A 57,671-nucleotide genomic window follows, 5' to 3' on the forward strand; every position below is an offset into this window, starting at 1 on the left:
CGGCCAGATGATCGGCAGGGTTCAGCGCTTTCCAGCGTCCGGCATCCAGTGCCTGGGGCAGACTGTGCATCAGGTCAGAATCAGCGCTTCTGCCAGCCAGCCTTTTCAGGCGTACTACGGCGCGGTGTTCCAGATGCGCCACAGCCCGCAGTGCGCCGAGCGCGCCTCGGCCACCAAGCTTGAGCAGGATGGGTACAGCGGCCAGTGGATTGAAGTTTCTCAAGGTCGAAACCAGCAGGTTTTCCGACAGTCTCGCCATGCGAGGCAGGGCGACGCGAATCGACATTTTTCCTGCCACTGCGGCGAGGCGGATGCTGCCGGCGACGAATTTGCCCAAGGGAATCGCGAACGAGACGATATCGAGAAACAGGCCGAGCACGCCCAGTGCGCGTTTCCACAGTTTGTCCGATTGCAGGTCTTCGAGGCTGCCCCAGAACGGGATAAAGCCCCTGACGGCATGAATCCAGTGTTTTTTGTTGATGTCGCGTTCGAAGCGGGTGCTTCCCCAGGCTTCACTGCGCAGCGCCTGCTCATCGACATAGAACAACTGGTTCGCGATGAAAGAGGCGATTTGCGCAGTGCGTGGCGAAGTGAAGGTCAGGTTCGGCGAGCTGTCGTGATGGGCTGCCGGGATCATCGAAGCGGGGAGGGGGGCGCCCAGTGAATCGAGGATGGCGACGCACTTGGCTTTGAGGTCGAGTATCTTGCCGTCCCAGTGTGCTTCTCGATGGAATGGCAGGCGGCCGGCGACGATGCGAGAGATGCTCTGTGCCTTGGTCCGTCCAGGTCTGGGTGATAGTGGTGGCAACGTAAACCCACCGATATGGAACGGCGTCAAGTCGGGGCGTTTGCGAATGATACCGGCGCGCGGCAGGCACTCGTAGAAGCGCGGTTCACTTCGATCATTCACGTGCAGCACGAAACCCATGCGTGCCCTGTGCGGCAGGGTGTTTTCCAGTGTTTCCAGGTGAGACTCGATAAGCCGTGTCGGATCTCTGAGGCTGAGAATCCGCACTTCACCGTGCTCCAGTGCCCGGCGGTCAGCCCACGGCAGCGTGACTAATAGCGACTTGATCAGATATTCATAGGCTTTGCGGGTCTTGCTCAGATAGTCGTCGAACTGCCGCTCAAACAATGTCTTGATGTCGGGCAGGGTGCGGTTGCTCGGGAACCGTGAAAGACGTCGGCCTGGAGGTCCGATGTCGACAAAACCGCTTTGCAGTTTGCCTGCTGCGTTGAGGCTGATCCATTCGCTGGCGCTGCGGCCATCGTTGCTGACGTACCAGCGTGTGTCGGCGCTCAGGCCGCCAGAGGCATAAACCTCCAGTAGCGGCCAAGTGGGCAATGCCACATCCGGGGTGTCGATAATGCTGCGTCGGCTACGGCTGGACGTTGAATGATGGTGGCGTTTGAGGCGAATCGTCGTGTGATCGTACAGCTCGTTGGCCAGCGCCTTGTCCAGTTGCTGTTTTGCCAGGGCGAGTCGCCGTGGCGGCTCGATGTCCAGTTGCAGGATCGCTGCGTTCATTTGCTTCTTGTGGTCTTCCAGCGCTTGCAGGGCAGCGTCATCGCCGGATGTCTCGTTCGCAGCGACCTGGGCTCCGGTGGCCAGTGTCCAGGTCTGTGCGGCAGCCACTCGGGTCATGGCGATCAGGGTTTGCAGGTCGGTGCCGGCGTTTTCGCTTTTGTGCAGCGGCAGATCGACCAGTTGCTGAAAGCTCAGATATTCCAGCAACTGTGGATCGAGGGCGTGGGCGAGGTGCACGCCATGCACGAAATTGACCCAGACCACCGAGCTGGCGTACGGCAGGTCGTCAGGAATGTCGCGCACTTGAAATTCCGGCCCGAACTGCGTCAGGCATACCCATCCCAGCAGATGTTTTTCGGTCGGGGTCGAGGTTCGGTGAGAATCCTCCAGGTGCTGTAAAAAATCGCGGCGAATGCTGGCGTAACTGGCGCCGTGGTGAGCGCGCTGTTCCAGCGCAAAACCGGCCACTTCGATCGAGCTGCCTTCGCCGGGCAGTTCGTACCACAGGCACAACGCTTCGAGCAGTAAACGCAGGCCGATATCGGGGACGGTCGGTTCATCGGGTCGCGCGCCATACCATTGCAATTTCTGCAGCAAGCGCTGGCCCAGGTCGCGCGCCTTGGGGGTGTCGAGCAGGCGTTCGAGGCAGGCGGCGGGCTGCTGTTCCAGTTGCTGGCGGGTGAAGGCCGGCGTTACTTCGCTGGCCAGGCTGTCGATGGCCGACAGGGTTTTGCCGGTGAGCCAGTCGCCAATCAGGTCGTGAATCGCGGCTTTGTCATCGTCGCTCATCAGTACCGTCAGCGCCGCATGGTGTCGCAGATTCAGTCGATGGCTGGCGCTTTGTTCTTCGACCTTGCCGATCAGGCGGGCCAGCGTCTTGGCGTCCGGTGTGTCCGGGAATGTGAACCCGGACTCACGCAGCAACTGAGATAGCGGCAGCAGCCTGTCGGAACGCAGGTGTGCGCCTATACTCAGCAACGCTCGCTGAAACTCTTGAATGCGGCTGGAGGCCCGGGTGACATCTTCGATGACGTAGCGGGCGGAACTGCCATCGGGACGGTTGAAGGAAAACCTGCAGTGACCGGCTGCGGCGTCGACTTGCAGCAGCGTTCCTCGGGACGCCTGCAGATGCACCGCCAATTGCGGCTCGCCGCTGTCTTCGAACAGCGCTTGCAGAAGGTTTTGCGCATGGTCATGTGCTGCACCCAGGCGTGAATGTGTCTGGGGCGTCAGGTAGTAGGTCTGCAGTGAGGTCGATGCGCTGAGCACCGCGCGCAAGGCGGTGATCATTGCGCGGTATTCGCTCTGTTGGGCAGTATGGCGTTGCAGTGTGGCGGAAGGTGACTGCATGGAAAACGGCTCTGGAATGATTGAAAGCCGTCAGTGTCGAAGCATGGCGAACAGCGGGTGCGGTACATACGTATCGCCGGTTGAAAATGTCCTGGTTTGCTGGAAGGGGTCGCTCCCTTGTCTGGCTCTGGCGATCTCCCCTTGAAGATGACAGTGCGTGCGCAAAGGACCTCATGAAGCATAAAAGGACTCTCGGAACGCCACGGTTGTTGGGCATCGTCTGGCCATTTATCGCCGTCGTGTTGTTTCAGGCGTTATTGGGGGGCGTGAGTCTTTACGTCCTGTCGGCCGTTCGCGGCTATGTCGCCGGCGAGAGTCTCTGGTCCAAGGGCCAGAAGGACGCCATCTATTACCTGAACCTGTATGCCGACAGCCGCGACGAGGCGATCTTTCTCAAATACAAGGAAGCGATTGCCGTGCCTCAGGGCGGTCACCAGTTGCGTCTGGCGCTGGATCGTCATCCACCGGATCTGCAGGCGGCACGGGAGGGGATCCTCAAGGGCGGCAACCATCCCGATGATGTGTCGAGCCTGATCTGGCTGTACCTCAATTTCCGTCATTTCAGCTATCTGGAAACCGCGATCGACCGCTGGACCATCGGCGACGCCTATCTGGTGCAACTGGACAATGTCGCGCGCGAGATGCATCAGGGCATCAGCGAAAACATCGCGACGCCAGCTGATATACAGCACTGGAAAGCGCAGATTTTTGCCATCAACGACGGTGTGACGCCGGCGGCCAAGGCGTTCAGCGATGCCTTGGGCGAAGGCTCGCGGATGATCCTGCGCCTGCTGCTGTTCACCAACCTGGCCACGGCGCTGGGGTTGATCGTGCTGGCCCTGTTGCGCACCCACAAACTGCTCAAGCAGCGGCATGCCTTTGCCCAGGCGCTGCAGCTGGAGAAGGATCGGGCACACATCACCCTGCAATCGATTGGCGACGGGGTGATCACCACCGACGTCAACGGCGCGATCGATTACATGAACCCGGCGGCGGAGGCGATGACGCACTGGAAGTCCGAGCACGCGGCGGGGTTGCCATTGGCAGCGCTGTTCAATCTGCTCGATGACAATGCGCAGACCGAAGGGCTGACGCTGATCGAGCACATTCTCAGCGGGCAACTGATCGGTGGCAGCGAGCACTCCAAACTGATTCAGCGCCTGGATGGCAGTACGGTCTCGGTGACGCTGGTGGGCGCGCCGATCCGCAACGCCGAGAAGGTTATCGGTACGGTGCTGGTGCTGCATGACATGACTCAGGAACGGCAATACATCGCCAACCTGTCGTGGCAGGCGACCCACGATGCCCTGACCGGTCTGGCCAACCGCCGCGAGTTCGAATATCGCCTGGAGCAGGCCCTGCACAATCTGACGCGCCAGCCCGGTCGGCATGCGCTGATGTTCCTCGATCTGGACCAGTTCAAACTGGTCAACGACACCTGCGGTCACGCCGCCGGCGATGAGTTGCTGCGGCACATTTGCACGCTGTTGCAATCGGGCTTGCGCGAGAGCGACACCCTCGCGCGGCTGGGCGGCGACGAGTTCGGCATTCTGCTGGAGAACTGCGCCCCGGATGCCGCCGAGAAAATCGCCGAGAGCCTGCGCCAGACCGTGCAGAACCTGCATTTCGTGTGGAAGGGGCGGCCGTTTTTGACCACTGTGAGCATTGGCCTGGTGCACATCGCCCAGACCCCGACCACCCTCGAAGCGTCATTGCGCGCCGCCGACATGGCTTGCTACATGGCCAAGGAAAAGGGCCGCAACCGGGTGCAGGTCTATCATGCCGACGACTCCGAGCTGTCGCTGCGCTTCGGCGAAATGGCCTGGGTGCAGCGCCTGCACATGGCGCTGGAGGAAAACCGCTTCTGCCTTTATGCCCAGGAAATTGCTCCGCTGGGCGCTACAGCCCATGGCGGGGGGCACATCGAAATACTCTTGCGTCTGCATGACGAAGCCGGACGGATGATCCTGCCGGACAGTTTCATTCCGGCGGCCGAACGTTATGGTCTGATGAGCCAACTGGATCGTTGGGTCGTCGAGAATGTTTTTAAAGTGATTGCCCAATGTATTACCGAACAACATGAAGGTCCGTTGGCAATGTGTGCGATTAATCTTTCAGGCATTACTATCGGAGATGACGCGTTCTTGCACTTTCTGCGTGAACAGTTTGTTAATTACGCTATACCTCCTGAAATGATTTGTTTTGAAATTACTGAAACCAGCGCCATTGCCAATCTCGGCAGCGCAATTAGATTTATTAATGAACTCAAAGGCTTAGGTTGTTACTTCTCACTTGATGATTTTTGTGCCGGAATGTCTTCATTCGCTTATCTGAAACATTTGCCTGTAGACTTCCTGAAGATCGACGGGAGTTTCGTAAAGGATATGCTGGACGACCCGATTAACCGTGCAATGGTCGAGGTGATCAATCACATCGGGCATGTCATGGGTAAGCAGACAATTGCCGAGTTTGTTGAAACAACCCAGATCGAGCAGGCATTGCTTGAAATCGGGGTGGATTACGCTCAGGGTTATGTCATCGAACGCCCGCAGTTGTTTACCTGCGACAGTTTGCAAAGTCGGCCCGCCAGACCGCAGCCGCTGTTGTTCAAGGCGCCTGGCACGTTCCGTTGAAATCTCTTGCCGATCCTTACAATCACAAATCAAAAGGAGCCGAACAGTGATCGACACATTCAACCGAACCGGACCACTCATGGAAGCTGCAAGTTATCCTGCCTGGGCACAACAGCTCATTGCAGATTGCAGCGAGAGCAAGCGCCGGGTTGTCGAACATGAACTGTACCTGCGCATGCGCGATAACAAGCTCAGCGTCAAAACCATGCGCCAGTACTTGATCGGGGGCTGGCCAGTAGTTGAACAGTTTGCGTTGTATATGGCGCAGAACCTGACCAAAACCAAGTTTGCCCGCCATCCTGGGGAGGACATGGCGCGCCGCTGGCTGATGCGCAACATCCGTGTCGAACTCAATCATGCCGACTACTGGCTGAACTGGAGTCGCGCGCATGGCGTCAGCCTGGAGGATCTGCAGGCCCAGCAAGTACCGCCGGAACTGCATGCGCTGAGTCACTGGTGCTGGCATACGAGTTCGGCGGATTCGCTGATCGTCGCCATCGCTGCGACCAACTACGCCATCGAGGGCGCGACCGGGGAGTGGTCGGCGCTGGTCTGCTCAACTGGCGTGTACGCGGCGGCGTTCCCGGAAGAAGAGCGCAAGCGCGCGATGAAGTGGCTGAAGATGCACGCCCAGTACGACGACGCTCACCCGTGGGAAGCGCTGGAAATCATCTGCACGCTGGCGGGCATGAACCCGAGCAAGGCGCTGCAGACCGAACTGCGTCAGGCGGTGTGCAAGAGCTACGACTACATGTACCTGTTTCTGGAGCGTTGCATGCAACTGGAGACCACGGAGCGCGCGTTGCACGGGCGTGAACGCCGGGCACTGGTAGAGAGCTGATAGCCAATAACGCCGCAAAAAAGTGTAGGAGTGAGACTGCTCGCGACCCCGTGGGGCAGTCAACAAAGAAGGGGGGTGACACCCCCGAGGGCGGGGAGGGTCACTCCCACAGTGGTTTGTGGTTGTCTGGAAGGACTCAGCCAGCCATCGCCAACCGATTGCGCCCCTCGCGCTTGGCCACGTACAGCGCACTGTCGGCCCGGCGCAGCAGGCTGTCAGCTGACTCTCCCGGCAACAGAGTCGAGCAGCCAAGGCTCACGGTCAGGTCGATCAGTTTGCCGTCCGCGAAATATTCTGCAGTCTGCGCGGCATGGCGCAGACGCTCGCCGACCATCGCTGCCGCTTCCCGGCCGGTGTTGCACAGCAAGATCAGAAACTCTTCCCCGCCATAGCGAAACACCATGTCGACGTTGCGCAGCTGGCCCTTGATTGACGCTGCCACCGCTTTGAGTACGTCATCCCCGGCGCTGTGGCCATGACTGTCGTTGACCCGTTTGAAGTGGTCGATGTCGAGCATCAGCACCGACAACGGTTGCAGGTGCCGGCGGGACATGTCGATCTCGCGTTGCAGGGTCTGCTCCATGGCGATCCGGTTGCCGGCTCCGGTCAACGGGTCGCGCAGCGCACTTTGTGTTGCGGCGCGGTAGAGCAGGGCGTTGCGCATCGGGAACAACAGCGACGACAGCAGCGATTCGAGGTTGCCCTGATCCTGCTCGCTGAAGCGCTGGTTACGACGAAACACCAGTTCGCCCAAATGCTCGCCTTCGTGGCTGAGGCTGTAGCTGACCGAATGGTGACCGCGGGCACCGAACTCCAGGCGCAAGTCGCTGCCCGAATGCACGTAGCTCAAGGCATCCAGCGGCACAAGGCGCTGAACTTCGCGGAAAAACAGACCGAGGATTCGTTGCGGCTCAAGACTGGTTTGCAGTTGCAGGCTCATTTGCTGGCGCAATTGCGCCAGGCTGGCCGGGCGTTCCAGAAGCGGAGGCAGCTGACCAAAGCCCAGGCGTTGCAATTTGGCACTGTCAAAGTCAATTGCATTGGTCTGGGAGGGTGATTTCATATGGCGTGAGCCCCTAAGCAGTAAGTCTGTCTTACAGGCTGGGTGAGAGCGGCTATGGGCTGCGCGTCATACTGGTCCATCAGTCCCGTAGGACATTTGGCGTAAGTTTAGTCTGCCTGATGACGATTAGTCAGCTATCGAAATCGGCCTTGCCCCAGTGCCTTCACACGGCATGCTTTGAGGAAAATTAGAGCGAAAGTCGTGCCATTCGGTTCAGGTTTATTAAAACCTTTATGAATCAACAGGATGGCTTTTTGCTTTGAGGGCGTGTGGCGGATATTTGACTGAAGTGTGACGGTGGGAAGCGGCAATTGTGTGCCGCGACGGTAATCCGCCACGGCAACAAAAGCGACGTATGGCAGTTATTGCGCGTTGAATGCCTGGCCATTGATGCCTGCGCTGTCAGGACCCATCAGGTACAGGTACACCGGCATGATCTCTTCCGGGGTCGGATTGTTCAGCGGGTTTTCTCCCGGATAGGCCTGTGCACGCATGCTGGTACGCGTGCCGCCCGGGTTGATGCTGTTGGAGCGCACGGGTGCCACGCCATCGACTTCATCGGCCAGGGTTTGCATCAAGCCTTCGGTGGCGAACTTCGATACTCCGTAAGCGCCCCAGTAGGCCCGGCCCTTGCGCCCGACGCTGCTGGAGGTGAACACCACCGAGGCATCCTGCGACAGCTTGAGCAACGGCAGCAGGGTGCTGGTCAGCATGAACATGGCATTGACGTTGACTTGCATGACACGCATGAAGTTTTCGCCCGACAACTGCTCGATCGGCGTGCGCGGCCCGATGATCGAGGCATTGTGCAGCAGGCCGTCGAGGTGGCCGAACTCGGTTTCGATCATTGCCGCCAGCTCATCGTATTGATGGGGCAGGGCGGTCTCGAGGTTGAACGGGATCACTGCCGGTTGTGGATGCCCCGCCGCTTCAATCTCGTCGTAGACCTGGGTCAGATTGGCTTCGGTCTTGCCCAGCAGCAGCACGGTGGCGCCGTGAGCGGCGTAGGTTTTTGCGGCAGCTGCACCGATGCCACGGCCGGCACCGGTGACCAGAATGACCCGATCCTTGAGTAATTCGGGACGGGCGGTGTAATCGAACATAAGAACCTCACAATCCATTCATGAAGACCTGCTTCCTTGTGGTGAGGGGATTTATCCCCGACCGGCTGCGAAGCAGTCGTAAACCTGCATATCGAATCGACCTGAAAGATTGCGGGGGCTGCTTCGCAACCCATCGGGGACCAATCCCCTCTCCACAAAGGCCGTTTTCAGCAGCTGCACAGCGCGCTGTCGAGCACCTTGCGCAACTCCAGCGGATGATCCACCACCACATCCGCGCCCCAGTGCCGCGGGTTGTCGTCCGGGTGGATGTAGCCATAGGTCACGGCGCAGGTTTTGGTGCCGGCATCGCGGCCCGACTCGATATCGCGCAGATCATCGCCCACAAACAAAACCGTCGACGGATCCAGATCAAGCATTTTGCACGCGAGGATCAGCGGCTCCGGATCCGGCTTGCTGTTTTTCACGTGATCCGGGCAGATCAACAGCGCCGAGCGCTCGGCCAACCCCAGTTGCTGCATGATCGGCTCGGCAAACCGCACCGGTTTGTTGGTGACCACGCCCCAGATCAGGTTGGCCCGCTCGATGTCGGCCAGTAACTCGCCCATGCCGTCGAACAGCTTGCTGTGCACAGCGCAACCGGCCAGATAACGCTCGAGGAATTCCTGACGCAGCTCCTCGAAGCCCGGCGATTCCGGATCCATCGAGAACGTCACCGCGACCATCGCTTTGGCGCCGCCGGAGATTTCGTCGCGGATGTGTTTGTCGTTCATTGGCGGCAAGCCGCGATCCGCGCGCATCGCCTGACAGATGGCGATGAAATCCGGCGCGGTGTCGAGCAGGGTGCCGTCCATATCGAAAAGGACTGCTCTGATGGCCATCGGCTTACTCCTCGCGCAGGGTCTGGATCATGTAGTTGACGTCAACGTCGTTGGCCAGCTTGTAGTGCTTGGTCAGCGGGTTGTAGGTCAGGCCGATGATGTCCTTGACGGTCAGGCCGGCGATGCGGCTCCAGGCGCCCAGCTCGGACGGGCGGATGAATTTCTTGAAGTCGTGGGTGCCGCGCGGCAACAGCTTCATGATGTATTCGGCGCCGATAATGGCGAACAGGTACGCCTTCGGGTTGCGGTTGATGGTCGAAAAGAACACCTGGCCGCCGGGCTTGACCATGCGGTAGCAGGCGCGGATCACCGACGACGGGTCCGGTACGTGCTCCAGCATTTCCAGGCAGGTTACGACGTCGAACTGCTCGGGCATTTCTTCAGCCAGGGCTTCGGCGGTGATCTGCCGGTATTCGACGCTGACCCCGGACTCCAGCTGATGCAGTTGCGCAACCGCCAGTGGCGCTTCGCCCATGTCGATGCCCATGACAGTGGCGCCGCGCTGGGCCATGGCTTCGCTGAGGATGCCGCCGCCGCAACCGACGTCGAGAACTTTCTTGCCGGCCAGATTGACTCGCTCGTCAATCCAGTTGACGCGCAGCGGGTTGATGTCGTGCAGCGGTTTGAATTCGCTTTCACGGTCCCACCAGCGATGGGCCAGGGCTTCGAATTTGGCGATTTCGGCGTGGTCGACGTTGCTCATGATCTATTCCTCGAAAAACTTGAAAAGGGCTGTAGCCGCGGAGTCTGCTCCGGGGGGTTTACGATTCGGTGTGGCCGCTGATTCGCTGGCCCCAGGCCCGGGCGGTAACGCCCAGCTGTTGTTCATCCAGACGGGTCAGGCGCCGGTCGTCGAGTAACTGTTTACCGGCGACCCACAGGTGTTTCACGCAGTCGCGGCCGGTGGCATAAATAAGCTGCGACACCGGGTCATAGACCGGTTGCTGAGCCAGGCCGGACAGGTCGAAAGCGACAATGTCCGCAGCCTTGCCGATCTCCAGCGAACCGACCTGCGCCTCGATGCCCAAGGCCCGTGCGCCGTTGAGCGTGGCCATGCGCAGCGCACGATGGGCGTCCAGCGCGGTGGCCGAGCCGGCGACGGCTTTGGCCAGCAGCGCGGCAGTGCGGGTTTCGCCGAGCAGGTCGAGGTCGTTGTTGCTCGCCGCGCCATCGGTGCCGACGGCGACGTTCACGCCAGCCTGCCACAGGCGCTCCACCGGGCAGAACCCGCTGGCCAGCTTCAGATTCGATTCCGGGCAGTGGATCACGCTGGTGTTGCTTTCTACCAGCAATGCCAGATCGTCATCGCTGATCTGGGTCATGTGCACCGCCTGGAAGCGCGGTCCGAGCAGGCCGAGACGACCGAGACGGGCCAGTGGCCGCTCGCCGCGATGCTCCAGCGATTGCTGGACTTCGAAGGCGGTCTCGTGGACGTGCATGTGGATCGACGCGTCCAGCTCTTCGGCGATCACGCGGATTTTTTCCAGATTCTCGTCGCCCACGGTGTAGGGTGCATGTGGGCCGAAGGTGATCTTGATCCGTTCGTGATGCTTCAGATCGCCGAACAGCTCGACGCCCTGACGAATCGCCTCATCGGCGCTGCTGGCGCCGGGGATCGGGAAATCGAGGATCGGAATCGCGATCTGTGCGCGAATGCCGCTGTTGTGCACGCGCTCGCTGGCGACTTTCGGGAAGAAGTACATGTCCGAGAAACAGCTGATGCCGCCCTTGATCTGCTCGGCAATCGCCAAGTCAGTGCCATCACGGACGAACTCTTCATCGACCCATTTGGCTTCGGCCGGCCAGATGTGGTTTTCCAGCCAGGTCATCAGCGGCAGATCATCGGCCAGGCCACGGAACAGGGTCATCGCCGCATGCCCGTGAGCGTTGATCAGGCCCGGGCTGAGCAGCACGTCCGGCAATTCCCGGACTTCAGTGGCGTTACACTTCAATGCTTCGGCGCGCGGGCCGATAAACACGATGCGACCGTCGCGAATGCCCAGGCCATGCTCCTTGAGCACAACGCCTGCAGGTTCGACGGGTACCAGCCAGGTCGGCAGCAATAATAAGTCGAGCGCAATGGCAGGTTTCGGCATCGAGGGTCGGTTCCAGTGCTTTTGTAAAGGATGGCGAAGTATACCCGAGCGTCTTCGCGGGGGGATCGCTATAATCGGCGGCTTTTGTTCATGAGTGCGGGGTGAGGGATGCGCGATCGACTGTTGGCTGCGGAGAAAGTAAAGGCCATCGATTGGCGAGATGGCGCGCTCCACCTGCTGGATCAGCGTATTTTGCCGTTCGAGGAAACGTGGATTGCCTACACCAGCGCTGCCGGTGTGGCTGAGGCGATTCGTTCGATGGTGGTGCGTGGCGCACCGGCCATCGGCATCAGCGCGGCCTATGGCATTGTGCTGGCGGCCCGCGCCCGCGTGGCTGAAGGCGGCGACTGGTACGCGGCGCTGGAAGAGGATTTCGCCCTGCTGGCGGATTCCCGCCCGACGGCGGTCAACCTGTTCTGGGCGCTGAATCGCATGCACGATCGGCTCGATCGCCTGAAGGACAATGCCGATCCGCTGGTGGCGCTGGAAGCCGAAGCCATTGCCATTCATGAAAGCGATCGCGAAGCCAACCTGACCATGGCCCAGCTCGGCGTCGATCTGATCCGCAAACATCAGGGCAATGCCCAGGCGATTCTGACCCACTGCAACACTGGTGCTCTGGCCACCGGCGGTTTCGGTACCGCGCTGGGGGTGATTCGTGCGGCGTATCTGGAAGGCATGGTCGAGCGAGTGTATGCCGATGAAACCCGGCCATGGCTGCAGGGTTCGCGCCTGACCGCGTGGGAGCTGGCGAACGAAGGCATCCCGGTGACGCTGAATGCCGATTCGGCCGCTGCACACATCATGAAGACCAAAGGCGTGACCTGGGTGATCGTCGGCGCTGACCGCATCACTGCCAATGGCGACGTGGCGAACAAGATCGGCACCTATCAACTGGCGGTCAACGCCATGCACCACGGCGTGCGTTTCATGGTGGTGGCGCCGAGTTCGACCATCGACATGCACCTGGCCAGTGGTGACGACATTCCGATCGAGGAGCGTGACGGCGCCGAGTTGCTGGAGGTGGGTGGCAAGCGCGTGGGGGCCGACGTCGAGGCGTTCAACCCGGTGTTTGACGTGACGCCGGCGGATCTGATCGATGCGATCGTCACTGAAAAGGGCATCGTCGAGCGGCCGGATACGGCGAAAATGGCCCAGTTGATGTGCCGCAAGCGCCTGCATTGATTGGCTTTGGCGTCTGTAAGGACGCCATCGCGAGCAGGCTCACTCCTACAAGGTTTTGTGTCGAACGCAAACCCTGTAGGAGCGAGCCTGCTCGCGATGAGGTCATCAAAGTCAATAAACATCGCAAAACCTGACCTCAAAACTGCATTCAAAGAAGCTCTGAGCCTCTCTCGTCCCCTTTACGCCTGTCACCGGTCAACTAACTATGCTCCATGCGCATCTGGGGGATAGGTGCGTGGCGGCTCTTGTGATAACATCCGGCGTTTTCCGAGGCAGCTTCACGGAGCTGTCTTTACTGCGCAAATCCACGGTTCGATTTGTTGATTTGTCGTAAGTCGGCGCATGGCACTCAGCCTGCCCCGACGAGCTTCGTACATCCCATATGGATATGACGAAGTTTCACCAGAAAAAGGAATCAGGCTTCTCATGGGCGAACTGGCCAAAGAAATCCTCCCGGTCAATATCGAAGACGAGCTGAAACAGTCCTACCTCGACTACGCGATGAGCGTAATCGTCGGCCGTGCACTGCCGGATGCGCGCGATGGCCTCAAGCCCGTGCACCGTCGCGTACTGTTCGCGATGAGCGAGCTGGGCAACGACTTCAACAAGCCGTACAAGAAATCTGCCCGTGTTGTCGGTGACGTGATCGGTAAGTATCACCCGCACGGTGATACCGCGGTGTACGACACCATCGTCCGCATGGCTCAGCCTTTCTCCCTGCGCTACCTGCTGGTTGACGGTCAGGGCAACTTCGGTTCGGTGGATGGCGACAACGCCGCGGCCATGCGATACACCGAAGTGCGCATGACCAAGCTGGCGCACGAGCTGCTGGCTGACCTGCATAAAGAAACCGTGGACTGGGTGCCGAACTACGACGGCACCGAAATGATCCCGGCGGTGATGCCGACGCGCATCCCCAACCTGCTGGTCAACGGTTCCAGCGGTATCGCCGTGGGCATGGCGACCAATATTCCGCCGCACAACCTCGGTGAGGTCATCGACGGTTGCCTGGCCCTCATCGACAACCCAGAGCTGACCGTCGATGAGCTGATGCAATACATCCCCGGTCCGGACTTCCCGACGGCCGCGATCATCAACGGTCGTGCCGGCATCATCGAAGCCTACCGTACCGGTCGCGGCCGCATTTACATGCGTGCCCGTTCGATCATCGAAGACATCGACAAGGTCGGTGGTCGTCAGCAGATCGTCATCACCGAACTCCCGTATCAGCTGAACAAGGCGCGTCTGATCGAGAAGATCGCCGAGCTGGTCAAAGAGAAGAAGCTTGAAGGCATCACCGAGCTGCGCGACGAGTCCGACAAGGACGGTATGCGCGTCGTGATCGAACTGCGTCGCGGCGAAGTGCCTGAGGTGATCCTCAACAACCTCTACGCCCAGACCCAGCTGCAATCGGTATTCGGCATCAACATCGTCGCGCTGATCGACGGCCGTCCGCGCATCCTGAACCTCAAGGATCTGCTGGAAGCCTTCGTCCGTCACCGTCGCGAAGTGGTCACCCGTCGTACCGTATTCGAACTGCGCAAGGCCCGCGAGCGTGGTCATATCCTCGAAGGTCAGGCCGTTGCCCTGTCGAACATCGACCCGGTGATCGCCCTGATCAAGGCGTCGCCGACTCCGTCGGAAGCGAAAGAAGCGCTGGTCAGCACCCCTTGGGAATCCTCGGCGGTGGTGGCGATGGTTGAACGTGCCGGCGCCGATTCGTGCCGTCCGGAGAACCTCGATCCGCAATACGGTCTGCGTGAAGGCAAGTACTTCCTGTCGCCAGAGCAGGCGCAAGCCATTCTCGAACTGCGTCTGCACCGTCTGACCGGTCTGGAGCACGAGAAGCTGCTGGCCGAGTATCAAGAGATCCTCAACCAGATCGGCGAGCTGATCCGCATCCTCAACAGCGCCGTGCGCCTGATGGAAGTGATCCGCGAAGAGCTGGAAGTGATCCGTGCCGAATACGGCGACGTACGTCGCACCGAGATTCTCGATGCGCGTCTCGACCTGACCCTGGGCGACATGATCCCGGAAGAAGAGCGCGTCGTGACCATCTCCCACGGTGGCTACGCCAAGACTCAGCCGCTGGCTGCGTACCAGGCTCAGCGCCGTGGCGGCAAAGGCAAATCGGCGACCGGCGTCAAGGATGAGGACTACATCGCTCACCTGCTGGTAGCCAACAGTCACACCACGCTGCTGCTGTTCTCCAGCAAAGGCAAGGTGTACTGGCTGAAGACTTACGAAATTCCGGAAGCGTCCCGTGCCGCCCGTGGTCGCCCGCTGGTCAACCTGCTGCCGCTGGATGATGGTGAATACATCACCACCATGCTGCCGGTCGAGGAATACACCGAAGGTCACTACATCTTCATGGCGACCGCCAACGGCACCGTGAAGAAGACCCCGCTGGAATCCTTCAGCCGTCAGCGCAGCGTTGGTCTGATCGCGCTGGAGTTGGACGAAGGCGACGTGCTGATCTCTGCGGCCATCACCGATGGCGAGCGCGAAGTGATGCTGTTCTCCGACGGCGGCAAAGTCACGCGCTTCAAAGAGTCTGACGTGCGTGCCATGGGCCGTACCGCACGTGGTGTGCGCGGCATGCGTCTGCCGGAAGGGCAGAAGCTGATTTCGATGCTGATCCCGGAAGAAGGCAGCCAGATCCTCACCGCTTCCGAGCGTGGTTATGGCAAGCGCACCGCGATCACCGAGTTCCCTGAGTACAAGCGTGGCGGCCAGGGCGTGATCGCCATGGTCAGCAACGAGCGTAACGGCCGACTGGTCGGTGCAGTTCAGGTGCTCGACGGCGAAGAAATCATGCTGATCTCCGATCAGGGCACTCTGGTGCGCACCCGTGTCGACGAAGTGTCGAGCCTGGGCCGTAACACCCAGGGCGTGACCCTGATCAAACTGGCCAAGGATGAAACCCTGGTCGGTCTGGAGCGGGTTCAGGAGCCATCGGAAGTCGAAGGCGATGAGCTTGAAGGTGAAGAGGGTGCCGGGTTCGAGGGAGATGTCGTGAACGACGACGTTGCCGAGGACCAGCAACTCGACGCCGCAGCTGACGAAGAGCCGCAGGAATAAGCGGACAAGCGAGGGGGCGGATGAAAATTCGCCCCCTTGTTATTTGTCTGGTATGAAATTTCGACACCCATGAAGATCCAGTGTGGGAGCGGGCTTGCTCGCGAAGAGGGACTGACATTCAATGGCGATGTCACCAGTCCAGCCGCTTTCGCGAGCAAGCCCGCTCCCACATTCGATTTGTGTCGGCTGATGATGTAATGCGTGATACCACCAAATCAGAGCGAGATTGGATGTGAGCAAGCGAGCCTATAACTTCTGTGCCGGTCCTGCGGCGCTTCCTGAAGCTGTCCTGCAACGTGCCCAGGGTGAACTCCTTGATTGGCATGGCAAGGGTCTGTCGGTCATGGAAATGAGCCATCGCAGTGATGAGTTCGTGTCCATCGCCACCCAGGCCGAGCAGGACCTGCGTGACCTGCTGAATATCCCGTCGAACTACAAAGTGCTGTTCCTGCAGGGTGGCGCCAGCCAGCAGTTCGCGCAGATCCCGCTGAACCTGCTGCCTGAAGGCGGCAGCGCCGACTACATCGACACCGGTATCTGGTCGCAGAAAGCTATCGAAGAAGCTTCGCGCTACGGCCACGTCAATGTTGCTGCCACCGCCAAGCCTTACGACTATTTCGCCATCCCGGGCCAGAACGAGTGGAACCTGTCGAAAGACGCCGCTTACGTTCACTACGCGCCGAACGAAACCATCGGCGGTCTGGAATTCCAGTGGATCCCGGAAACCGGTGATGTGCCGCTGGTCGCCGACATGTCTTCGGATATCCTCTCGCGTCCGGTCGACATCTCGCGTTTCGGCATGATCTACGCCGGCGCACAGAAGAACATCGGTCCGAGCGGTATTGTCGTCAACATCATCCGCGAAGACCTGCTGGGCAAGGCGCGTGCGCTGTGCCCGACCATGCTCGACTACAAGGTCGCGGCCGATAACGGCTCGATGTACAACACGCCGCCGACCCTGGCCTGGTACTTGTCAGGTCTGGTGTTCCAGTGGCTGAAAGAGCAGGGCGGCGTTGAAGCGATCGCCAAACTGAATGACGTCAAGCAGCGCACGCTGTATGACTTCATCGATGCCAGCGGTCTCTACAGCAACCCGATCAACAAGTCGGACCGCTCATGGATGAACGTGCCATTCCGTCTGGCTGACGATCGCCTGGACAAGCCGTTCCTCGCCGGTGCCGATGCGCGCGGCCTGCTCAACCTCAAGGGCCACCGCTCCGTGGGCGGCATGCGCGCCTCCATCTACAACGCCGTCGACATCAACGCCGTCAACGCGCTGGTGGCGTACATGGCTGAATTCGAGAAGGAACACGGCTGATGTCCGAGCAAGAACTCAAGGCACTGCGCGTTCGCATCGACGCTCTGGACAGCAAGGTTCTCGAGCTGATCAGCGAGCGTGCCCGCTGCGCCCAGGAAGTTGCGCGAGTAAAGATGGCCTCGCTGGCCGAAGGCGAAGTGCCGGTGTTCTATCGTCCCGAGCGTGAAGCTCAGGTGCTCAAGCGGGTGATGGAGCGCAATCAGGGGCCGTTGGGCAACGAAGAGATGGCGCGGTTGTTCCGCGAAATCATGTCCTCGTGCCTGGCGCTCGAGCAGCCACTGAAAGTGGCTTACCTCGGCCCTGAAGGTACCTTCACCCAGGCGGCGGCCATGAAGCACTTCGGTCACGCGGTGATCAGCAAGCCGATGGCGGCAATCGACGAAGTGTTCCGTGAAGTGGCGGCGGGTGCGGTGAACTTTGGCGTGGTGCCGGTGGAGAACTCCACCGAAGGCGCGGTCAACCACACCCTCGACAGCTTCCTCGAGCACGACATGGTGATCTGCGGTGAAGTCGAGCTGCGCATCCACCATCACCTGTTGGTCGGTGAAAACACCAAGACTGACAGCATCAGCCGCATCTACTCCCACGCGCAGTCGCTGGCCCAGTGCCGCAAGTGGCTGGACGCGCATTATCCGAATGTCGAGCGCGTGGCGGTGTCGAGCAATGCCGAAGCGGCGAAGCGGGTCAAGGGTGAGTGGAATTCGGCGGCGATTGCCGGCGACATGGCCGCAGGCTTGTATGGCCTGACGCGTCTGGCCGAGAAGATCGAAGACCGTCCGGACAACTCGACGCGCTTCCTGATGATCGGTAACCAGGAAGTGCCGCCGACCGGCGACGACAAGACTTCGATCATCGTCTCGATGAGCAACAAGCCCGGCGCGCTTCACGAGCTGCTGGTGCCGTTCCATGACAACGGGATCGACCTGACCCGGATCGAAACCCGTCCGTCGCGCAGCGGCAAATGGACCTACGTGTTCTTCATCGACTTTGTCGGCCATCACCGTGATCCGCTGATCAAAGGTGTGCTGGAAAAGATCAGTCAGGAAGCAGTAGCACTCAAAGTGCTGGGTTCCTACCCGAAAGCAGTTCTCTAAGGGGCGGTAGCAAATGAGTGGCAACTTCCTCGCTCTGGCACAGCCGGGCGTGCAACAACTTTCGCCGTACGTTCCGGGCAAGCCTGTGGACGAACTGGCGCGCGAGCTGGATCTGGATCCGGCGAAGATCGTCAAACTGGCAAGCAACGAAAATCCGCTGGGCGCCAGTCCGAAAGCCTTGGCGGCGATCCGCGAAGAACTGGCCGAGCTGACCCGCTATCCGGACGGTAACGGTTTCGCGCTGAAATCGCTGCTGGCCGAGCAGTGCCGCGTCGAGCTGAACCAGGTGACCCTGGGTAACGGCTCCAACGATATTCTTGAGCTGGTGGCGCGCGCCTATCTGGCGCCGGGCCTGAACGCCGTGTTCAGTGAGCACGCGTTCGCTGTCTACCCGATCGCCACCCAGGCTGTCGGTGCGCAGGCCAAAGTGGTTCCGGCCAAAGACTGGGGGCATGACCTGCCTGCGATGCTTGCGGCCATCGACGCCAATACCCGCGTGGTATTCATCGCCAATCCGAACAACCCGACCGGTACCTGGTTCGGCGCCGAAGCGCTGGACGAGTTCCTGCAGGACGTGCCGGAGCACGTCCTGGTGGTGCTGGACGAGGCGTACATCGAATACGCCGAAGGCAGCGATCTGCCGGACGGTCTGGATTTCCTCGCGGCGTACCCGAATCTGCTGGTATCGCGCACGTTCTCCAAGGCCTACGGTCTGGCGGCGCTGCGCGTCGGTTATGGCCTGTCCACTGCGGTAGTAGCGGACGTGCTGAACCGCGTGCGCCAGCCGTTCAACGTCAACAGCCTGGCCCTGGCCGCGGCCTGTGCGGCGCTGAAAGACGAAGAGTATCTGGCGCAAAGCCGTCAGCTCAACGAATCCGGCATGCAGCAGTTGCAGGCGGGGTTCCGTGAGTTGGGTCTGAGCTGGATCGAGTCCAAAGGCAACTTCATCTGCGTCGATCTCGGTCAGGTAGCCGCGCCGATTTTCCAGGGGCTGCTGCGTGAAGGCGTGATCGTGCGTCCGGTGGCCAATTACGGCATGCCGAACCACCTGCGGGTGACCATCGGTCTGCAGGCGGAAAACAGCCGCTTCCTCGAAGCGCTGCGTAAGGTTCTGGCTCGTGGGTGATGTCACTGCTCTGCAATTTGCTGCACCTATGATCGGTCGCCTTGTAGTGGTCGGTCTGGGCTTGATCGGTGGTTCGTTTGCCAAAGGCTTGCGTGAAAGCGGTCTCTGCCGCGAGGTGGTCGGGGTCGATCTCGACCCGCAATCGCGCAAGCTGGCGGTCGAGTTGGGTGTGGTGGATCGTTGTGAAGATGATCTGATCGCTGCGTGTCAGGGCGCCGACGTGATTCAGCTGGCGGTGCCGATTCTGGCCATGGAGAAAGTCCTGGCTCGTCTGGCGAGTGTTGATCTGGGGCAGGCGATTCTGACCGATGTCGGCAGCGCCAAGGGCAATGTGGTGCGCGCGGCGACCGAGGCGTTTGGCGGTATGCCAGCGCGCTTCGTGCCGGGCCATCCGATTGCCGGCTCCGAGCAGAGCGGGGTGGAAGCTTCCAACTCTGAGCTGTTCCGTCGGCACAAGGTGATTCTGACGCCGCTCGAGCAGACCGACCCGGCCGCACTGGCGGTGGTTGATCGGTTGTGGCGCGAACTGGGTGCCGACGTCGAGCACATGCAGGTCGAGCGCCACGATGAAGTGCTGGCCGCGACCAGTCATCTGCCGCACCTGCTGGCCTTCGGTCTGGTCGACTCGTTGGCCAAACGCAATGAAAACCTTGAGATCTTCCGTTACGCTGCGGGCGGTTTCCGCGATTTCACAAGAATCGCCGGAAGCGACCCGGTGATGTGGCACGACATCTTCCTCGCCAACCGCGAGGCTGTCCTGCGCACACTCGATACATTTCGCAGCGACCTCGACGCCTTGCGCGACGCGGTCGATGCAGGGGATGGGCACCAATTGTTGGGCGTCTTCACGCGCGCCCGGGTTGCCCGCGAGCATTTCAGTAAAATCCTGGCCCGCAGGGCCTATGTGGACGCTATGAATTCCAACGATCTGATTTTCCTGGCTCAACCTGGTGGCCGCCTGTCCGGTCGGATTCGCGTACCAGGTGACAAATCGATTTCCCACCGCTCGATCATGCTCGGCTCGCTGGCCGAAGGCGTGACCGAGGTTGAAGGTTTCCTCGAAGGCGAAGATGCCCTGGCGACCTTGCAGGCATTTCGCGACATGGGCGTGGTCATCGAAGGCCCGCACCACGGTCGCGTGACCATTCACGGCGTTGGCCTGCATGGCTTGAAGCCGGCACCTGGCCCGATCTATCTGGGCAACTCCGGCACCTCGATGCGTCTGTTGTCCGGCCTGCTGGCGGCGCAGAACTTCGACAGCACCCTGACCGGCGATGCGTCGCTGTCCAAGCGTCCGATGAATCGCGTGGCCAATCCGCTGCGTGAAATGGGCGCCGTGATCGAAACGGCTGCCGAAGGTCGTCCGCCGATGACCATTCGTGGCGGGCACAAGCTCAAAGGTCTGACCTACACCATGCCGATGGCCAGTGCTCAGGTGAAGTCCTGCCTGCTGCTGGCGGGTCTGTACGCGGAAGGCAAGACCACCGTGACCGAGCCGGCGCCGACCCGTGACCATACCGAACGCATGCTGCGTGGTTTCGGCTATCCGGTGAGCGTCGATGGCGCCACCGCGTCGGTCGAGTCCGGCGGCAAGCTGACTGCGACCCATATCGAAGTGCCGGGCGACATCTCGTCGTCGGCGTTCTTCCTGGTGGCCGCTTCGATCGCCGAAGGTTCCGAGCTGGTGCTGGAGCACGTTGGCATCAACCCGACCCGTACCGGCGTCATCGACATTCTGCGTCTGATGGGCGCGGACATCACTCTGGAAAACCAGCGTGAAGTTGGCGGCGAACCAGTGGCTGACCTGCGTGTGCGCGCTGCTAAACTAAAGGGTATCGAGATTCCGGAAGCGCTGGTGCCACTGGCCATCGACGAATTCCCGGTGCTGTTCGTGGCGGCGGCGTGTGCCGAAGGTCGTACCGTGCTGACCGGTGCCGAAGAGCTGCGCGTCAAGGAATCGGATCGCATTCAAGTCATGGCGGACGGCTTGCTGGCGCTGGGCGTCAAGTGCCAGCCGACTCCGGACGGCATCATCATTGATGGCGGCCAGATCGGTGGCGGCGAAGTGCATGGTCACGGTGATCACCGTATCGCCATGGCTTTCAGCGTCGCTTCGCTGCGCGCCACTGCACCGATCCGCATTCATGATTGCGCCAACGTCGCGACGTCGTTCCCGAACTTCCTCGCGCTGTGCGCGCAGGTCGGCATTCGCGTGGCTCAAGAGGCTCAGTCGTGAAAAACATTGCACCGGTCATCACCATCGATGGGCCAAGCGGTTCGGGCAAGGGCACGGTCGCCGGGATTTTGGCCAAGCGTCTGGGCTGGAATCTGCTGGACTCCGGTGCGCTGTATCGCCTGCTGGCGTTCGCTGCGCATAACCATGGTGTCGACCTGACCAATGAAGAGCTGCTGAAGAAACTGGCCGCTCATCTGGATGTGCAGTTCATCGCGGCGACCGACGGTCAACTGCAGCGCATCATTCTGGAAGGCGATGAAGTCAGCGACGTCATCCGTACTGAAAGCGTCGGCTCCGGCGCTTCTCAGGTGGCCGCATTGCCGGCGGTACGCGAGGCGCTGCTGCAGCGCCAGCGTGCTTTCCAGGAAGCGCCGGGCCTGGTGGCCGACGGTCGCGACATGGGCACAGTGGTTTTTCCGGATGCGCCGCTGAAGATTTTCCTCACCGCCAGTGCCGAGGAACGGGCGCGCCGCCGATATTTGCAGTTGAAGGGCAAAGTCGAGGGTGTTAGTCTGTCGAGTCTGCTAGATGAGATCCGTGCACGCGACGAGCGTGATACCCAGCGCGCAGTAGCCCCGCTCAAGCCGGCGGCTGATGCGATACAGCTGGATTCCACGGAGTTGTCCATCGATCAGGTGCTTGAACGCATCATGAGCGAGATCGCCATTCGCGATATCGCCGGGTGACCAAGAAGGCCGCAGGGGACCAGTCATAGTCCTGCGGCGCTTCTTTTAAATGAAACTAACCCACACCGTCTGGGGTGTGGAGATGGGCGTATTCTTCGCCCTCATCTACAGGAATTAAAATGAGCGAAAGCTTTGCGGAACTCTTTGAAGAAAGCCTAAAGACCCTGAACCTTCAGGCAGGCTCCATCATCACCGGTGTTATCGTTGATATCGATTACCAGGCTCGCTGGGTAACCGTTCACGCTGGCCTGAAGTCTGAAGCACTCATCCCGCTGGAACAGTTCTACAACGATGCTGGTGATCTGACTATCAATGTCGGTGACGAAGTTCACGTTGCTCTGGATTCGGTTGAAGACGGTTTCGGTGAAACCAAGCTGTCCCGTGAAAAAGCCAAGCGCGCTGAATGCTGGATCGTTCTGGAAGCAGCCTTCGCAGCTGAGGAAGTGGTCAAGGGCGTTATCAACGGTAAGGTTAAAGGCGGCTTCACTGTCGACGTTAACGGCATCCGTGCGTTCCTGCCAGGTTCCCTGGTTGACGTCCGTCCAGTGCGCGACACCACGCACCTGGAAGGCAAAGAGCTGGAATTCAAGGTCATCAAGCTGGACCAGAAGCGCAACAACGTTGTCGTTTCCCGTCGCAGCGTCCTGGAAGCCGAGAACTCCGCCGAGCGTGAAGCTCTGCTGGAATCCCTGCAGGAAGGCCAGCAAGTCAAAGGTATCGTCAAAAACCTCACCGATTACGGCGCATTCGTCGATCTGGGTGGCGTGGACGGCCTGCTGCACATCACTGACATGGCGTGGAAGCGTATCAAGCATCCTTCCGAAATCGTCAACGTTGGTGACGAAATCGACGTCAAGGTTCTGAAATACGATCGCGAACGCAACCGTGTTTCCCTGGGCCTGAAGCAACTGGGCGAAGATCCATGGGTTGCTATCAAAGCCCGTTACCCAGAAGGCACTCGCGTTACCGCTCGTGTAACCAACCTGACCGACTACGGCTGCTTCGCTGAGCTGGAAGAAGGCGTTGAAGGTCTGGTACACGTTTCGGAAATGGACTGGACCAACAAGAACATCCACCCTTCGAAAGTCGTACAAGTCGGCGACGAAGTGGAAGTCATGGTTCTGGACATCGACGAAGAGCGTCGTCGTATCTCCCTGGGCATCAAGCAGTGCAAGTCGAACCCATGGGAAGACTTCTCTGGCCAGTTCAACAAGGGCGACAAGATCTCCGGCACCATCAAGTCGATCACCGATTTCGGTATCTTCATTGGTCTGGACGGCGGCATCGACGGTCTGGTTCACCTGTCCGACATCTCCTGGAACGAAGTGGGCGAAGAAGCCGTACGTCGTTTCAAGAAGGGCGACGAGCTGGACACCGTCATCCTGTCGGTTGACCCAGAGCGCGAGCGCATCTCCCTGGGCATCAAGCAACTGGAAAGCGATCCGTTCTCCGAGTACGTCTCGGTTAACGACAAGGGCGCTATCGTGACCGGTACCGTGAAAGAAGTTGACGCCAAAGGCGCCATCATCGTTCTGGCCGACGACATCGAAGCAACCCTGAAAGCCTCCGAAATCAGCCGTGACCGCGTTGAAGATGCGCGCAACGTTCTGAAAGAAGGCCAGGAAGTTGAAGCCAAGATCATCAGCGTTGACCGCAAGAGCCGCGTAATCCAGCTCTCGATCAAGTCGAAAGACGATGCTGAAGAGAAAGAAGCCATCCAGAGCCTGAAAGCAGCTCCGGAAGGTGAAGCAGCTGACACCACTATGGCGGCACTGCTGCGTCAAGCAATGGCCAAACAGAACTAAGTTCTGCTTGATCATGAAAAAGGGCGACTTCGGTCGCCCTTTTTTGTGCCTGCGATTTGGTGGCGGTACGGTTGGGAGTGGAGTGTTGGTGAAACCAATCCCTTCAACGGGTTGTCTGTTTCTTTAATCGGATCAATCGCCTATTCGCGACTAAGCTGGGTATTAGTCGTGCAGTAGTCGGGCGTTGCCTGGCATAAGGAAGTGGATGAACAGATTTATTGTGTTGATTGCGGTGTTGGTACTGGCTGGCTGCACCACAAGTGCCAAGACGCATGCAGTGCGTGGCGTCAGCGGTATCGAGATCGACTGCTCTGGTCTGGGTTCGGGGTGGGAGAAATGCCAAAAGCGCGCAGCGAAGGAGTGCAAGGGCGCGGGTTACAGGGTAATCACCCGATCTGATCAGGCCAAGGATGAAGATGAATATCCGTTTGGCTTCAATCCCGCAGGCTACGTCACTCGAACCATGCTGGTCATGTGCCGTTGAGTGTGTACTGCTTCGGCTTGTGCTTTTGTGCACTGAAAACAGGCGTTTCGGCGCCAAGGAAGATATGTCAATCCCTGGGCTGTTCAAAATCTTCCGGGCGTGCTAAAACCTTTCAAGCGCTGATCTAGCTGCTTGAAAAAGAAGGGAAAAATATGACGAAGTCGGAGTTGATCGAACGAATTGTCACCCATCAAGGGCTACTCTCATCCAAGGATGTGGAGCTGGCCATCAAGACCATGCTTGAACAAATGTCCCAGTGCCTGGCCACCGGTGATCGCATCGAGATCCGTGGGTTTGGCAGCTTCTCCCTGCACTATCGTGCGCCGCGCGTAGGTCGCAATCCAAAGACCGGTCAGTCGGTTAGTCTCGACGGCAAATTCGTTCCGCATTTCAAGCCGGGCAAGGAGTTGCGTGACCGGGTGAATGAGGAAGAGGAGGAGGGAGTTTGACAGTCGCTACTTTTCAAGGAGTTACTCATGCGTAACCTCAAGCGCATACTTCTTGGTGTTTTTATTCTGCTGCTGGTGTTGGTGATTCTGGCGTTTGTACTGGAAAATCAGCAATCCATCTCGCTGATGTTTCTTGGCTGGGCTGGTCCGCAACTTCCAGTGTCTCTGATCATGGTAATTGCTTTGCTCGTCGGGATGCTGATCGGGCCGGTACTGGGCTGGTTTTTGGGGCGTTCTTCCAGTGCCTCCCGCAAGCTATCGGGGTGAAATGCTGTGGGGTGGGGGTGTGATGAATTTGCACCGCGGCCTGTCCATATCCATTAGTAAAACGTTCATTAAGCTGTAAAATGCCGCGTTTGTTCGACAGCGGCATATTTGCTTGTCGCTGAAAATTCGCTTTTAAAGAAGCCTTGCGACTTGGGCTTTTGCATTCATGGATCAGACAGTGCTCGGTTGGCAGCCCTGTCAGCACCTCAAGGGTATGGTTTCGCGTGAAAATTCTAGTAACCGGCGGTGCCGGGTTTATTGGCTCGGCAGTTATCCGTCACATCATTTCCAATACATCCGACTCTGTAGTGAACGTCGATAAGTTGACGTATGCCGGTAACCTTGAATCGCTGGCGCAAGTCAGTCACGACCCGCGTTATGTTTTCGAGCACGTAGATATCTGTGATCGCGCAGAGATTGAACGTGTCCTGCAAGCGCATCAGCCGGATGCGATCATGCATCTGGCGGCAGAGTCGCATGTTGACCGCTCGATCTCCGGTCCCTCCGAATTTATTCAGACCAATATCATTGGTACATACACTCTTCTTGAAGCTGCCCGGCACTACTGGACGGGCCTGGAAGGTGATCGCAAATCAGCTTTTCGCTTCCATCACATCTCGACGGACGAAGTTTACGGCGACCTTGAAGGGCCGGAAGACCTTTTCACCGAAGAAACGCCTTATCAGCCGAGCTCTCCCTATTCGGCGAGCAAGGCCAGCTCCGATCATCTTGTACGCGCCTGGGCCAGAACCTATGGGCTGCCGACACTGGTGACCAATTGCTCGAATAATTACGGCCCGTGCCATTTTCCCGAAAAGCTGATTCCGCTGATCATTCTCAATGCACTGGAGGGCAAGCCGTTGCCGGTGTACGGCAAGGGTGATCAGGTCCGTGACTGGCTCTATGTCGAAGATCATGCCCGTGCACTTTATAAAGTTGTAACCGAAGGTGTGGTTGGCGAGACCTATAACATCGGTGGTCATAACGAAAAGCAAAACATCGAAGTGGTGCACACGCTGTGTGCATTGCTTGACGAGCTGCGTCCTGAGTCCGCCCATTGCCCTCATGCCAGTCTGATCACCTATGTTCAGGATCGGCCGGGCCATGACCAGCGCTACGCGATCGATGCCAGCAAGATCCAGCGTGAGCTTGGCTGGACGCCGCAAGAAACATTCGAAACCGGCATTCGCAAGACGGTGGAGTGGTATTTGAACAATGCCGACTGGGTCGCCCATGTAAAAAACGGTAGTTATCAGCAATGGATTGATCAGAACTACGCGGATCGTTCAGGCCAGTGATGAAAATTCTCTTGCTGGGGAAAAACGGTCAGGTGGGATGGGAGCTGCAGCGCTCCCTTTCTCCACTAGGAGAACTGATCTCGCTGGATCGTCATGGCGAAGACGGGCTGTGCGGCGATTTGTCCGATCTTGTTGGCCTGCGAGCCACCCTTCGTCGCGTGCGTCCGGACATTATCGTCAATGCGGCGGCATACACAGCTGTGGACAAGGCAGAAGTCGAGATCGAACTGGCGCATTGCGTGAACGCGCAGGCCTGCCAGGTCATGGCCGAAGAAGCTGCGGCGCTGGATGCATGGTTGATTCATTATTCGACCGACTACGTATTCAATGGGCAGGGATCGACACCCTGGGTAGAGACTGATGCGGTTGCCCCGCTGAATCGCTATGGCGTCAGCAAGGCTGTCGGTGAGCAGGTGATTATCGACTCGGGTTGCAAGCACCTGATCTTCCGTACCAGTTGGTGTTATGGAGCCCGTGGCAGCAACTTCGCCAAGACCATGATGAGGCTGGCCAGGGAGCGCGACACGCTGAACGTGATCGCGGACCAGATCGGTTCACCCACGGGAGCGGACCTGATTGCCGATGTCACGGCGCTGGCTATTCGGCGTGTCTTGCTGGCTCCAGAGCTTGCCGGGGTTTACCACCTGGCGGCTGGCGGCGAAGTCTCATGGCATGGTTATGCGTCATTCGTGATCGACTTTGCCCGCCGCCAGGGTGAGGCGTTCGCGGTGACAGCGATCAATACGATTGAAACCAGTGCCTACCCAACCCCTGCACGCCGACCTTTGAACTCTCGTTTGAATACTCACAAGCTGTGCCGGGCCTTTTCTTTACACTTGCCGGATTGGCAAAGTGGTGTAACCCGAATGCTCAGGGAAATTCTCGATAAATGATCAAGACCAACCGTAAAGGCATCATTCTGGCCGGTGGTTCAGGCACACGCTTGCACCCGGTCACTCTTGGTGTATCTAAGCAATTGCTGCCGATCTATGACAAGCCGATGATTTTCTATCCGCTGTCGGTACTTATGCTGGCGGGCATGCGTGAAATTCTGATCATCTCCACGCCCGAGGATCTGCCGAACTTCCGCAAGCTGCTGGGTGACGGCAGCCTGTACGGAGTCGAGCTGAGTTATGCCGAGCAGCCTAGCCCTGACGGTCTGGCCCAGGCGTTTATCATTGGTGAAGAATTCATTGGTGATGATCCTTGCTGTCTGATCCTCGGCGACAACATTTTCTACGGGCAGTATTTTACCGAGAACCTGCGCTCGGCCAATGCCCAGACCTCAGGTGCTACAGTGTTCGGTTACCACGTTTCCGATCCGGAGCGTTTCGGGGTGGTGGAATTCGATGCAAACGGTTGTGCGTTGAGCATTGAAGAGAAGCCTCTCAAGCCGAAGTCCAACTATGCGGTTACCGGTTTGTATTTCTACGACAACCAGGTCGTGGAGATTGCAAAGAACATTCAGCCTTCGGAGCGTGGCGAGCTGGAAATCACCGACATCAACCGTGCCTATCTGGAGCAGAAGACGCTCAATGTCGAAATGTTGGGCCGAGGCTTCGCCTGGCTGGATACCGGTACCCATGATTCGTTGCTCGAAGCGGGGCACTTCGTGCATACCATCGAGCATCGCCAGGGGTTGAAAGTCGCCTGTCTCGAAGAAATTGCCTACAGCAACGGCTGGATCAGCGCTGAACACGTCGCGGCACAGGCTGATCGCCTGAAAAAAACCGGTTACGGACAGTACCTGCAGAAGCTGCTGGATCATCCTTCGAATTGAATGTGTTCTTTCCGTCGGTCCACAGGTTGGCAGGTTAATTACCGAGTTATTAATTCATGGCTGTCGCGCTAGAATGGCAGCCAGAACCTGACGGTGTATTTGAAGTTTCGCTGGTCGAATCAGTCTGTCTGCCCCCTTATGTACTTTTGAAAGGGGGGGGGGGGGCGGTACCTTCGGGTGGAAAGTGTCAGTGTATCTGCTGCTTGCATGCGAACGGCAGGGGTAAAAATTTGCGCTGATCTCAGTGCAGGAACGACTAGTAACATAACTGAGCCCGCTTTCCTGATAACAATCGGCAGGAAGGGGGATTAAGGATTTAGAGCATGGAACTGATTCCCGTAATTTTGTCTGGTGGAGTTGGCAGCCGCCTGTGGCCTGTTTCTCGCGAGGCTCATCCCAAACCTTTCATGGATCTGCCGGATGGTCAGAATCTGATCCAGAAGACGTTCTTGCGTGCTTCGCGCCTTGAAGGTGTCGTTGAGGTCCTCACGGTCACCAATCGTGAACTGCTGTTCAAGACTGAAGACGAGTACGGTGTAGTCAATACGGCCAAGCACGCTCAGGGTTTCATCCTCGAGCCCTTCGGGCGCAATACTGCAGCGGCCGTAGCTGCGGCGGCGCTGCAACTTGAGGCGACCCATGGTCCTGACGCGCACATGCTGGTACTGGCAGCCGATCACCTGATCAAGGACGAAAAAGCTTTTGCGGCGGCGGTCGGCAAGGCCGTTGCGCTGGCCAGCACGGGCTGGCTGGTCACGTTCGGTATCCAGCCGACCTATCCGGAAACCGGATTTGGCTACATCGAGGCGCAGAAGGATGCTCCACTCGAGGGCGGCTTGAAGGTCGCGCGTTTTGTCGAGAAGCCCAACCTGGAGACAGCCCAGGGGTACGTGAGTGCCGGCAATTATTTCTGGAATTCCGGCATGTTCTGCTTCCGGGTGGGCACGGTACTGGAAGAACTTCGCCAGCACGCGCCTGATGTCGTCGATGCCGTTGCTAAAACAATCGAAGCCTCGCGCCTGACTTCTTCGAGCAAATATCGCTGCCTGGCGCTGGATGCTGAGCGTTTTGCCGAGGTTCCGGATATCTCCATCGACTACGCCCTGATGGAGCGCTCGACGAAAGTCGCTACCATTCCTTGCGATATTGGCTGGAGCGACATCGGTTCCTGGAATGCCGTGAGCGAGCTGACCCCGGCTGACGAAAACGGCAACCGTTTCGAAGGTGAGGTTCTGTCCCATGGCTCACGCAACAACTATGTGAACAGTGAAGGGCGCCTGACAGCCCTGGTCGGTGTGGAAGATCTGCTGGTCATCGATACGCCCGACGCGGTGATGATCGCCCACAAGGATCATGCTCAAGACGTCAAGCATATCGTCAACCAGCTCAAGGCCTGCAGCCATACCGTGCATTTGCTGCATCGCACGGTGCATCGTCCATGGGGCACGTACACTACCCTGGAAAACGGCGAGCGCTTCAAGATCAAACGCATTGTCGTCAAGCCGAAAGCCTCTCTGTCCCTGCAGATGCATCACCATCGCAGCGAACACTGGATTGTCGTCAGCGGCATGGCAAAGGTGGTCAATGATCAGCAGGAGTTGATGCTCGACACCAACGAGTCGACGTTCATCCGTGCGGGCCACCGGCACCGCCTGGAGAACCCGGGCATGATCGACTTGGTGCTTATCGAAGTGCAGAGCGGCGAGTATCTGGGTGAGGACGATATCGTTCGTTTTGAAGACATCTACGGCCGCGTTGACAAGTAACAGCGTGCTGGCAGTCATAAGCCTGACGGGTGATTGTTCAACCGGTCAGGCTTATTTGCATGTGTCCACCCTCGACTTTAATTCCTATCGATGACGCACGACCCGTTCGAAATGTGTCGTCCCCGTTTCCCGGCAAGAGACCAGAATGCATACCCCTATCAAAACCCGCTGCTTCAAGGCTTATGACATCCGTGGCCAGGTGCCCTCCGACCTCAACGAAGATGTGGCTTATCGGATTGGCCGCGCCATGGTCACCGAGCTGCAAGGCAAGAGCATCGTGCTGGGGCGGGATATGCGGCTGGAAAGCCCGATGCTGGCCGAAGCAATGACCCGCGGTCTGCGCGAGGCCGGGGCGCAGGTCATTGATATCGGCTTGTGTGGCACCGAAGAAGTCTACTTCGCCACCAGCGCATTCGGTGCCGATGGCGGTGTGATGATCACTGCAAGTCACAACCCCAAAGGGTACAACGGCATGAAGCTGGTCAAGTCGCAGTCGCGACCGATCAGTGGCGATACAGGGCTCAATGCGATTCGAGAGCGCGTGGAAAGTGGCGATCTCGGTCCCCTGGCAGACGAGCCTGGTGGTGTTCGTCACGAGCTGGACAAGGGGCGCTACATCGCCCATCTGTTGACGTATATCGACGTTGCGGATCTGAAACCGCTGAAGGTACTCGCCGACCCAGGCAACGGCGCCGCCGGTCCGGTACTGCAGGAACTGATCGACAAGCTGCCCTTCGAGTGGGTGCTGATCAATGCCGAACCGGACGGTAACTTTCCCAATGGCGTGCCCAATCCACTGCTGCCGGAAAATCGCGAACTGACGCGCCAGGCGCTGTTGGACAAGGGCTGTGACGTGGGACTGGCCTGGGACGGCGACTTTGACCGCTGCTTCTTTTTCGACGAAACCGGTCGCTTCATCGAGGGCTACTATCTGGTTGGCCTGCTGGCGGAAATGCTGCTCAAACAGCACCCGGGCAGCAAGATCATTCACGACCCGCGCCTGACCTGGAACACCATCGATCAGGTTGAGCAGGCAGGCGGCGTACCGGTCCTGTGCAAAACCGGGCATGCCTTCATCAAGGAGCGCATGCGCCTTGAGGATGCGATCTACGGCGGCGAAATGAGCGCCCACCACTATTTCCGCGACTTCGCCTACTGCGACAGCGGGATGATTCCGTGGTTGTTGGTGACAGCGCTGATGTCCACCACCGGAAAGACCCTTGCGCAACTGGTTGACGAGCGTATTGCGGCATATCCGTGCACCGGCGAAATCAACTATCGGGTCGACGATGTGCCGGCGATGTTGCAGAAGGTTCTTGAGCACTATTTGCCCCAGAGTCCGGTCCTCGACAGAACGGATGGCATCAGCGTTTCCTTTGACAACTGGCGTTTTAACCTGCGTGGTTCCAACACAGAGCCACTGTTGCGGCTGAACGTCGAGTCCAGGGGCGATCAAGCGTTGATGTGGGCTCGACTGAAAGAGCTTGAAACGCTGATCAAGGGTGCATGAGACCTTTGGTCTCTTTGGTATTCAACAGCGCCCGTGCTTCGGTGAGCGAAACATCGCGGTGCGGTCGCGGGTTGTGAAATATCAATTTTATAGGTTCATATTTTGAAAACGGTTTTATTGCTAAGCACCTATCCGATCATCAGCCCCCGCCACGGCGGCCAGGTCCGGGTTGCCAACATCGCGAAAACCTTCGAGGAAAATGGCTGGAGCGTTACTCATCTGGCCGTTTATGAGCCTGAGGGTTACCCGCCGTCGACATTGGGTTCCAATGATGTCAGCTTTCCCGCTGGCAGCAGCTTTCGCAAATACAAGGGCACCTATGTGCCGTTGATCAACGATTTGCTGTCGGGGGAGTTCGCCGCCTCGGAGCAGGGCGGGTTTGCCGAAATCCTCAAAAAGCTGCCTGCAGTGATTGACGTCATTCATGTCGAGCAGCCATGGCTATGGCCGCTGGTCCTGAAGATCAAACAGCTGCCGCAATACAGTAATGCTTGCCTGATTTACGGGTCCCAGAACATCGAGGCCCCGCTGAAGCTGGAAATTCTCGACAGTTACGGGATCAAGGGTGCCGAGCCGGTCATTGCCGATATTGAAGCCCTTGAGCGCAAGGCTGCGCTGGAGGCTGATATTGCCGTAGCGGTAACGCAAGCGGATTACGACATCCTCAAGGCTTGGGGGGCGAAAATGCCGCTGTTGGCTCCTAACGGCATTGCGCCCTGGACGGCCAAGATCGAAGTGCTCGAGAGCTGGAAGGCGCGCCTGCCAGCATCACCGTGGATTCTCTATGTCGCCAGTGCTCATCCACCTAATTTCAAGGGCTTCAATGAGTGTCTGGGGAGTTCTCTGGCGTGCATTCCGCCTGACAGCAAGCTGGTGGTGGTCGGCAGTGTTTGCGAGCACCTGGAGTCGACGCTTCGGGACAGTCGCTGGGGGCAATTGAACCTGTCGCGCCTGAAACTTTTGTACATGCTGCCTGACGATGACCTGGATGCGGTGAAAACCCTCGCTCATGCGTTTCTGTTACCGATTCCCCATGGCGGCGGCTCGAACATCAAGACGGCGGAAGCCATTTATTCGGGCAAATACGTGGTCGGAACGGAGTCTGCGTTTCGCGGCTTCGAACAGCATCTGGATCTGCCGGAAATCAGTGTTGCCCGTACGCCGAACGAGTTTCACGCGGCGATCCGCAAGCGCCTGACCGGGCCGGCAACGATCGATGGCAACGGTCCGGATAGAGAGTCCCGGGAATCATTGACCTGGGCCCGGAGCCTGGAATCGATTCCGCATGCAGCAATACAAGTCATTGAAAAGAAGGCGCAAGCATGACTACCTGGTTTGACGTAACGACCATCCTTGGCTGGCGGCGGCCGGCGGTAGGCATTATTCGTACCGAGGCGGAAGCGGCCGCTCATGCGCTCGAGTTGATTGCTGCCGGGGAGAGCGTGAAGTTTTGCTTCTACAACCGTGCCACGGGCTACAGCGCCGTCGACACCGCTGAGGTGGCCGCGACGCTCAAGCGAATCTCCGGTGCGCACGCTGCTGGGCCGGGCAAGGTTGCTGCGAGTAGCGCGAACAAGAGTTCGATCGAGGCCCGACTGAAAGAGAAAGCGATAAAGGTGCTCAACCGCTTGCCGCCAAAAGTCAGTGGGCGCATTTATCAGTTCTTCCAGTTGCGCCGTGTGTCAATGGTCGAGGCCGTGATTGCTCTTCGGCACATGCGGTCGGCTATCAAGGGGTTCCTGAAGCCAGCCAACCGGACTCATGTCTTTACGCCGTCGTCCGTCAAGGCAGCGACGGCCGGTCATCCGTTCTCGAAGGGTGATAGCTACATTTCCGTGGGTCTGGACTGGGACAACAAGGATCTTCCGCATCTTTATGAGCTCAAGAAGAAGGTCGGTCTGCGCGTCATTCTCTTCTGCTACGACGTGATCCCGGTAAGGCTTCCCCATTTGTGCGTGGGTGATGTGGCGGCCAGGTTCGCCAACTATTTCACGGACGTCGCCTGGTGTGCGGACAAGATCCTTTGTATCTCGGAATGCACGCGCAAGGACCTGATCGCACTGCTCGAAGAGTTGGGTGCACCGGTCCCGCAAACGGCGGTGGTCAAGCTGGGATGCCAGCTCTCGCATGAACTGAGCGATGACATCAGTGCTGATGTGAAAGCGTTGTTGAATGAGCGTTTTGTACTGTTCGTTTCAACGATCGAGCGCCGCAAGAATCACGAGGTTCTTTACCGCGCCTATACACGTCTGATTGATAGTGGCGTTCAGGATCTGCCGAAACTGGTGTTTGTTGGAATGTCGGGCTGGGGTGTTGGTGACTTGCTGGCGGATATCCAGCTTGATCCGAGAACCAGGGACTACATTCGCATCCTGAACAATGTCTCCGATTCGGACCTCATGCACCTCTATCGTCATTGCATGATGACGGCATTTCCGTCGCTGTATGAAGGTTGGGGATTACCGGTTGCAGAGAGTCTGGCTGCCGGCAAGTACTGCCTCGCTTCCAGTGCCGCGTCGATACCGGAAGTGGGTGGTGAGCTGCTGGATTACCTGGAGCCGTGGGATGTCTCGGCGTGGGTGGCGGAGCTGCAGAAGTATGCGTTCGATCCGGCAGCGCTGGCTGCCAGGGAAGAGGCGATCAAGCGTGACTACAAGCCGGTGGCCTGGAAGGACACGGCGCAGTTCATCTTCGACAGTTTGAAATAAGGGCGGGCACAGCGGTGGCAGTGCGGTGGAACAGCAGGGCTGATCCACCGCAATTGATTCACACGATAGTGTTGGTGTTGAACACGCTCAATGGTTGCAGCATGTCCGGGGTGCTCAACAGTTCCGGGTTGCCCGACCATTTTTCGATGATGGACGAAAAGTGCTCGACTGCCGAGAGGAGGACATTCGCCCGGAGCGCCGCAGGAACGGCTTGTTCCAGCTTCCGTGCATAGTTTTGCGCAGTGAAGGTGGCCTGCGCCCATACCTGCGCCTGCTTTCCGAGCACGTTGGCCGAGGTCTGGTCGCTATGAAGAGACAGAAATATTTTCTTCAAGTCTTCGACTTCGTTCTCGACCGATATCTTCAGCACCAATTCATCAGGGAGCTCGCTGTAGAAGCCGGTGTCCGTAACGATGGTTGCTTTGCCGTAGAGCATGGCTTCGATGGCCGAGGCTGAAGCGGCTTCCAGGCTAGGCCAGCGCAGGCAACTGATGACGTCCGCTTCCCGAATGGCCATGGACAGCGTTGCATCGTTGACTTCATTGGAAATGATCAACTCCACGCCGTTGTCAATTGCCAGTTCAGACAACCTTTTTTCAGTCTCTGGAAGAATCGCACCAACCAGACGGTAACGAACATTCGCTCGCAGGGAAGGGCTGCTGGCGATTGCCAGGATGCAGCTTTCAACGCGCTTGTTTGGGTTAACGTGACCGATGGTCAGGATATTCAGTTTGCTGTTGGTGGCTGGTAGCTCCGAGTCGTTGGCTCCTGGCGCATCGTAGGCCAGTGGCGTAACGAAAACCGGCCCCGGGCAAGCCGCCAGTACACGATCGCAGCCCCAGTTGCTGTGCGTGATCACACAGGTCGCCATCGAGCTGATCCATTCTGTGAGCGGAGCTTCATTTCGCGTTTTGCTGATGAACACCGAGCCGTCATGAATCTGGAAGTATTCCTCGGCAATCGTTGTTCCATACCACTGAGTCAATACTCGATTGGCTTCTTCGCGCCTGCCTTGCGACCAGCCGAAAAACAGGTGTCCGAGGAAGAAGTCATGCAGGCAAACGATACCTGGAGCTTTTGCAAGCCAGGCAATTGCACCTTCATGAAATTCGTAGCTGTTGCCAATCTGATAGACGCAGCAGTCGGCGCTCTCGATTTCTCGAGTGATTTGCGAGTCGTCCTCCCAGGGCAGTACTGTGCAGCCGAAATCGTGAAGTTCTGTGGCCGAGACGTGCTGGCTTTCGGTACGAACCACGACAACTTCATGTTGGCTGGACAGGAGTTGGCGCACGACGAGTCTGGTCATTCGGCCGATGGCCGAGGTTTTGACCGCGGGTGTGAACATGACTAGTTTCATTTCAGGAGCGCCTCGACAGTTTCTGGCCAATTAATGCCCAGGCCGTTCCACAATGCCTGAGCGCCTTCTCCGTACTGTCGGGTTCGAGCCTTGCTTTCGTAGGCAGCGCTCATCGCCTCAGCCAGACTTTCGGCAGTCGGTTCCGCTCTCCAGCCGGTTTCGCCAGGCTGCACCAAGCCGAGGATCCCGCCACTGTCGGTAGTCGTTATCAGCGCTTTGCGAGCCGTTGCCGCTTCCATGCTCACGTAGCCGAGTGAGTCTTCATCAAACGGGATATAAGCGACGGCAAGTGCACGATTGACATAGTCCACATAGGTAGCCCGGGGCAGGAAGCGCAGATCGAGTTTTACACGATCCTGCAGACCGAACTGTTCAATGATTGCGTGCAGCTGTTGTGTATCGGCAGGAGACTCGGGTGGTCCGGCGATGATCATCTTGACTCGTCGATCCGCCTTTGCCAGTGCCTGTAAAAGCAGGAATTGGCGTTTCATGCTGTTTACCCGGCCGCCGGCAAAGATGTAGTCATCAGACTCGCCACCGGTGAACACTTCCGGATCGTTGACCGGAGGAAGTAGTACCTTGGAGTCAAAACCGTTGTATTTGAGAAGTCGCTGTCGGGTGACTTCGGAATTGGTGTAGATGTGTCGGCTCTCAGCGAAGCTTTCATTATCCGCATGCGCAATCGCCTTGCGAATATCCGCGCCATGCTGGCCCGGTGGAAGATTGGTCTGACCGGCATCATACAAGTCATAGGCTTGCCGGTATTGGTGAAGCAGCCACAGCGATTTGCGGTGATGCCGAACCAGATACGCGGGAAACTTCAAGGCAATGACGTGATCGGTATTGGCGATTTCCAGGGTGCGTGCCAACAGCATTTGCGAGGGAATGCGTGTTGAAGGTTCCCATTGAAACGGGATCCGCAGAATTTCCGCATCATGGCCGGCGATGACCAGATTCTTCTGCAGGTTGACAGCCAGCTCTTCAGCGCCACCCCAAATGAAGGGCGCCATGTTGTTTACGATTAATACTTTCATGCCAAAAGACGCTCCAGCACCTGCGACCATGAAATCTTCAAGTCGACCAATCGCTGTCTGGCGTTCTTGCCCATTGCTTCTGTCACGTTTTTATCCCGGTACAGTTTGTCCATGGCGCGAGCCAGTGATTCGGGAGTCGGTTCGGCGATGTAGCCGTTGTAACCGTCCTGAATCAATTCAAGCACGCCACCGGAATCGGAAGTGGTCAGGACAGCTTTCTGTGCGTGGCTGGCCTCCAGGCTCGGATATCCGTAGGAATCTTCGTCGATCGGCAAGTAAGCGGCGGCCAGGCATTGCGACAAATGCTCCACTTTTTCCTCTTCCGTGATCCAGCGGTCTTCGACAATCACCCGATCGGCTACATTGCATAATTGGGCCTTTTGTTGAAGCGCAATGCCATAGTCCGGGCTCGCGCCAGTTCCCATAATCCGCAAACGAACCGGCGCCTTGGTGTAGCTGAGTGCTTCGATGAGCAAATGCTGGCGCTTGTAGTGTTCCAGGCGGCAGATACATACGATCTCGTCGTTGTATCCGGCACTGAAAAAACGCTCCGGTTCGAATACGGGCGGGTACAGCACTTCACTCTCTACGCCGTTGAAGGTCTTGAGTCGCTCGGAGACAACCTTCGAGTTGGTGAAAACTGTCTTTGCTTCACCCATTGCCCGGGTGTCCACGTCAATCAGGGATTCACGGATGGCGCGGTTATGCGCGGTGTCCGGGAAGTCACGATAAGGCGAGTCCCACAGGTCGTAGAAGGTACGGATGTGGTGAATGAACCAGAGAATCTTGTGTGGATGCGGTATCAGATGGGCCTGCGGCCGGAAGCAAATGATCCGGTCTGCGGCCTTAAGATCGACCCAGCGCAGCGCCATCATCTGCTGAAACAGGATATCCGGAGGCGAGTCGAGTTCTGGCAGGTACACGACTTCCACCTGGTGTCCGGCTTCGGTCAGCGTCGAGGCCAGCCAGTCGACGATGTTTCTTCCACCGCCCCTGATGAAGGGCATGAACGAGGAGCAAAGGGCGATTTTCATCAGGCCGCGAGGACCTCGCGCAAGCTCGCCGCGATTCTGATGATGTCTTCCCGGGTCAGATCCTGATGCGTTGGCAGGTTGATGCCGCGGCCGGACCATAGGTCTGCTACCGGGTAGCGGTTGTCTTCCTTGTAAGGCGGCAGAACATGCATCGGGTAGAAAACCGGACGGGTTTCGATGCCCATTGCATCCAGTTTCTGCATGACGGCGTCACGTTTGTGCTCATCACCGTCCGCCAGGAAGATGTTGTACATCCAGAAGACCTGCTTGGCCCACGACGCCTCGGTCGGCAGGACGATCTTGTCCTTTAGGTCTGCCAGCGCTTCGTTGTACCAGCCGGCCAGGCGCTCGCGATCGGCAAGTGCGGTATCGATGTTTTCCATCTGGGCCAGGCCAATGGCCGCCTGGATGTTGGTCATGCGATAGTTGTAACCGACTACCGGGAACCAGTAACGACGGTTCGGATCCATGCCTTGACCACGGAACAGGCGCAGTTTGGCGGCGAGTTCGTCGTCATTGGTGGTGATCATGCCACCTTCACCGGTGGTGATGATCTTGTTGCCGAAAAAGCTGAAGGTCGCGCAAGTGCCCAGGCTGCCCACCTTGTTGCCCTCGACTTCGGCGCCGTGTGCCTCGGCGGCGTCCTCGACGACCCACAGATTGTGCCTGCGGGCGATTTCGTTGACGACGTCCATCTGTGCCGGATGACCATAGAGGTGCACCGGGATGATGCCTTTGGTCTTGGCGGTGATCTTGCTTTCGATCGTTTGCGGGTCGATGTTCATGGTATCGGCGCATACATCCACCAGTACTGGAGTCGCGCCGCAATAGCGTACGGCGTTGGCCGTTGCGATGTAGGTCACGGTAGGGATGATCACTTCGTCGCCAGGTTGCAGGTCAAGTACGACCAGAGCCAGGTGCAGCGCCGTGGTGCCGTTGTTGGTGGCGATCGCATGCTTGACGCCACAGAACGCGGCAAAGCTTTCTTCAAAGGCAGTGATGTACTTGCCGTTGGAGGAGATCCAGTTTGTATCCAGGCAATCGAGCACGTAATTGCGTTCGTTTCCAGCGAGTTTTGGTTGTGCAACGGAAATACGTTTCATGTCTCTTCCTTCAAAATTTGTTCAAGGCTTTGGCAGGCACACCCACAACCGTGACTGCTGAATCGATATTCGAAATGACGACGCTTCCGGCACCGACCATGACGGACTCACCGATGTGAATTTCCGGAATGACTTTGCTGCCGACACCGACGAAACTCAAGTTGCCTACGTGCACATTGCCGGCCAGGGCGCACTGGGGCGCAATGTGAGCCGCCAGCCCGATCACGCAATCGTGGTCAATAGTTGCACCGGTGTTGATGATGCAAAGGTCGGATATGACGGCCTCTGCATTGATCACGGCTCCAGCCATCACAGCGATTCCGGTGCCCAGTCTGGCCGAAGGGGAAACCACGGCTGCTGGGCTGATGGCGTTCACCAGTTTGAAACCCGTCTCGGTGGTTTTTTTCGCCAGTTTGTTGCGGACGCTATTTGACCCGATGGCAATGAATGCTCTCTCGTACCCGTCCTTGTACAGCGCCGACAGGTGGTCGTCGCTTTTCAGTACCGGGATGCCCAGACAGGTATCCGGACTGTCCGGGTTGCCGACGCACCACGCAACTTTCTCGCCCTGGGCCTGCAGGAGCTCGATGCAGACTTTTGCATGTCCGCCGGCCCCTACAACAATGATTTCAGACTTCATGCGTCACTCCTTTCAGCGTGAGTCCATTCCGGGCGGTGAAACAGCAGGTTGACCGAGTCGGTACGCGACAGTTGTTCGATCGACCAGTTTTCAAGGTTGCCGGTACCTTCATTGATAACGCTGAACACCAGTCCGGTAGCCGTGAAATGCTTGAGCCAGTTTTCGAGACTTATCGTATTTCTCTTCAGGTGGGAGAGGCCCAGTTCAACGATAAGCAGCATTTGCGGGTTGGCAGCAAGCAGGCGTCGTGCACCTTTCATGACGTCGATTTCGGCGCCTTCCGCGTCGATTTTCAGCAGCTTTACAGTCAGATCTTCCGGCAGAAACTCATCTAGGGTAACGGTTGAGATTTCCACAGATGTTGTCGTGGCAAACGTCGGAGTTTCCAGTTCATAGAGTGAGTGATGGCCGCTGGTAGCGCCAAGATGCAGTTTGTGGCTGCCTGCCGTATCGGAAAGTGCGTAATGGGAGATCTCGCTGATGGATAGAGCACCGTTGAGCCACAGGTTTCTTTCCAGCAGTTTCCGGGTCGGTTCGAATGGCTCGAAAGCAAAAATCCTGCCTTGTCCCGACATGGCGCGAGCGGCGGCTATCGAGTGCATTCCTATATTGGCGCCGACATCGATATAGACATCGCCGGGCTTGATGATGCGTTCGATCAGAATCCGTGTTCCAGGCTCAAGCTCTCCTGCTTCCATCAGATTGGCCAACAGAGCATGATCCCGGGCATCGCAGAGCATGTAGCCGACTGCAGTTTTGACCAGTGTTTCATCCGGTCCGCAGTTGATAGCGATACGGTTGACATCGAGCAATGCATATTGCTCGATTCGATCGAGTTGCGGGCCTACGTTTTGCTCGATTCGATCGAGTTGCAGGCCTACGTTTTGCTCGATTCGATCGAGTTGCGGGCCGACTTTTTCCATCGGGAGCTGGCTGGCGAAAAGCTCTCGCGACAGGGAAGCCTGGACATTCGTCGAGTTGGTCAGTCGCTGAAGCTCCAGCTGGACTTGCCGGTTTTGCTCGCGCTGTTGCTCCTGCAGGCTGGCGAGCGCCTGCTGGAGGGTGGCGAACTCTTGCTGGAGGGTGGCGAACTCTTGCAGCATGTCCTGACGGATCGTGGCATTCAAATAGTTGCGCAGGCGGAAGAGCACCGGGCGTGTGAAAGGCCGGGTGGCGCGAAAAGCGCTCTGGGCAATCCGCCGAAGTGTCTGCTTGACGTGATGACGCAGCATCCGGCTCATGGCAGGTGAGGTTCCATGAGGGATATCGCTGGCACCGCTGGCGACATCGGTCGGCGCACTGATGACGGGATGGGAAGCTGTGCGCGCCAGCAAGCGCTTCGACGCAATCGAAAAGGCCGCTTCGATTTCCACACCATTGCGCTTAATGCTGTTCATTAGCTTCAAGCTCCAAAGTAGGCTGTGGTGACCGTTGTCGGGTCTCCATCCATTTTGATCTTGCCGTGCTCCAGCCACAGCACCCGATTACAGGTGTGCATGACCAGTTCGCGGGAGTGGCTGGCAATCACCAGAATGTTGGTCGACTTCACCAACTCGTTCATGCGGATCTCGGCTTTGTGCTTGAAGCCTTCGTCACCCACCGATAGCCATTCGTCCATCAACAGGATTTCCGGTTTGATCGTGGTCGAGACGGCGAAGGCCAGGCGCAGGTGCATGCCCGAGGAATAGGTGCGGATCGGCATGTCGACAAAGTCACCCAGTTCGGAAAACTCAATGATCTCGTCGAGCTTTTCGGTGATCTGTGCCTTGGTCATGCCCAGAATGCCGCCGCGCAGGTAGATGTTCTCCCGTCCGGTGGCTTCGGGATCCGTTCCCAGGGAAATGTCGATCAGGGAACCGATCTCTCCATCGATTCGAGCGGTGCCCGACGATGGCTCATAGACACTGCTGAGCAGGCGCAGCAGCGTACTCTTGCCAGCGCCGTTATGGCCAAGGAGCCCGACCCGGTCACCGTCACGCAAGGTGAAAGTCAGGTCTTCGAGTGCTCTGACGATGACGCGACCCTGTTGGTCCGCGCCCAATTGTCCACCGGTGGCAACCTGAATCAGGCGTTTCTTCAGGGAACGGCCGTTAGCGTTGTAGATCGGAAAATCCACACAAACATTTTTGAATTCGATCAGCGACATTAGGAGTTCTTCTTAGAGCCAGTAAGCGATGCGGCGCTTGTAACGGCCGTAGACCACGAGCGCAACGGCCCAGCCGACAGCGGCCATGCCCAGGGAAACCCACCAGTTGGTGGCAGTTGGCAACTGACCGATCAGTGGCGAGCGGACGATCGATATGATGTGGTAGACCGGATTCAGGTCAAGCAGGTAAAGCCCGGCCCTTTGAGGCAGCAAGCTCGGCATCCACATGATCGGTGTGAGGTAGAACACTACTTGCAACAAGCTTCCGACAATCTGAGGCAGATCACGATAGCGTGCGCACAGGATGCCCAGCAGCAAGGCGATCCACGTCAGGTTCAGCAGTGCCAGCAGCAGGCCGGGAATGCTGATGAACGCTAGCCAGGTCAGAGGCTTGCTGACGGCAAGCAGTACCAGCGGGAAGATCACGATGTTGTGGCCCAGGATCAGGATATTGCGCCAGATCATGCGAAGAATGTGGGCGAACAAAGGGATCGGCAATTGCTTGATGATGCCTTCTGCGGCGATGAAGCCGGTACACCCCTCGGTGATGACCGAAGACATGAAGCTCCAGAAAATCATGCCGATGGCGAGAAACGGAAGGAACTCGTGCATGGGAGAGTTGAAGATCTGGCCGAACACTACCCCGATGGTTCCGATCATCACGCCCATGCTGATCGTCAGCCAGAATGGACCCAGTGCCGACCTTCTATAGCGCTGCCGGACGTCTTGCCAGCCTAGCATCCCTACCAGAGCGTATCGTTTTGTCGCGGCGACGATATCCGACAGCGCGATACTTACAGAACCATTGCGCATTAATAGCACCAGATTAGTGATCAAAAAAACACGCCATTTTAGGCCGGGGGCGGAGGAGTGTCACTCTTTCTGCATTATTTCTTTATGGTTCCCAGAGCATTGGGGCCGGAAGTGTTGTGGGGCTTCAAGTCCTTGAATTTCAGAAGGGAGACGTTTCAGGGATCACTGCGTTGCAGTTGCTCCGTTTGAACTGCAACAAGCAGGAATTGCAGACAGTCAATGCTCCTGGAATGTATACGGTTACGTGTTGAAAGCAGGTTGGGTATCGTCGTTCGGGGCTGCATTCTGTATGATCTGCAAGAATTTGCGGCTCTCCAGTGGAGCCCAATGGCGCGTTTGACACAACAGAGCCTGCTAAAGGCGCTCAAATGGAGTTTAGAGGATTCGCATGAAAGCTATCGTTACTGGCATTACTGGGCAAGACGGCGCCTACCTGGCGGAACTGCTGCTGGAAAAGGGTTATACGGTTTATGGCACCTACCGTCGGACCAGTTCTGTCAATTTCTGGCGTATCGAAGAACTCGGGATCCAAAATAATCCCAATCTGCACCTGGTCGAGTATGACCTGACCGACCTGTCGGCCAGCATTCGTCTGCTCCAGACCACCGAAGCCACCGAGGTCTACAACCTCGCGGCCCAGAGCTTCGTGGGCGTATCTTTCGATCAGCCTCTGACGACCGGCGACATCACCGGCATGGGTTGTGTGAATCTTCTGGAAGCAATCCGTATCGTCAATCCGAAGGTACGTTTCTACCAGGCTTCGACCTCCGAGATGTTCGGCAAGGTCCAGGCGATTCCTCAGATTGAGAGCACGCCGTTCTACCCACGCAGTCCTTATGGTGTTGCCAAGCTGTATGCGCACTGGATGACCATCAACTACCGCGAGTCCTACGGCATCTTCGCCACCAGCGGTATCCTGTTCAACCACGAATCGCCATTGCGCGGTCGTGAATTCGTGACCCGCAAGATCACCGACTCCGTGGCCAAGATCAAGCTGGGCCTGCTCGACAAGATGGAACTCGGCAACCTGGACGCCAAGCGCGACTGGGGTTTCGCCAAGGAATACGTCGAGGGCATGTGGCGCATGCTGCAGGCCGATGAGCCGGACACTTTCGTACTGGCGACCAACCGCACTGAAACCGTGCGTGATTTCGTCACCATGGCGTTCAAGGCTGCCGGGATCGACCTTTCCTGGAGCGGCGCTGCGGAAGACGAGCAGGGTACCGACAACGCCACCGGCAAAGTGCTGGTCACCATCAATCCGAAGTTCTACCGCCCTACGGAAGTTGAACTGTTGATTGGTAACCCGGCCAAGGCCAAGGCGGCATTGGGTTGGGAACCGAAAACCACGCTGGAAGAGCTGTGCCGCATGATGGTCGAAGCTGACCTGCGCCGAAATGAAAAAGGATTTTCGTTCTGATGAGTATTGCCGGTAAACGCGCGCTGATTACAGGGGTTCAAGGTTTCACTGGTCGATACATGGCTGCCGAGCTTAAGGCTGGTGGCTATGAAGTGATAGGAATGGGAACGCAACCCTCGGACGAGCCTGGCTATTTTCAGGTGGATCTGGCCGATGGTCCTGCTCTGCGCAAGTTGCTGGCAACTATTCAACCTGATGTAGTAGTGCATCTTGCGGCGCTGGCCTTTGTCGGGCACGGTGCCGCAGATGCGTTCTACCGCGTCAATCTCATCGGTACCCGCCATTTGCTGGAGGCTGTTGAAGCCTGCGGCAAGGTGCCGGATTGCGTACTGCTCGCGAGCAGCGCCAATGTCTATGGCAATGCGTCGGCGGGATTGTTGAGTGAAACCACTTCACCAGCGCCTGCCAACGATTATGCGGTCAGCAAGCTCGCCATGGAGTACATGGCCAGTCTTTGGTTCAACCGGTTACCGATCGTGATTACGCGTCCGTTCAACTATACCGGCGTGGGTCAGGCCGACAGTTTCCTGTTGCCCAAGATCGTCACGCACTTTCGTCGGCGTGCCGACAAGATCGAGCTGGGCAATCTGGATGTTTCCCGTGACTTCAGCGATGTACGGGCAGTGGTCAAGGCCTATCGTGGCTTGATCGAGGCCAGACCATTGGGGCAAACCGTAAACGTCAGTTCCGGAAAGAGTCATACCCTTCGTGAAGTGATCGACATGTGTTCCGCATACACCGGCCACCAGTTGGAGGTCGAGGTGAATCCGGCATTTGTCCGAGCCAATGAAGTGAAAATCCTCTGTGGTGATAACACTCGTCTCTGCCAGTTGGTGGCAGGCTGGGATACCCCGGGATTGGATAAGACTCTGAGTTGGATGCTTTCGGCGGAATAAATGAAGCTAGTTCTCTCTGTTGAGCCGATCCGCTTTCCGCTGACCGGTATTGGTCGCTATACCTACGAACTTGCGCTGAGGCTTCAGCAAAGTCCCGAAATTACAGACCTGCAGTTTTTTGCCGGTCGACGTTTCTTGCCCGAATTGCCCACTGCTGCGAACGAATCCGGTAGTGGTTATGGTTTGAAGCGTGCGGTACAGAAGAATTTTCTGGCTGTAGAAGCCTATCGATTGTTGATGCCGATGCTGCGAAAGGCTGCGCTCAAGGGGCACAGCGACTTTCTGTATCACAGTCCCAATTATTATCTCCCTCCCTTTGCCGGGCGCAGTGTCGCCACGTTTCATGACCTTTCGCCCTTTACCTGGGCCCACTGTCATGCGCCACAACTGGTCCGCTACCTGCAGAAAGAGCTCAAGACCACACTGGTAAGAGCCGATGCGCTGATCACCGATTCGGAGTTTACCCGCCAGGAGCTGGCCAGCTATTTTTCATGGCCAATTGAGCGGATACATGCCGTGCCGCTGGCAAGTTCTCCAGAGTTTTACCCACGGTCGCATGACGAGCTCAGGGCTACGCTTGATCGGCATGGGTTGGAGCAAGGTGGTTATACGCTGTTTGTCGGTACGATCGAGCCGCGCAAGAACATCGAGACGCTCCTTGATGCTTATGAGCGACTGCCGCTGGCCTTGCGAGCGCGCTGGCCGCTGATTCTCACCGGCTACCAAGGATGGCGTAGCGATATGATTCATCGCAAGCTCGAGAGCGCGCGACGTGAAGGCTGGGCGCATTATCTCGGGTTTGTGCCGAGCGCAGATCTTCCGCTGCTTTTTGCCGGTGCTCGTCTGTTTGCCTTTCCTTCTCTCTACGAGGGGTTTGGTTTACCGGTGCTTGAGGCCATGAGTTCAGGGGTGCCGGTGGTGTGTTCCAACAGTTCTTCGCTTCCGGAAGTGGCGGGTGAGGCGGCGCTGATGTGCGCGCCGATGGATGTCGATGAACTGACCCGTCTGCTCGAACGAGGGCTGACCGATGATGCCTGGCGCGAGACTGCGGTCATCAAGGGGCATCAGCATGCGCAGGGCTTCTCGTGGGAGCGCTGCGCTGTGGAAACCTTGCAGGTCTACCAGAGGGTAATCAAAGGAACATGATCAAGGTCCTGCACGTTTTCAAAACCTATTACCCGGAAACCATGGGGGGTATCGAACAGGTTATTTTTCAGATTGCCCAAGGTGGTGCCAGCCATGGTTTCTCTTCGCAGGTTCTTTATCTCAGCGAGCGAGGCTCGGCGCGAAACGAAACAGTAGGCAATCACCTGACTCACCGCTCGAAACTTGATCTACATGTGGCCTCGACTGGCTTTTCGTTGTCCGCATTCAAGGATTTCTCCGAGCTGGCCAAAGAAGTGGATGTGGTGCACTACCACTTCCCTTGGCCCTATATGGATTTGCTTCATTTTGCCAGTCGACATGGTAAGCCTTCGGTGGTCAGCTATCACTCGGATATCGTCAAGCAAAAGACGCTGCTCAAACTATATGAGCCGTTGATGAGCCGGTTTCTGTCCAGCGTGGACTGCATCGTTGCCTCTTCACCGAACTACGCGCAAAGCAGCCCGGTACTGACCCGCTTTCGCGACAAAGTCGAAATCATCCCGTATGGGTTGGACGCGGCAACCTATCCAGCAGCAACATCGCAAAAACTTGCGGATTGGCGCGCCAGGGTTGGTGAGAAATTCTTTTTGTTTGTCGGTGCCCTGCGTTATTACAAGGGCCTCAACTATCTGCTTGAGGCGGCGAGGATTACCGGGTTGCCGGTCGTTCTTCTGGGAGGAGGGCACGAGGAGGTCGAGCTAAAGGAACAAGCTTCACGCCTCGGTCTGACCAATGTGCACTTTCTGGGCGGCTTAGGTGATGACGACAAGGCCGCGTTGCTGACGTTATGCCACGGATTTGTATTCCCATCGCATCTACGCTCGGAGTCTTTTGGTATTTCGTTGCTTGAGGCGGCGATGTACGGAAAACCGCTTATTTCCTGTGAAATCGGTTCCGGTACTACGTTTATCAATATTGCGAACGAAACCGGCCTTGTAGTCCCGCCGCGCGATTCCATGGCGCTTGCCGGGGCAATGAATGCACTGTGGAACAATGATGAGTTGGCTCGTGAGATGGGGCAACGTGCTTTGTGTCGTTACAGGGATGTGTTTTCAGCTGATGAGATGGCCAAGGCCTATGCCGACTTGTACCGGAAGGTTTGCAAGGCAGTCTGATGACTGGTGAGTCGTCCCAACTTGCGGCGCGACGCGCTCTTGCTGACCAAAAAACGCCGATACTTCTTTCTGCACTTTCGGGCGGCTTCAGGTCCGCCTTTTGGTAGTAACTCTGCTTTGGTAGATAGCGATGACTATGAGTGCAACTCAAAACCAATCCGTAGGCTCTCCCGTTGCGCGTAATCAAACCAGCCATATCGGATACCGGCCCGATATTGATGGGCTTCGGGCTGTCGCTGTTTTGTCTGTATTGTTTTTCCACGCCTTCCCTGCACTTTTGCGTGGTGGTTTTGTAGGGGTGGACATATTCTTTGTCATCTCCGGTTATCTGATATCCAGGGTAATCAGCACGGCGCTGGAGCAGGGTACGTTCAGCGTTGCTGACTTTTATTCCCGGCGCATCAGGCGCATTTTCCCCGCGCTGTTTACTGTATTGGCCGTATGTTTGGCTTTCGGCTGGAACACGATGCTTGCCGATGACCTGGCGCTGCTGGCAAAGCATGTTCTTGGTGGTGCCACTTTTGTTTCAAACTTCATTTTGTGGGGAGAGGCCGATTATTTTGACAAGGCATCAGAGCTGAAGCCTCTGCTTCATTTGTGGTCACTGGGGATAGAAGAACAGTTCTATGTCATATGGCCGCTCTTGTTTTGGGCTGTTTGGCGTATACGAATTCCGCTGTTGCCAATTGTTGTCGTTATTGGGATCTTATCCTTTTTGCTGAACATCATTGGCGTGCATGAGCACGCAACCGCAACGTTCTATTCGCCGCTTACTCGAGGGTGGGAACTTGTCGTTGGTGCGATGTTGGCGTGCTTCGGATCGGCCCCGGGTTTGAGAGTTGACAGGTACGGCCGGTCGATGAAAAAAATTGCACAGGTATTTGATGGGCAGGTGGCACGAAATGTAATTTCAGTTATAGGTATGCTGTTCATTGTCTATGCAGTTTTTCGCATAAATAGCACATTACCTTTTCCCGGAAAATGGGCGCTTTTTCCAGTTATTGGTGCCGCACTCATTATTGTGGCTGGCCCTGGCGCCTGGTTGAATCGAGTCCTGCTGAGCAACCGGGTTATGACGTTTATCGGGCTGATCAGCTTTCCGCTTTATCTATGGCATTGGCCATTGCTGACGTTTGCCAGGAGTGCCTATCCAGAAGGTGTGCCCTGGCTGGTACGCTTAGGTCTTCTGGCGGGCAGTGCTTTTCTCGCGACTCTTACATACGTTTATATCGAACGTCCATTTCGTTCGGGCTCCAGGAAGCGGTTCAGCGTCCTCGCTCTATGTGCATTGATGTGCGTGGTGGGTGTATTGGCAGGCATCGTTTTCAGATCTGGCGGCTTTCCTTCCCGGTACCCGCAGATTATCCAGCGTGCGACCGAATATGATCTCGACGGCTACCGTGCGGGCCTGCGTAATCTCGTCTGTTTCATGGATGTCGGGCAAGAAGCGACCCAGTACGCTCCTGAATGCGTAGACAAGGGCGACAAGCCTTTGTGGGTGTTGTGGGGAGATTCCGATGCTGCCGCCATATATTCGGGGTTGCGTGGGCTTGCGGACCGCTCCGGGCAATTCCGGCTGGCGCAATTCACATCGTCGTCATGCCCGCCGATAGTCGGATTCCAAGGAAAGAATCCTGCCTGCAAATCAAACAATCAGTGGACCATCGATAAGGTTCGCGAGCTGGTGCCTGATACTGTAATTCTTGCCGGTATGTGGCCACGATATGACAAGGCGCTTTTGTCAGCGACCGTCAAACAAATTCAGGATGCAGGGACTCGCAGAGTGATTCTCCTGGGGCCTACGCCTGCCTGGAAAGACACGCCTTCTCGTATTGCATTCAACTTGTGGAGTCGTGATCCTTTGCATCGTATTCCGCCAGAGCGGTTGGACTACGAGAAGTATGGAATGGGTCAGGAGCAGGAGGTGAATGGTGAGCTAGACACTGGAACCGACGCAGCGGAAAGGGATTTGAGAATACTGGCGGAGGAGTCAGGCGCCCTTTACATTTCGGTGGCTCAGAAAATGTGTAATGAGGAGGGTTGCCTCATGAGAGAGACAGCATCGAGTGGTGACGCTTTTTATCTCGACATCGTTCACTTGACCCGTCACGGCTCGGATTTCGTCGCGCGAGCGATCGCTCGAGAGTTGGGGGTTACAGATCGTTGACCGATCATTGGCGCATTGTTGAAGCCCGCCAAGGACTTTGATCTTTTTTCACCGGCTCACAGGACATACTTCCATGCCCAGTGAGCCGGTGTCTCGCGGGGTTTACTGTTGCCTCTTTATATGAATGCCTTCGAGTCGGGCAGACAGTCCAAAGTAGGTATCGTTGGTCGGCGAGTCGAACTCCAGGTTGTTTCCGCCGTTTTTTAGTACGCCATCATCGATCTGTGCTTCGAATTCTCCGTTTTCACTCCATTGGATAGGTAAGATCTTGCCATTGAGTTTGATGACCATATTGCTTTGAGCGTTCGGTTCCGCGAATAGAGTAAACCGGCCTTTGAGTTCGTAAACCACGTTGCTTCCAGGTTTGAATTCGAAAGCAAGGTTGGCGTGCTTATCAATTTTCCAGGCCGATGGATGGTGATAAAAACTGCCTATATCCCACTCGGCTTCTCGCCAGCCAGTACCGTGAGTAGGCAGCTCCATGCTCCACCATTTGCCAAATGTCCAGTCGAATTTATCGTTCACAACAGCGTCTTCAAAGCGAACGAAGCGTGTCTGTGAGTTGCGTGCACTTTCAATGGCATCTCGACGCTCCACTACAACGCCTTGACTCTTTGGCATTGTACGACCGCTCTGAGTGTCTTCGCTCTCTTTGCCAATCTCCACTGTGACTATTGAGGTTTTGGGGATTATAAGACTTGCGGGTTGCTCCGATGCAGGAAAGCCCGGCCCGCTGACCGGGGTCGGGTATTCGAACGTCCAGTTCTCAGCATTCTCTACGCACCGACCTTTACGACCCAGCGAATCCGAGTGCTGCCAATACTTGCTGGGCATATGGCAAACCTGGATGTCTGATATCGGTTTGTTATACAAGAAGGACAAAGAACCGGTCAGGCCTTCATTGATGAACATCCATATGTAGTTCAGCTGATTCCCATGGTCGAGAATCAACAGGGTCTTGTTCTCGATATTGCCATCAAATTTTTCGGTGATCTCGTTGAGTACCGTCGCCTGCTTGCGAGAGATTTCAATGTAGTGGTGGAATTGATAAAGCTGGAATGAAACTCCGATAATGAAAAAGAAGCCAAAAACTATATTGGTTATCGGTTTGGAGAAGCGGTATCCGGTACTGATGAATGCCAATAGCAGAAGTGCTGCGCCAGGTGTTGCAAATAAAAATGTTCTTTGACTAATCAAGAGGTGACTAGGGGAAATCAGAAATGGAAAGTATCCAAAGAGAATGAGTGTCAAGCCTGCAATGGCGAGCCTGCAATTAAAGAACGTGCTCTGCTTGAGGTCGGCTTTTTTTGGTTTGCTGTCAAGTCTAAGTATTGCCGCAATAATCAAAAAGAAAATAATGCTTGCGGCGATTACATATCCGTAGCTGGAGAATTCCTGTTTGGTAATTCGCATGGCATCGAACCAGCCGCCAAGGGTGCTGCGCAACAGTCCGATGCTAAAGAGTTTTGTGTAGGTGATTTTCAGAGATGCCAGCAGATTAGGCCCGACAACACTTGTTTGATAGCTGCTCACAAGTGGTGCGGTGTGGAGGGCATAAGCGACGTAAATAATGGTTCCGGCAACCCAGATTGCGTGCTCCAGCAGTTTCTGTTTGATTTGAATCAGTGCCGATAGCATGCCGTCACGGATAAACAAGAACAGTGCTGGGATGCAGGCGAGCAGCAGTGAGGCCTCATACATGAAACAGGCAGAGGAGAGTAGAGCGCTCGCGACTATGCTTAGCATAAGCGCATGGGACTTTCGGTTAAGTGACAGTGCATGCAGGAAAACAGCACTGCCCAATAGCGTGATGCTAAGCGCCCAGTTGATATGCAGGCTTCTGAAGGAGAGCTGCATGGTGTCCGCTGGATAAATGATGACCAGTGCACATGCAATAATTCCTAGTTTTGAACTGCTCGTCAGTTTCTCGATGATGTAGCTAACGGAAGAACCCTTTATCAGCAATGCAAGAATTAATAGAACATGCCAAAAAAAGAACGAGTTGTTGTCAAGCCAGAAAGCGACGGCCTGTGGAAGGATCGTCAACGGTCTTAATGCGTGTAAAGGCAGTGGGCTGGAGGTATCGGAGATGAAGAATATCCCGTGTTTGACGAAAAGTCCTAAAATTCCCCATTCTTCGATCAGCCCGGTCAGGGCGAAACCAAACGGCAGCCAAAGTATGAAGATGATAGCGGTTGCGGGAACAATATGTGCGAGCCAGCGCTTTACCGCCACAGGAGTGGCATCTGGCTCTAAACTTTCGTCCGGAAGAGTGTTGGATGGGGGGGTGGATGACCTGATGCTCATTTATCTTTCCATGGCTTTGTAAATTCTGCTGCCTGATAGGCTTCTGGCCTGACGGGCGACGTGCGATATTTGTCATTTTGCAAGCTGGATCAGTCGCAGTATGACGTGTGTATAACGTTACTATCGCGCTTTCATCTGATTTGCCTGGTGATGTTTACCCAGTCCAGTTCGGCGGCAACGCCGCCATTACTGGCGTCCACATCTGAAATGAATTCGATGGAGTTTCGACCTGACTTGAGTGTGTCGGCCGGCACGTTTCCACTGAATCTGCTTTCCTGAATCCACCGTAGCGGAATATGGATCCCGTTGACTTTTACCTGCATCTTGTCGCGGATCTGTTTATTGGCGAAGTTTTTGAAAAATCCATTGATCTCATAAGGGGCAGATGCAGGTATCAAATCGAAAACCAGAGATGACTGCGGTGCGTTTTTCCACGCCGAAGCTGTATGAACAAAGCGCCTTGTTTGCCATTGCGTGTTCCTCCAGCCAGACCCGGCGGTTGGCGGAGTCATGCTCCACCACCTGCCAAAGTCCCAGTAATACTCATCAGGGGGCGGTTGGCGGAAATGGATGAATTGAAACCAAGGGCGCGATTCAGTAATGCCTCGCAGTCGGGCACCTGCCGGAGATGACTCGGATTCCAGCTCCTTGCGCCATGCATCCAATTCGACATTGGCAGCACGCGTTTCGCCCCTTCCAACTTCGACAGTCACAACGTCCGCATTGGAAAGTTTCTTGCTCGGTGGTGGAGGAGTGTCGAACGGGACAGGATAGTCGAGGGTCCACCCTTCTCCGGTTTTCTCGCATTTACCTTTGCGCTGTAACGGGTCGGTTTGTTGCCACTCGTGGCTAGGCATGTAACACACTTCAATGGTGTCCACCGGCTTTTCGTATATATGGAAAAGGATGGCGCTCAGGTCTGGGTTCAAAAACATCCAGTCATGATTGAGTTGATTGAAGTAGTCAAGGATCAGCAGCGTTTTACCGACTGCATTTCCGTCAAAGTTATGGGCGATGTCTTTGAGAATCGACTGTTGCCTTTTGGAAATTTCAATGTAGTGCTGGAACTGAAACAGCTGTGCTGATAGTCCAGTGAAAATCAACAATGCAGACAGCGCCGTTGTGGCTTTTTTCGAATATTGGTAAACGCTCAGAAGCAGCGCGATAAATATCATCGTTGCTCCGGGAGCTGCATATAGAAAAGTTCTCTGGCTGACCGCCATGTGCGCAGGATTGAAAATGAACGGCAGATAGCCCAGGCAAATCAGGACGAGCCCGATTGCGATCATGCGCATAGGTAACGTCCAGCGTGAGTTCGAACCTGCACCGACCCTGAGTGGCGCTTTTGATTTCCAGGCGACAAATGCGATCAACGCGAGCAGTAGCGCGGTAGTGACGGTTACATAGAAATAACTGTCGATTTCAGAGCCGGTAATTCTGAATGCATCGATCCAGCCGCCAAAAATGCTTCGTTTTATACCCAAACTGAACAGTTTTGGGAAAAACATTTTTACAGAGGCAAGTGCACTATCGCCCACCACCGCGCTTTGATAACTGTGTACCAGCGGTAGCGTGTGTATTACATAGGCGATATACGCGGCCGGGCCGATCGCCCAGATCAGGTGTTGACAGTAGAATCGCTTGATATGCGCGGCAACACCTTTTACGCCGACTTGTATGAAGACCACAAATGCTGGAATAGCCGCCAGCAGTAACGATACTTCGTACATTGCACAGCTGGTAGCGAGTATCAGGCTTGCAAAGGCGCTGAGGATTAAGGACCTGACTCTGATTCTTTCGTCGATTGCCCGTATCTGCAGAACGCTGGCCAACAAGACAAGGCTGAGGGCCCAGTTGATGTGGATGGATCTGAACGACAGTTGCATGGTGTCAGCGGGGAAAACGATGATCAGCACGCTCGCCAGCATTCCCCATCTGATTGCGCCTGTGATACGGGTGGTGATGACACTGACAGCCCATCCCTTGATCACCAGAGCAATGATCAGTAAGACATGCCAATAGTTGAATGAGTTGGGGTCAAGGCTGTATGCAATTGCATGAGGAAGAATAGTGAGCGGTCGAAGGGCATGCGCCGGCATTGCACTGGCAGCATCTGTTAAAAAAAACACTCCGACTCTGCTGAATAATCCAATAACTCCCCATTCTTCGAGCAATCCGGTCAAGACGAAGCCAAACGGAAGCCAGATGAAAAATACGGTAAGCAGTGCTGGGCCCAGATGGGCGAGCCAGATCAGTTTTTTTTCATGAAGTGTTGCTGGCGACAAAGTTGGCGCCTGATTAAAAATTGCTGCCATGAGGTGCCCGTTGATCCTGTTATGATTTTGTTTTATGTGTGACCTTCAGGACAAATTTATTTAATAGATAGCTGCATGGCAGCAGAAGCAAAATCACTAGTATCGGAGCGATCGCTTTGTGTAACTGAAGGTGTTCGACCAAGAGGCTGAGGATTAAAGCGCCGAGCAGATACTGCAGCAGGTAAATGCTCGGATAGATCGCCATGCCAATCCATGACTGCTGAACCTTGAAGACAACTTTTGAGTTGAAGAAATAGGCAAAAACAATCCCGGCCGCATAGGCGATCGCATAAGCAGCCTGGTAGGCGATCCAATAACTCAGCATCAAGTACAGGCAGTAGGTCAGGCCGGTATTGAGCCCACCGCCGATCAGAAACTGAATCCAGCGACGAACCTGAGTATTGTCTTTAAGTGCTATCACAATGGTGATTTTTTCGAGGTGAGTTTGACGAAGTCCGAATAGTCTCGAATGTAGTCGTCAGCTTCGTAATAATCGGAAGTGAATACCAACAGCACAGCGTCTTCAGAGTATTTGTACTGGATACCCCAGGTCAGAGGCGGAAGGTAAATACCTTTATTTGGCGCATCCAGAGTGACTTCTGCCCGATTGGTACCATCATCGACCACCACCGCACAGCTGCCTTTTACACAAATCAGGAACTGGTGGCATTTGTGATGGGCATGCTCACCACGAGTCTTCTGGCTTGGAACGTTGAATACCAGGAAGTAGCGTTTTGGTGTGAAGGGGATTTCCTTGTGGAACTCGCCGACCGACAAGTCGCCACGCATGTCGGCGATGTATTTGAAACGGTGGGTGGTGACATCGCCCACGCCGATTCGAACCACCGCGTCCGCCTGCTCGTCGGGCTTCGCCGCGGGGCTTTTGGCGGCATCGCTGAAGGCGGAGTTTTCGACGTAGCCGGTGATCCGGGCAGGGGAGCCTGTGACGATGGCATAAGGTGGTACGGATTTGGTGACCACGGCGCCGGCGCCGACCATCGCACCCGTGCCGATGGTGATGCCTGGCAGGATGACTGCGCCGCCGCCGATGGAGGCGCCGTCCTGGATCACCGTCTGCGAAAACGACTCCGGATAGACCTTCGAGCGTGGGAACTTGTCGTTGGTGAACGTGGCGTTCGGGCCGATGAATACATCGGAGCCGATCCGCAGGCCGTCCCAGACATAAACCCCGGATTTGATGGTCGTACGATCGCCGATCACTACGTCGTTTTCGATCAGCGAGTGTGAGCAGACATTGACGTCTTCACCAATCACCGCATCCTGGAAGACCACCACGTACTGCCAGATGCGCGTGTTCTTGCCGATGTTCTTGCTTTTGACATCGGCGCTGGCGTGGATGAACGGCTCACTCATTTGGGATTTCCTTGTTGTCGAGTTTCATGCAGACAATGGCCAGCGGTCGCTGCTTGCTGTTTTCGTAGGCCCGCCAGGCATAAGTGCCCACGAGGCCGACCCCGAGCAGATTCAATGTCCCCAGCAGCAGCACCACCAGCATGGTTGCGGCGTAACCCGGTACCTCAATGGCTCCCGACAGTCGCGCGATGATGACCATTACGCCAATGAACAGAGAGATGAGCGAGCCCATCGCGCCCATTCGGGTCAGCAGTCTGATCGGGTAGTCGGTGAAGGCGAACACACTGTCCATCATGTATTCGAGCTTTTTCTTGAAGGTCCATGCCGATTTGCCTTCGAGGCGGGTCTGACGCTCGTACTCGATGAACTTGCGACGGAAGCCCAGCCAGAAGATCAGTGCGATGAGCGACGAGCGGGACTCGTTCAGCTGTAGCAGTTGTTCACGGAACGCCTTGTTGCAACCGAAAATATCCACGCCGCCCTTGGGCATGTCATGCACGACCAGTCGGCGATACAGACCCCAGAAGATCGAGGAGGCCATGCGGCTGGAAAGCGGATCCTGACGGGCATTGCGGGTGCCGATGGCGACGTCGCATTCGTCATTGGAAAGCGATTTGAAGAAGCTGATCAAAAGCTCTGGCGGCTCCTGAAGGTCTGCTGCCATCACGCCGAAATACTCGCCCCTGGCAGCCATCAGGCCGGTGCGAATAGCTGGGAACGAGCCGAAATTGCGCGAATGCGCCAACAATTGCGCGGAAAAGCGCATGGTGCTCAGTGCATTCTTGAGCAGGGCAAACGAATCGTCGGGACTGCCGTCCACCACAAACACCACCTCGAGCTGATTCTCGAGGGCGTCGTTCATGTCTGTCAGGGCCTGGATCAGCCGGGGTATCGAGTCAGCGTTCTTGTAGACCGGGACGATAACGGAATATCTCATGCCACCCATCCGTTGACGGCGGTGATCACAGTGCTGACTTCTTCGTCGGTCATTTCCGGGTAGCAAGGCAGGGTCAGGATCAGCGAGGCCAGTTGTTCGGTGTTGGCCAGGCTGTAGTCGGCGAACTGCTCGCCAAAGACTGGTTGCTTGTAGTCCGGGATCGGGTAGTGAACGTCGGACGCAATCTGTGCTTCGCGCAAGTGCACTTGCAGCGCATCGCGCTTCGCCGACTTGATCACGTAGAGGTGGGCGACCGAGGCGGTGCCTTGATCTTCAGCGTGATTCACATCCGCGTGGCGGATTTCGTTTCTGTAGCGCGCGGCGATTTCGCGACGGCGTACGTTGCTCTCGTCGAGGTGCGGTAGAAACTCGGACAGGATCGCGGCCTGCATTTCATCCAGGCGACTGTTGCGGGCGCCGTCCAGCTCGACGCAGTATTTCGAGGACCATCCGTATTGGCGCAGTTGCGCTACGCGCTGGGCAATGGCATCGGAGTTGGTCACAACGGCACCGCCGTCACCCAGCGCACCAAGGTTTTTGGTCGGGTAGAAACTGAAGCTCGCCGCGTCACCGAAAGTGCCGACACGTTGCCCGTTACGCTCGGCGCCATGGGCCTGAGCGCAATCCTCGAGCAACGGGATCTGGCGAGCACTGCAGTATTCGGCGATGGCCTTGATCTGTGGGGCTGCCAGACCATACAAGTGTGTGACGACTACGGCTTTGGCGCCGGCTTCAATCGCCTGCTTGACCCCCTCGAGGGTTACCACGTGAGTCTGCAGATCGACGTCCATGAAAATCGGTGTAGCGCCGATGGCCAGTACCGAAGTGGTGGTGTACATCCCGGCATTGGCCACGGTTGCGACCTGATCGCCTTTGCCGACGCCCAGCGCTTTGAGGGCCAGCTCGATGGCATCGGTGCCGTTGGCAACCGTGATGCAATGACCGGCATTCAAATATTGAGCAAAGCCTGTTTCAAAGCGTTTGACTTCCGGCCCCAAAATTACCCAGCCGCTGGCAATCACGCGTTGCACCGAAGAACTGATTTGCGATTGAAATTTTTCTATCTTCGCTGCAAGGTTATTGATCTGCTGCATGGGGCTCTCCATTTCGAAGCAAAAGACGTGCGATATCTGTTTTTTGGCGGGGTTCGCCGAAAGATTTATAGGGCGAGCACGCAGGTGACCAATGAGGATATGCGCTCGTACCACTTTCCGGAAGGATTCTATCCGCACCCTGAGCCCGCTCCAACCTGCGAAGCGCATTTAGACGATTTGTTTGTCTTGAGGACGTGAAAGCTCTTTCGAGGCAGGAAGTGGAGGCTCAATGATTTTCAGCTGGCGAGCTGTATTGGGTAGTGAATCGCAAAATCTCGAAATGAGTGGGCGTTTCAACTTCAAGTAACTCGATGTCGTGTGCTTCAAGTCATTGTTCAGCGTTAGTTCAGGCGGTTTTCAACAAGATCCGAAAGTGGGCATCTTCGCGAAAGTGGTCAACCGTTCTCCGATTCAATAAACTGCCGCCCAAAGCTGTTCCCCGGATGCTCTCTGTCTCTTCATCGAGGGGATGGTTGATTGCCATTTCACGAAGATTGCGCGCGTTCTCTTCGCCGTCATTCATGTTT

46 protein-coding genes (1 of these 46 only partly in view) are annotated in these 57,671 nt (G+C 56.8%); 25 read left to right on the forward strand and 21 right to left on the reverse strand.

The features are described 5' to 3' along the window. Nucleotides 1-2,878: the 5' portion of a deaminase domain-containing protein gene (locus LVD08_RS11490; protein ID WP_247268171.1), read on the reverse strand. It extends 1,739 nt beyond the left edge of the window; the window shows 2,878 of its 4,617 coding nt (coding positions 1-2,878); it begins with the start codon at nucleotides 2,876-2,878; its stop codon lies off the left edge, out of view. Nucleotides 2,879-3,051: 173 nt separating this feature from the next. Here LVD08_RS11490 and LVD08_RS11495 point away from each other — a divergent pair, with 173 nt between their 5' ends. Both LVD08_RS11495 and LVD08_RS11500 read left to right on the forward strand, forming a co-directional pair. Continuing rightward, nucleotides 3,052-5,511, forward strand: a complete 2,460-nt coding sequence (locus LVD08_RS11495) for an EAL domain-containing protein (protein ID WP_115989176.1) — start codon at nucleotides 3,052-3,054, stop codon at nucleotides 5,509-5,511. 79 nt (nucleotides 5,512-5,590) lie between these two features. After that, entirely contained in the window at nucleotides 5,591-6,352 is a 762-nt protein-coding gene (locus LVD08_RS11500) for a TenA family transcriptional regulator (RefSeq protein ID WP_274621166.1), read from the forward strand. 136 nt (nucleotides 6,353-6,488) lie between these two features. Here LVD08_RS11500 and LVD08_RS11505 read toward each other — a convergent pair whose 3' ends face one another. From LVD08_RS11505 to LVD08_RS11525, 5 genes are all read right to left on the reverse strand, one after another. Next, nucleotides 6,489-7,415 carry a GGDEF domain-containing protein gene (locus LVD08_RS11505; protein WP_247268173.1) on the reverse strand — a complete coding sequence of 309 codons (927 nt, stop codon included), beginning with the start codon at nucleotides 7,413-7,415 and terminating at the stop codon, nucleotides 6,489-6,491. Between the two features lie 362 nt (nucleotides 7,416-7,777). Further along, nucleotides 7,778-8,518, reverse strand: coding sequence for a YciK family oxidoreductase (locus tag LVD08_RS11510; RefSeq protein WP_065257167.1), 741 nt, complete (start codon nucleotides 8,516-8,518; stop codon nucleotides 7,778-7,780). A 167-nt stretch (nucleotides 8,519-8,685) separates the two neighbouring features. Then, nucleotides 8,686-9,357, reverse strand: a complete 672-nt coding sequence (gene mupP / locus LVD08_RS11515; RefSeq protein ID WP_003226921.1) for an N-acetylmuramic acid 6-phosphate phosphatase MupP — start codon at nucleotides 9,355-9,357, stop codon at nucleotides 8,686-8,688. Nucleotides 9,358-9,361: 4 nt separating this feature from the next. Then, nucleotides 9,362-10,060 carry a bifunctional 2-polyprenyl-6-hydroxyphenol methylase/3-demethylubiquinol 3-O-methyltransferase UbiG gene (gene ubiG / locus LVD08_RS11520; RefSeq protein WP_047598712.1) on the reverse strand — a complete coding sequence of 233 codons (699 nt, stop codon included), beginning with the start codon at nucleotides 10,058-10,060 and terminating at the stop codon, nucleotides 9,362-9,364. A 58-nt stretch (nucleotides 10,061-10,118) separates the two neighbouring features. Then, nucleotides 10,119-11,453 carry a TRZ/ATZ family hydrolase gene (locus tag LVD08_RS11525; protein ID WP_103368359.1) on the reverse strand — a complete coding sequence of 445 codons (1,335 nt, stop codon included), beginning with the start codon at nucleotides 11,451-11,453 and terminating at the stop codon, nucleotides 10,119-10,121. A 108-nt stretch (nucleotides 11,454-11,561) separates the two neighbouring features. Here LVD08_RS11525 and mtnA point away from each other — a divergent pair, with 108 nt between their 5' ends. The 18 genes from mtnA to LVD08_RS11615 all read left to right on the forward strand — a co-directional run bounded on the left by mtnA (nucleotide 11,562) and on the right by LVD08_RS11615 (nucleotide 34,246). Continuing rightward, nucleotides 11,562-12,638, forward strand: a complete 1,077-nt coding sequence (mtnA, locus tag LVD08_RS11530; protein ID WP_096794920.1) for an S-methyl-5-thioribose-1-phosphate isomerase — start codon at nucleotides 11,562-11,564, stop codon at nucleotides 12,636-12,638. Between the two features lie 426 nt (nucleotides 12,639-13,064). Continuing rightward, nucleotides 13,065-15,719 (forward strand): DNA gyrase subunit A, encoded by a 2,655-nt coding sequence (gene gyrA / locus LVD08_RS11535; protein WP_247268174.1) that lies wholly within the window; start codon nucleotides 13,065-13,067, stop codon nucleotides 15,717-15,719. Nucleotides 15,720-15,951: 232 nt separating this feature from the next. Further along, nucleotides 15,952-17,037: a 3-phosphoserine/phosphohydroxythreonine transaminase gene (gene serC, locus LVD08_RS11540; protein ID WP_247268175.1), complete on the forward strand. Its 1,086-nt coding sequence runs from the start codon at nucleotides 15,952-15,954 to the stop codon at nucleotides 17,035-17,037. Beyond that, complete coding sequence (gene pheA / locus LVD08_RS11545; protein WP_003226907.1) at nucleotides 17,037-18,131, forward strand: prephenate dehydratase; 1,095 nt, start codon at nucleotides 17,037-17,039, stop codon at nucleotides 18,129-18,131. The genes serC and pheA overlap by 1 nt, the downstream gene beginning before the upstream one ends. A gap of 13 nt (nucleotides 18,132-18,144) precedes the next feature. Further along, nucleotides 18,145-19,257 carry a histidinol-phosphate transaminase gene (hisC, locus tag LVD08_RS11550; RefSeq protein WP_247268176.1) on the forward strand — a complete coding sequence of 371 codons (1,113 nt, stop codon included), beginning with the start codon at nucleotides 18,145-18,147 and terminating at the stop codon, nucleotides 19,255-19,257. A 28-nt stretch (nucleotides 19,258-19,285) separates the two neighbouring features. Continuing rightward, nucleotides 19,286-21,493 carry a bifunctional prephenate dehydrogenase/3-phosphoshikimate 1-carboxyvinyltransferase gene (locus LVD08_RS11555; RefSeq protein ID WP_247268177.1) on the forward strand — a complete coding sequence of 736 codons (2,208 nt, stop codon included), beginning with the start codon at nucleotides 19,286-19,288 and terminating at the stop codon, nucleotides 21,491-21,493. Then, nucleotides 21,490-22,179 (forward strand): (d)CMP kinase, encoded by a 690-nt coding sequence (gene cmk / locus LVD08_RS11560; protein WP_015093983.1) that lies wholly within the window; start codon nucleotides 21,490-21,492, stop codon nucleotides 22,177-22,179. The genes LVD08_RS11555 and cmk overlap by 4 nt, the downstream gene beginning before the upstream one ends. 119 nt (nucleotides 22,180-22,298) lie before the next feature. Next, on the forward strand, nucleotides 22,299-23,984 hold the full coding sequence (rpsA, locus tag LVD08_RS11565) for a 30S ribosomal protein S1 (RefSeq protein ID WP_027612422.1): 1,686 nt from the start codon (nucleotides 22,299-22,301) through the stop codon (nucleotides 23,982-23,984). Between the two features lie 205 nt (nucleotides 23,985-24,189). After that, nucleotides 24,190-24,468, forward strand: a complete 279-nt coding sequence (locus LVD08_RS11570; protein WP_027612423.1) for a hypothetical protein — start codon at nucleotides 24,190-24,192, stop codon at nucleotides 24,466-24,468. Nucleotides 24,469-24,620: 152 nt separating this feature from the next. Further along, nucleotides 24,621-24,917: an integration host factor subunit beta gene (gene ihfB / locus LVD08_RS11575; RefSeq protein ID WP_003189779.1), complete on the forward strand. Its 297-nt coding sequence runs from the start codon at nucleotides 24,621-24,623 to the stop codon at nucleotides 24,915-24,917. 27 nt (nucleotides 24,918-24,944) lie between these two features. After that, a complete protein-coding gene (locus LVD08_RS11580) occupies nucleotides 24,945-25,184 on the forward strand; it encodes a LapA family protein (protein ID WP_247268178.1) in 240 nt (79 codons plus the stop codon). A 224-nt stretch (nucleotides 25,185-25,408) separates the two neighbouring features. Beyond that, nucleotides 25,409-26,482, forward strand: a complete 1,074-nt coding sequence (gene rfbB, locus LVD08_RS11585) for a dTDP-glucose 4,6-dehydratase (protein WP_247268179.1) — start codon at nucleotides 25,409-25,411, stop codon at nucleotides 26,480-26,482. Beyond that, nucleotides 26,482-27,375, forward strand: coding sequence for a dTDP-4-dehydrorhamnose reductase (rfbD, locus tag LVD08_RS11590; RefSeq protein WP_247268180.1), 894 nt, complete (start codon nucleotides 26,482-26,484; stop codon nucleotides 27,373-27,375). Before rfbB ends, rfbD begins: the two co-directional genes overlap by 1 nt. Next, the gene (gene rfbA, locus LVD08_RS11595; protein WP_247268181.1) at nucleotides 27,372-28,262 is read left to right on the forward strand and encodes a glucose-1-phosphate thymidylyltransferase RfbA; all 891 of its coding nucleotides are present in this window, start codon (nucleotides 27,372-27,374) and stop codon (nucleotides 28,260-28,262) included. The genes rfbD and rfbA overlap by 4 nt, the downstream gene beginning before the upstream one ends. A 323-nt stretch (nucleotides 28,263-28,585) precedes the next feature. Continuing rightward, entirely contained in the window at nucleotides 28,586-30,028 is a 1,443-nt protein-coding gene (locus LVD08_RS11600) for a mannose-1-phosphate guanylyltransferase/mannose-6-phosphate isomerase (RefSeq protein ID WP_247268182.1), read from the forward strand. Nucleotides 30,029-30,173: 145 nt separating this feature from the next. Then, on the forward strand, nucleotides 30,174-31,538 hold the full coding sequence (locus LVD08_RS11605; protein ID WP_247268183.1) for a phosphomannomutase: 1,365 nt from the start codon (nucleotides 30,174-30,176) through the stop codon (nucleotides 31,536-31,538). 102 nt (nucleotides 31,539-31,640) lie between these two features. Further along, on the forward strand, nucleotides 31,641-32,864 hold the full coding sequence (locus tag LVD08_RS11610) for a hypothetical protein (RefSeq protein WP_247268184.1): 1,224 nt from the start codon (nucleotides 31,641-31,643) through the stop codon (nucleotides 32,862-32,864). Next, nucleotides 32,861-34,246: a glycosyltransferase family 4 protein gene (locus LVD08_RS11615; protein ID WP_247268185.1), complete on the forward strand. Its 1,386-nt coding sequence runs from the start codon at nucleotides 32,861-32,863 to the stop codon at nucleotides 34,244-34,246. The genes LVD08_RS11610 and LVD08_RS11615 overlap by 4 nt, the downstream gene beginning before the upstream one ends. 58 nt (nucleotides 34,247-34,304) lie before the next feature. On the opposite strand, the gene LVD08_RS11620 is transcribed toward LVD08_RS11615, so the two are convergent. Genes LVD08_RS11620 through LVD08_RS11655 form a run of 8 tightly spaced genes read right to left on the reverse strand, consistent with a single transcriptional unit; the run spans nucleotide 34,305 to nucleotide 42,397 of the window. Further along, nucleotides 34,305-35,603 carry a glycosyltransferase gene (locus LVD08_RS11620; protein ID WP_247268186.1) on the reverse strand — a complete coding sequence of 433 codons (1,299 nt, stop codon included), beginning with the start codon at nucleotides 35,601-35,603 and terminating at the stop codon, nucleotides 34,305-34,307. Then, nucleotides 35,600-36,637, reverse strand: coding sequence for a glycosyltransferase family 4 protein (locus LVD08_RS11625; RefSeq protein WP_247268187.1), 1,038 nt, complete (start codon nucleotides 36,635-36,637; stop codon nucleotides 35,600-35,602). Before LVD08_RS11625 ends, LVD08_RS11620 begins: the two co-directional genes overlap by 4 nt. Further along, nucleotides 36,634-37,671, reverse strand: a complete 1,038-nt coding sequence (locus LVD08_RS11630) for a glycosyltransferase family 4 protein (RefSeq protein WP_247268188.1) — start codon at nucleotides 37,669-37,671, stop codon at nucleotides 36,634-36,636. The genes LVD08_RS11625 and LVD08_RS11630 overlap by 4 nt, the downstream gene beginning before the upstream one ends. Next, entirely contained in the window at nucleotides 37,671-38,774 is a 1,104-nt protein-coding gene (locus LVD08_RS11635) for a DegT/DnrJ/EryC1/StrS family aminotransferase (protein WP_247268189.1), read from the reverse strand. Before LVD08_RS11635 ends, LVD08_RS11630 begins: the two co-directional genes overlap by 1 nt. Nucleotides 38,775-38,784: 10 nt before the next feature. Further along, nucleotides 38,785-39,414, reverse strand: coding sequence for an acetyltransferase (locus LVD08_RS11640; protein WP_247268190.1), 630 nt, complete (start codon nucleotides 39,412-39,414; stop codon nucleotides 38,785-38,787). Further along, nucleotides 39,411-40,811 (reverse strand): FkbM family methyltransferase, encoded by a 1,401-nt coding sequence (locus tag LVD08_RS11645; RefSeq protein WP_247268191.1) that lies wholly within the window; start codon nucleotides 40,809-40,811, stop codon nucleotides 39,411-39,413. The genes LVD08_RS11640 and LVD08_RS11645 overlap by 4 nt, the downstream gene beginning before the upstream one ends. Nucleotides 40,812-40,816: 5 nt before the next feature. After that, nucleotides 40,817-41,560 carry an ABC transporter ATP-binding protein gene (locus LVD08_RS11650; RefSeq protein ID WP_085730537.1) on the reverse strand — a complete coding sequence of 248 codons (744 nt, stop codon included), beginning with the start codon at nucleotides 41,558-41,560 and terminating at the stop codon, nucleotides 40,817-40,819. Between the two features lie 12 nt (nucleotides 41,561-41,572). Next, nucleotides 41,573-42,397, reverse strand: coding sequence for an ABC transporter permease (locus tag LVD08_RS11655; RefSeq protein WP_247268192.1), 825 nt, complete (start codon nucleotides 42,395-42,397; stop codon nucleotides 41,573-41,575). A gap of 364 nt (nucleotides 42,398-42,761) precedes the next feature. Here LVD08_RS11655 and gmd point away from each other — a divergent pair, with 364 nt between their 5' ends. The 5 genes from gmd to LVD08_RS11680 all read left to right on the forward strand — a co-directional run bounded on the left by gmd (nucleotide 42,762) and on the right by LVD08_RS11680 (nucleotide 49,117). Next, on the forward strand, nucleotides 42,762-43,793 hold the full coding sequence (gmd, locus tag LVD08_RS11660; protein WP_247268193.1) for a GDP-mannose 4,6-dehydratase: 1,032 nt from the start codon (nucleotides 42,762-42,764) through the stop codon (nucleotides 43,791-43,793). Continuing rightward, nucleotides 43,793-44,689, forward strand: a complete 897-nt coding sequence (locus LVD08_RS11665; RefSeq protein ID WP_247268194.1) for a GDP-mannose 4,6-dehydratase — start codon at nucleotides 43,793-43,795, stop codon at nucleotides 44,687-44,689. Before gmd ends, LVD08_RS11665 begins: the two co-directional genes overlap by 1 nt. Continuing rightward, nucleotides 44,690-45,835 (forward strand): glycosyltransferase family 4 protein, encoded by a 1,146-nt coding sequence (locus LVD08_RS11670; RefSeq protein WP_247268195.1) that lies wholly within the window; start codon nucleotides 44,690-44,692, stop codon nucleotides 45,833-45,835. Beyond that, on the forward strand, nucleotides 45,832-46,950 hold the full coding sequence (locus tag LVD08_RS11675) for a glycosyltransferase family 4 protein (protein ID WP_274621168.1): 1,119 nt from the start codon (nucleotides 45,832-45,834) through the stop codon (nucleotides 46,948-46,950). Before LVD08_RS11670 ends, LVD08_RS11675 begins: the two co-directional genes overlap by 4 nt. Before the next feature lie 136 nt (nucleotides 46,951-47,086). Continuing rightward, on the forward strand, nucleotides 47,087-49,117 hold the full coding sequence (locus LVD08_RS11680) for an acyltransferase family protein (protein WP_247268196.1): 2,031 nt from the start codon (nucleotides 47,087-47,089) through the stop codon (nucleotides 49,115-49,117). Between the two features lie 102 nt (nucleotides 49,118-49,219). On the opposite strand, the gene LVD08_RS11685 is transcribed toward LVD08_RS11680, so the two are convergent. From LVD08_RS11685 to LVD08_RS11720, 7 genes are all read right to left on the reverse strand, one after another. Continuing rightward, nucleotides 49,220-51,424: a hypothetical protein gene (locus LVD08_RS11685; RefSeq protein WP_247268197.1), complete on the reverse strand. Its 2,205-nt coding sequence runs from the start codon at nucleotides 51,422-51,424 to the stop codon at nucleotides 49,220-49,222. Between the two features lie 131 nt (nucleotides 51,425-51,555). Then, a complete protein-coding gene (locus LVD08_RS11690; protein ID WP_247268198.1) occupies nucleotides 51,556-53,739 on the reverse strand; it encodes a hypothetical protein in 2,184 nt (727 codons plus the stop codon). A gap of 19 nt (nucleotides 53,740-53,758) precedes the next feature. Further along, nucleotides 53,759-54,160, reverse strand: a complete 402-nt coding sequence (locus LVD08_RS11695) for a GtrA family protein (RefSeq protein WP_247268199.1) — start codon at nucleotides 54,158-54,160, stop codon at nucleotides 53,759-53,761. Beyond that, nucleotides 54,157-55,113, reverse strand: a complete 957-nt coding sequence (locus tag LVD08_RS28045) for a WxcM-like domain-containing protein (protein WP_274621169.1) — start codon at nucleotides 55,111-55,113, stop codon at nucleotides 54,157-54,159. The genes LVD08_RS11695 and LVD08_RS28045 overlap by 4 nt, the downstream gene beginning before the upstream one ends. Further along, nucleotides 55,106-56,050 (reverse strand): glycosyltransferase family 2 protein, encoded by a 945-nt coding sequence (locus LVD08_RS11710; protein ID WP_247268200.1) that lies wholly within the window; start codon nucleotides 56,048-56,050, stop codon nucleotides 55,106-55,108. Before LVD08_RS11710 ends, LVD08_RS28045 begins: the two co-directional genes overlap by 8 nt. Further along, nucleotides 56,047-57,144: a DegT/DnrJ/EryC1/StrS family aminotransferase gene (locus LVD08_RS11715; RefSeq protein WP_247268201.1), complete on the reverse strand. Its 1,098-nt coding sequence runs from the start codon at nucleotides 57,142-57,144 to the stop codon at nucleotides 56,047-56,049. The genes LVD08_RS11710 and LVD08_RS11715 overlap by 4 nt, the downstream gene beginning before the upstream one ends. 346 nt (nucleotides 57,145-57,490) lie before the next feature. Continuing rightward, entirely contained in the window at nucleotides 57,491-57,667 is a 177-nt protein-coding gene (locus LVD08_RS11720) for a hypothetical protein (RefSeq protein ID WP_247268258.1), read from the reverse strand. Nucleotides 57,668-57,671: the final 4 nt, after the last annotated feature.

Source organism: Pseudomonas sp. YL2, assembly GCF_023063025.1.
GTDB lineage: Bacteria > Pseudomonadota > Gammaproteobacteria > Pseudomonadales > Pseudomonadaceae > Aquipseudomonas > Aquipseudomonas putida_A.

What these genes read in the sequence shown, in the direction of transcription:
- LVD08_RS11650 (WP_085730537.1), bottom strand. Translation starts at nt 41,560, where the DNA reads ATGTCGCTGATCGAATTCAAAAATGTTTGTGTGGATTTTCCGATCTAC.
- LVD08_RS11685 (WP_247268197.1), bottom strand. Translation starts at nt 51,424, where the DNA reads ATGAGCATCAGGTCATCCACCCCCCCATCCAACACTCTTCCGGACGAA.
- LVD08_RS11555 (WP_247268177.1), top strand. Translation starts at nt 19,286, where the DNA reads ATGATCGGTCGCCTTGTAGTGGTCGGTCTGGGCTTGATCGGTGGTTCG.
- mupP (WP_003226921.1), bottom strand. Translation starts at nt 9,357, where the DNA reads ATGGCCATCAGAGCAGTCCTTTTCGATATGGACGGCACCCTGCTCGAC.
- gyrA (WP_247268174.1), top strand. Translation starts at nt 13,065, where the DNA reads ATGGGCGAACTGGCCAAAGAAATCCTCCCGGTCAATATCGAAGACGAG.
- LVD08_RS11505 (WP_247268173.1), bottom strand. Translation starts at nt 7,415, where the DNA reads ATGAAATCACCCTCCCAGACCAATGCAATTGACTTTGACAGTGCCAAA.
- LVD08_RS11495 (WP_115989176.1), top strand. Translation starts at nt 3,052, where the DNA reads ATGAAGCATAAAAGGACTCTCGGAACGCCACGGTTGTTGGGCATCGTC.
- LVD08_RS11680 (WP_247268196.1), top strand. Translation starts at nt 47,087, where the DNA reads ATGAGTGCAACTCAAAACCAATCCGTAGGCTCTCCCGTTGCGCGTAAT.
- LVD08_RS11600 (WP_247268182.1), top strand. Translation starts at nt 28,586, where the DNA reads ATGGAACTGATTCCCGTAATTTTGTCTGGTGGAGTTGGCAGCCGCCTG.
- rpsA (WP_027612422.1), top strand. Translation starts at nt 22,299, where the DNA reads ATGAGCGAAAGCTTTGCGGAACTCTTTGAAGAAAGCCTAAAGACCCTG.
- LVD08_RS11500 (WP_274621166.1), top strand. Translation starts at nt 5,591, where the DNA reads ATGGAAGCTGCAAGTTATCCTGCCTGGGCACAACAGCTCATTGCAGAT.
- LVD08_RS11690 (WP_247268198.1), bottom strand. Translation starts at nt 53,739, where the DNA reads ATGGCAGCAATTTTTAATCAGGCGCCAACTTTGTCGCCAGCAACACTT.
- LVD08_RS11525 (WP_103368359.1), bottom strand. Translation starts at nt 11,453, where the DNA reads ATGCCGAAACCTGCCATTGCGCTCGACTTATTATTGCTGCCGACCTGG.
- LVD08_RS11625 (WP_247268187.1), bottom strand. Translation starts at nt 36,637, where the DNA reads ATGAAAGTATTAATCGTAAACAACATGGCGCCCTTCATTTGGGGTGGC.
- LVD08_RS11580 (WP_247268178.1), top strand. Translation starts at nt 24,945, where the DNA reads ATGCGTAACCTCAAGCGCATACTTCTTGGTGTTTTTATTCTGCTGCTG.
- hisC (WP_247268176.1), top strand. Translation starts at nt 18,145, where the DNA reads ATGAGTGGCAACTTCCTCGCTCTGGCACAGCCGGGCGTGCAACAACTT.
- pheA (WP_003226907.1), top strand. Translation starts at nt 17,037, where the DNA reads ATGTCCGAGCAAGAACTCAAGGCACTGCGCGTTCGCATCGACGCTCTG.
- LVD08_RS11675 (WP_274621168.1), top strand. Translation starts at nt 45,832, where the DNA reads ATGATCAAGGTCCTGCACGTTTTCAAAACCTATTACCCGGAAACCATG.
- LVD08_RS11635 (WP_247268189.1), bottom strand. Translation starts at nt 38,774, where the DNA reads ATGAAACGTATTTCCGTTGCACAACCAAAACTCGCTGGAAACGAACGC.
- ihfB (WP_003189779.1), top strand. Translation starts at nt 24,621, where the DNA reads ATGACGAAGTCGGAGTTGATCGAACGAATTGTCACCCATCAAGGGCTA.
- LVD08_RS11670 (WP_247268195.1), top strand. Translation starts at nt 44,690, where the DNA reads ATGAAGCTAGTTCTCTCTGTTGAGCCGATCCGCTTTCCGCTGACCGGT.
- LVD08_RS11570 (WP_027612423.1), top strand. Translation starts at nt 24,190, where the DNA reads ATGAACAGATTTATTGTGTTGATTGCGGTGTTGGTACTGGCTGGCTGC.
- LVD08_RS11720 (WP_247268258.1), bottom strand. Translation starts at nt 57,667, where the DNA reads ATGAATGACGGCGAAGAGAACGCGCGCAATCTTCGTGAAATGGCAATC.
- LVD08_RS11615 (WP_247268185.1), top strand. Translation starts at nt 32,861, where the DNA reads ATGACTACCTGGTTTGACGTAACGACCATCCTTGGCTGGCGGCGGCCG.
- LVD08_RS11510 (WP_065257167.1), bottom strand. Translation starts at nt 8,518, where the DNA reads ATGTTCGATTACACCGCCCGTCCCGAATTACTCAAGGATCGGGTCATT.
- LVD08_RS11630 (WP_247268188.1), bottom strand. Translation starts at nt 37,671, where the DNA reads ATGAAAATCGCCCTTTGCTCCTCGTTCATGCCCTTCATCAGGGGCGGT.
- LVD08_RS11665 (WP_247268194.1), top strand. Translation starts at nt 43,793, where the DNA reads ATGAGTATTGCCGGTAAACGCGCGCTGATTACAGGGGTTCAAGGTTTC.
- rfbD (WP_247268180.1), top strand. Translation starts at nt 26,482, where the DNA reads ATGAAAATTCTCTTGCTGGGGAAAAACGGTCAGGTGGGATGGGAGCTG.
- LVD08_RS11640 (WP_247268190.1), bottom strand. Translation starts at nt 39,414, where the DNA reads ATGAAGTCTGAAATCATTGTTGTAGGGGCCGGCGGACATGCAAAAGTC.
- ubiG (WP_047598712.1), bottom strand. Translation starts at nt 10,060, where the DNA reads ATGAGCAACGTCGACCACGCCGAAATCGCCAAATTCGAAGCCCTGGCC.
- LVD08_RS11645 (WP_247268191.1), bottom strand. Translation starts at nt 40,811, where the DNA reads ATGAACAGCATTAAGCGCAATGGTGTGGAAATCGAAGCGGCCTTTTCG.
- LVD08_RS11605 (WP_247268183.1), top strand. Translation starts at nt 30,174, where the DNA reads ATGCATACCCCTATCAAAACCCGCTGCTTCAAGGCTTATGACATCCGT.
- LVD08_RS28045 (WP_274621169.1), bottom strand. Translation starts at nt 55,113, where the DNA reads ATGAGTGAGCCGTTCATCCACGCCAGCGCCGATGTCAAAAGCAAGAAC.
- LVD08_RS11710 (WP_247268200.1), bottom strand. Translation starts at nt 56,050, where the DNA reads ATGAGATATTCCGTTATCGTCCCGGTCTACAAGAACGCTGACTCGATA.
- mtnA (WP_096794920.1), top strand. Translation starts at nt 11,562, where the DNA reads ATGCGCGATCGACTGTTGGCTGCGGAGAAAGTAAAGGCCATCGATTGG.
- rfbA (WP_247268181.1), top strand. Translation starts at nt 27,372, where the DNA reads ATGATCAAGACCAACCGTAAAGGCATCATTCTGGCCGGTGGTTCAGGC.
- LVD08_RS11620 (WP_247268186.1), bottom strand. Translation starts at nt 35,603, where the DNA reads ATGAAACTAGTCATGTTCACACCCGCGGTCAAAACCTCGGCCATCGGC.
- gmd (WP_247268193.1), top strand. Translation starts at nt 42,762, where the DNA reads ATGAAAGCTATCGTTACTGGCATTACTGGGCAAGACGGCGCCTACCTG.
- LVD08_RS11715 (WP_247268201.1), bottom strand. Translation starts at nt 57,144, where the DNA reads ATGCAGCAGATCAATAACCTTGCAGCGAAGATAGAAAAATTTCAATCG.